At 42.2% G+C, this 57,671-nt stretch carries 59 protein-coding genes and 3 pseudogenes (1 of these 62 running past the window's edge); 24 read left to right on the forward strand and 38 right to left on the reverse strand.

Going from position 1 to position 57,671, the window contains the following annotated elements:
• Positions 1–222 precede the first annotated feature (222 nt).
• Entirely contained in the window at positions 223–1,647 is a 1,425-nt protein-coding gene (locus tag RMO55_RS12115; RefSeq protein WP_396134284.1) for a DNA phosphorothioation system restriction enzyme, read from the forward strand.
• Positions 1,648–1,815: 168 nt separating this feature from the next.
• Here RMO55_RS12115 and RMO55_RS12120 read toward each other — a convergent pair whose 3' ends face one another.
• Positions 1,816–2,691 (reverse strand): HEAT repeat domain-containing protein, encoded by an 876-nt coding sequence (locus RMO55_RS12120; RefSeq protein ID WP_310426842.1) that lies wholly within the window; start codon positions 2,689–2,691, stop codon positions 1,816–1,818.
• On the opposite strand from RMO55_RS12120, the gene RMO55_RS12125 reads away from it, so the two are divergent.
• The 3 genes from RMO55_RS12125 (at position 2,680) to RMO55_RS12135 (ending at position 5,190) form a co-directional block, all read left to right on the forward strand.
• Positions 2,680–2,868 (forward strand): hypothetical protein, encoded by a 189-nt coding sequence (locus RMO55_RS12125; protein ID WP_310426844.1) that lies wholly within the window; start codon positions 2,680–2,682, stop codon positions 2,866–2,868. The two genes, RMO55_RS12120 and RMO55_RS12125, sit on opposite strands and share 12 nt — an antisense overlap.
• Positions 2,869–3,528: 660 nt before the next feature.
• Positions 3,529–4,482, forward strand: a complete 954-nt coding sequence (locus RMO55_RS12130) for a hypothetical protein (RefSeq protein WP_310426846.1) — start codon at positions 3,529–3,531, stop codon at positions 4,480–4,482.
• A 24-nt stretch (positions 4,483–4,506) separates the two neighbouring features.
• Positions 4,507–5,190 (forward strand): hypothetical protein, encoded by a 684-nt coding sequence (locus RMO55_RS12135; RefSeq protein WP_310426848.1) that lies wholly within the window; start codon positions 4,507–4,509, stop codon positions 5,188–5,190.
• Positions 5,191–5,382: 192 nt separating this feature from the next.
• Here RMO55_RS12135 and RMO55_RS12140 read toward each other — a convergent pair whose 3' ends face one another.
• The 12 genes and pseudogenes from RMO55_RS12140 to RMO55_RS12195 form a co-directional block, all read right to left on the reverse strand.
• On the reverse strand, positions 5,383–5,508 hold the full coding sequence (locus tag RMO55_RS12140) for a hypothetical protein (protein WP_310426849.1): 126 nt from the start codon (positions 5,506–5,508) through the stop codon (positions 5,383–5,385).
• 39 nt (positions 5,509–5,547) lie between these two features.
• On the reverse strand, positions 5,548–5,760 hold the full coding sequence (locus tag RMO55_RS12145) for a hypothetical protein (protein WP_310426850.1): 213 nt from the start codon (positions 5,758–5,760) through the stop codon (positions 5,548–5,550).
• 127 nt (positions 5,761–5,887) lie between these two features.
• Entirely contained in the window at positions 5,888–6,190 is a 303-nt protein-coding gene (locus RMO55_RS12150) for a hypothetical protein (RefSeq protein ID WP_310426852.1), read from the reverse strand.
• A gap of 54 nt (positions 6,191–6,244) precedes the next feature.
• Positions 6,245–7,642: an SUMF1/EgtB/PvdO family nonheme iron enzyme gene (locus RMO55_RS12155; protein WP_310426854.1), complete on the reverse strand. Its 1,398-nt coding sequence runs from the start codon at positions 7,640–7,642 to the stop codon at positions 6,245–6,247.
• A 42-nt stretch (positions 7,643–7,684) separates the two neighbouring features.
• Entirely contained in the window at positions 7,685–10,531 is a 2,847-nt protein-coding gene (locus RMO55_RS12160; RefSeq protein WP_310426855.1) for a leucine-rich repeat domain-containing protein, read from the reverse strand.
• 174 nt (positions 10,532–10,705) lie between these two features.
• Positions 10,706–11,287, reverse strand: coding sequence for a leucine-rich repeat domain-containing protein (locus RMO55_RS12165; RefSeq protein WP_310426857.1), 582 nt, complete (start codon positions 11,285–11,287; stop codon positions 10,706–10,708).
• 169 nt (positions 11,288–11,456) lie between these two features.
• Positions 11,457–11,753: pseudogene (locus tag RMO55_RS12170) on the reverse strand (NUDIX hydrolase); the annotation flags it as partial.
• Positions 11,754–12,049: 296 nt separating this feature from the next.
• Complete coding sequence (locus tag RMO55_RS12175) at positions 12,050–12,985, reverse strand: tetratricopeptide repeat protein (RefSeq protein ID WP_310426858.1); 936 nt, start codon at positions 12,983–12,985, stop codon at positions 12,050–12,052.
• A gap of 898 nt (positions 12,986–13,883) precedes the next feature.
• Positions 13,884–14,858, reverse strand: a complete 975-nt coding sequence (locus tag RMO55_RS12180) for a tetratricopeptide repeat protein (RefSeq protein ID WP_310426860.1) — start codon at positions 14,856–14,858, stop codon at positions 13,884–13,886.
• Positions 14,859–14,991: 133 nt separating this feature from the next.
• Positions 14,992–15,276 (reverse strand): hypothetical protein, encoded by a 285-nt coding sequence (locus RMO55_RS12185; protein WP_310426861.1) that lies wholly within the window; start codon positions 15,274–15,276, stop codon positions 14,992–14,994.
• 4 nt (positions 15,277–15,280) lie between these two features.
• Positions 15,281–15,883, reverse strand: coding sequence for a hypothetical protein (locus RMO55_RS12190; protein WP_310426862.1), 603 nt, complete (start codon positions 15,881–15,883; stop codon positions 15,281–15,283).
• A gap of 535 nt (positions 15,884–16,418) precedes the next feature.
• On the reverse strand, positions 16,419–17,675 hold the full coding sequence (locus RMO55_RS12195) for an MFS transporter (protein ID WP_310426864.1): 1,257 nt from the start codon (positions 17,673–17,675) through the stop codon (positions 16,419–16,421).
• Between the two features lie 260 nt (positions 17,676–17,935).
• Between RMO55_RS12195 and argS the strand changes: the two genes are divergently transcribed.
• Positions 17,936–19,702, forward strand: coding sequence for an arginine--tRNA ligase (argS, locus tag RMO55_RS12200; RefSeq protein WP_310426866.1), 1,767 nt, complete (start codon positions 17,936–17,938; stop codon positions 19,700–19,702).
• Between the two features lie 136 nt (positions 19,703–19,838).
• Here the strand turns inward: argS and RMO55_RS12205 are convergent, their stop codons facing one another.
• A complete protein-coding gene (locus RMO55_RS12205; protein WP_310426867.1) occupies positions 19,839–20,624 on the reverse strand; it encodes an ion transporter in 786 nt (261 codons plus the stop codon).
• 133 nt (positions 20,625–20,757) lie between these two features.
• Between RMO55_RS12205 and RMO55_RS12210 the strand changes: the two genes are divergently transcribed.
• Both RMO55_RS12210 and RMO55_RS12215 read left to right on the forward strand, forming a co-directional pair.
• Positions 20,758–21,918 (forward strand): CIA30 family protein, encoded by a 1,161-nt coding sequence (locus RMO55_RS12210; protein ID WP_310426868.1) that lies wholly within the window; start codon positions 20,758–20,760, stop codon positions 21,916–21,918.
• Positions 21,919–22,228: 310 nt separating this feature from the next.
• Complete coding sequence (locus RMO55_RS12215; protein WP_310426870.1) at positions 22,229–23,344, forward strand: hypothetical protein; 1,116 nt, start codon at positions 22,229–22,231, stop codon at positions 23,342–23,344.
• 120 nt (positions 23,345–23,464) lie between these two features.
• On the opposite strand, the gene recJ is transcribed toward RMO55_RS12215, so the two are convergent.
• The 4 genes from recJ to RMO55_RS12235 form a co-directional block, all read right to left on the reverse strand.
• Positions 23,465–25,444 (reverse strand): single-stranded-DNA-specific exonuclease RecJ, encoded by a 1,980-nt coding sequence (gene recJ / locus RMO55_RS12220; protein WP_310426872.1) that lies wholly within the window; start codon positions 25,442–25,444, stop codon positions 23,465–23,467.
• A 95-nt stretch (positions 25,445–25,539) separates the two neighbouring features.
• Positions 25,540–26,277: an SDR family oxidoreductase gene (locus RMO55_RS12225; protein WP_310426874.1), complete on the reverse strand. Its 738-nt coding sequence runs from the start codon at positions 26,275–26,277 to the stop codon at positions 25,540–25,542.
• The gene (locus RMO55_RS12230; RefSeq protein ID WP_310426876.1) at positions 26,274–26,453 is read right to left on the reverse strand and encodes a hypothetical protein; all 180 of its coding nucleotides are present in this window, start codon (positions 26,451–26,453) and stop codon (positions 26,274–26,276) included. The genes RMO55_RS12225 and RMO55_RS12230 overlap by 4 nt, the downstream gene beginning before the upstream one ends.
• Positions 26,454–26,470: 17 nt before the next feature.
• Entirely contained in the window at positions 26,471–27,895 is a 1,425-nt protein-coding gene (locus tag RMO55_RS12235; protein WP_310426878.1) for an NAD(P)/FAD-dependent oxidoreductase, read from the reverse strand.
• A gap of 231 nt (positions 27,896–28,126) precedes the next feature.
• Here RMO55_RS12235 and RMO55_RS12240 point away from each other — a divergent pair, with 231 nt between their 5' ends.
• On the forward strand, positions 28,127–28,876 hold the full coding sequence (locus RMO55_RS12240; protein WP_310426880.1) for a creatininase family protein: 750 nt from the start codon (positions 28,127–28,129) through the stop codon (positions 28,874–28,876).
• Positions 28,877–29,014: 138 nt separating this feature from the next.
• Here RMO55_RS12240 and RMO55_RS12245 read toward each other — a convergent pair whose 3' ends face one another.
• Positions 29,015–29,347: a hypothetical protein gene (locus RMO55_RS12245; protein ID WP_310426882.1), complete on the reverse strand. Its 333-nt coding sequence runs from the start codon at positions 29,345–29,347 to the stop codon at positions 29,015–29,017.
• Between the two features lie 139 nt (positions 29,348–29,486).
• Here RMO55_RS12245 and RMO55_RS12250 point away from each other — a divergent pair, with 139 nt between their 5' ends.
• From RMO55_RS12250 to RMO55_RS12260, 3 genes are all read left to right on the forward strand, one after another.
• Complete coding sequence (locus RMO55_RS12250) at positions 29,487–29,984, forward strand: hypothetical protein (protein ID WP_310426883.1); 498 nt, start codon at positions 29,487–29,489, stop codon at positions 29,982–29,984.
• A 114-nt stretch (positions 29,985–30,098) separates the two neighbouring features.
• Entirely contained in the window at positions 30,099–30,725 is a 627-nt protein-coding gene (locus tag RMO55_RS12255) for a molybdenum cofactor guanylyltransferase (RefSeq protein ID WP_310426884.1), read from the forward strand.
• Between the two features lie 105 nt (positions 30,726–30,830).
• Positions 30,831–31,145: a DUF3143 domain-containing protein gene (locus RMO55_RS12260; protein WP_310426885.1), complete on the forward strand. Its 315-nt coding sequence runs from the start codon at positions 30,831–30,833 to the stop codon at positions 31,143–31,145.
• 125 nt (positions 31,146–31,270) lie between these two features.
• Here RMO55_RS12260 and RMO55_RS12265 read toward each other — a convergent pair whose 3' ends face one another.
• On the reverse strand, positions 31,271–31,432 hold the full coding sequence (locus tag RMO55_RS12265; RefSeq protein ID WP_310426887.1) for a hypothetical protein: 162 nt from the start codon (positions 31,430–31,432) through the stop codon (positions 31,271–31,273).
• Between the two features lie 5 nt (positions 31,433–31,437).
• Positions 31,438–31,845, reverse strand: a complete 408-nt coding sequence (locus RMO55_RS12270) for a hypothetical protein (protein ID WP_310426889.1) — start codon at positions 31,843–31,845, stop codon at positions 31,438–31,440.
• Between the two features lie 366 nt (positions 31,846–32,211).
• Between RMO55_RS12270 and RMO55_RS12275 the strand changes: the two genes are divergently transcribed.
• The 3 genes from RMO55_RS12275 to RMO55_RS12285 all read left to right on the forward strand — a co-directional run bounded on the left by RMO55_RS12275 (position 32,212) and on the right by RMO55_RS12285 (position 36,126).
• Positions 32,212–33,078 carry a hypothetical protein gene (locus tag RMO55_RS12275; protein ID WP_310426890.1) on the forward strand — a complete coding sequence of 289 codons (867 nt, stop codon included), beginning with the start codon at positions 32,212–32,214 and terminating at the stop codon, positions 33,076–33,078.
• A 143-nt stretch (positions 33,079–33,221) separates the two neighbouring features.
• The gene (locus RMO55_RS12280; RefSeq protein ID WP_310426891.1) at positions 33,222–35,444 is read left to right on the forward strand and encodes a cation:proton antiporter; all 2,223 of its coding nucleotides are present in this window, start codon (positions 33,222–33,224) and stop codon (positions 35,442–35,444) included.
• A 166-nt stretch (positions 35,445–35,610) separates the two neighbouring features.
• The gene (locus tag RMO55_RS12285) at positions 35,611–36,126 is read left to right on the forward strand and encodes a hypothetical protein (RefSeq protein WP_310426893.1); all 516 of its coding nucleotides are present in this window, start codon (positions 35,611–35,613) and stop codon (positions 36,124–36,126) included.
• Between the two features lie 23 nt (positions 36,127–36,149).
• Here the strand turns inward: RMO55_RS12285 and RMO55_RS12290 are convergent, their stop codons facing one another.
• A complete protein-coding gene (locus tag RMO55_RS12290) occupies positions 36,150–36,611 on the reverse strand; it encodes a hypothetical protein (RefSeq protein WP_310426895.1) in 462 nt (153 codons plus the stop codon).
• A gap of 250 nt (positions 36,612–36,861) precedes the next feature.
• The gene (gene psaM, locus RMO55_RS12295; protein WP_310426896.1) at positions 36,862–36,951 is read right to left on the reverse strand and encodes a photosystem I reaction center subunit XII; all 90 of its coding nucleotides are present in this window, start codon (positions 36,949–36,951) and stop codon (positions 36,862–36,864) included.
• 208 nt (positions 36,952–37,159) lie between these two features.
• Here psaM and RMO55_RS12300 point away from each other — a divergent pair, with 208 nt between their 5' ends.
• A complete protein-coding gene (locus RMO55_RS12300) occupies positions 37,160–38,770 on the forward strand; it encodes a S8 family serine peptidase (RefSeq protein ID WP_310426898.1) in 1,611 nt (536 codons plus the stop codon).
• A gap of 123 nt (positions 38,771–38,893) precedes the next feature.
• Here RMO55_RS12300 and RMO55_RS12305 read toward each other — a convergent pair whose 3' ends face one another.
• A complete protein-coding gene (locus tag RMO55_RS12305; protein ID WP_310426900.1) occupies positions 38,894–39,148 on the reverse strand; it encodes a SemiSWEET transporter in 255 nt (84 codons plus the stop codon).
• Between the two features lie 72 nt (positions 39,149–39,220).
• Between RMO55_RS12305 and RMO55_RS12310 the strand changes: the two genes are divergently transcribed.
• Entirely contained in the window at positions 39,221–39,400 is a 180-nt protein-coding gene (locus tag RMO55_RS12310; RefSeq protein WP_310426902.1) for a hypothetical protein, read from the forward strand.
• A 114-nt stretch (positions 39,401–39,514) separates the two neighbouring features.
• On the opposite strand, the gene RMO55_RS12315 is transcribed toward RMO55_RS12310, so the two are convergent.
• The 5 genes from RMO55_RS12315 to RMO55_RS12335 all read right to left on the reverse strand — a co-directional run bounded on the left by RMO55_RS12315 (position 39,515) and on the right by RMO55_RS12335 (position 44,777).
• Positions 39,515–39,913 (reverse strand): type II toxin-antitoxin system VapC family toxin, encoded by a 399-nt coding sequence (locus RMO55_RS12315; RefSeq protein ID WP_310426904.1) that lies wholly within the window; start codon positions 39,911–39,913, stop codon positions 39,515–39,517.
• On the reverse strand, positions 39,904–40,104 hold the full coding sequence (locus tag RMO55_RS12320) for a hypothetical protein (RefSeq protein ID WP_310426905.1): 201 nt from the start codon (positions 40,102–40,104) through the stop codon (positions 39,904–39,906). The genes RMO55_RS12315 and RMO55_RS12320 overlap by 10 nt, the downstream gene beginning before the upstream one ends.
• A 211-nt stretch (positions 40,105–40,315) precedes the next feature.
• A complete protein-coding gene (glyS, locus tag RMO55_RS12325) occupies positions 40,316–42,460 on the reverse strand; it encodes a glycine--tRNA ligase subunit beta (protein ID WP_310426906.1) in 2,145 nt (714 codons plus the stop codon).
• 294 nt (positions 42,461–42,754) lie between these two features.
• Complete coding sequence (locus RMO55_RS12330) at positions 42,755–43,696, reverse strand: histone deacetylase (RefSeq protein WP_310426909.1); 942 nt, start codon at positions 43,694–43,696, stop codon at positions 42,755–42,757.
• A gap of 25 nt (positions 43,697–43,721) precedes the next feature.
• Positions 43,722–44,777, reverse strand: a complete 1,056-nt coding sequence (locus RMO55_RS12335) for a J domain-containing protein (RefSeq protein ID WP_310426912.1) — start codon at positions 44,775–44,777, stop codon at positions 43,722–43,724.
• 291 nt (positions 44,778–45,068) lie between these two features.
• Here RMO55_RS12335 and RMO55_RS12340 point away from each other — a divergent pair, with 291 nt between their 5' ends.
• Together RMO55_RS12340 and RMO55_RS12345 are read left to right on the forward strand one after the other, a co-directional pair.
• A complete protein-coding gene (locus tag RMO55_RS12340; protein WP_310426913.1) occupies positions 45,069–45,956 on the forward strand; it encodes an alpha/beta hydrolase in 888 nt (295 codons plus the stop codon).
• Positions 45,957–46,061: 105 nt separating this feature from the next.
• The gene (locus RMO55_RS12345) at positions 46,062–47,255 is read left to right on the forward strand and encodes a Coenzyme F420 hydrogenase/dehydrogenase, beta subunit C-terminal domain (RefSeq protein WP_310426915.1); all 1,194 of its coding nucleotides are present in this window, start codon (positions 46,062–46,064) and stop codon (positions 47,253–47,255) included.
• 238 nt (positions 47,256–47,493) lie between these two features.
• Here RMO55_RS12345 and RMO55_RS12350 read toward each other — a convergent pair whose 3' ends face one another.
• Together RMO55_RS12350 and RMO55_RS12355 are read right to left on the reverse strand one after the other, a co-directional pair.
• Positions 47,494–48,117, reverse strand: coding sequence for a ribonuclease D (locus tag RMO55_RS12350; RefSeq protein ID WP_310426917.1), 624 nt, complete (start codon positions 48,115–48,117; stop codon positions 47,494–47,496).
• A gap of 57 nt (positions 48,118–48,174) precedes the next feature.
• The gene (locus tag RMO55_RS12355) at positions 48,175–48,729 is read right to left on the reverse strand and encodes a CAP domain-containing protein (RefSeq protein ID WP_310426919.1); all 555 of its coding nucleotides are present in this window, start codon (positions 48,727–48,729) and stop codon (positions 48,175–48,177) included.
• 191 nt (positions 48,730–48,920) lie between these two features.
• Between RMO55_RS12355 and RMO55_RS12360 the strand changes: the two genes are divergently transcribed.
• The gene (locus tag RMO55_RS12360; RefSeq protein ID WP_310426921.1) at positions 48,921–49,610 is read left to right on the forward strand and encodes a DUF3318 domain-containing protein; all 690 of its coding nucleotides are present in this window, start codon (positions 48,921–48,923) and stop codon (positions 49,608–49,610) included.
• Between the two features lie 191 nt (positions 49,611–49,801).
• Here the strand turns inward: RMO55_RS12360 and RMO55_RS12365 are convergent, their stop codons facing one another.
• Both RMO55_RS12365 and RMO55_RS12370 read right to left on the reverse strand, forming a co-directional pair.
• Positions 49,802–50,350, reverse strand: coding sequence for a cob(I)yrinic acid a,c-diamide adenosyltransferase (locus RMO55_RS12365; protein WP_310426923.1), 549 nt, complete (start codon positions 50,348–50,350; stop codon positions 49,802–49,804).
• Between the two features lie 161 nt (positions 50,351–50,511).
• Positions 50,512–50,805 (reverse strand): annotated as a pseudogene (locus tag RMO55_RS12370) (DUF4291 family protein); the annotation flags it as partial.
• Here RMO55_RS12370 and uvrB point away from each other — a divergent pair.
• Positions 50,804–52,804 carry an excinuclease ABC subunit UvrB gene (gene uvrB / locus RMO55_RS12375; RefSeq protein WP_310426925.1) on the forward strand — a complete coding sequence of 667 codons (2,001 nt, stop codon included), beginning with the start codon at positions 50,804–50,806 and terminating at the stop codon, positions 52,802–52,804. The pseudogene RMO55_RS12370 and the gene uvrB sit on opposite strands and share 2 nt — an antisense overlap.
• 135 nt (positions 52,805–52,939) lie before the next feature.
• On the opposite strand, the gene RMO55_RS12380 is transcribed toward uvrB, so the two are convergent.
• Both RMO55_RS12380 and RMO55_RS12385 read right to left on the reverse strand, forming a co-directional pair.
• Positions 52,940–53,680: a class I SAM-dependent methyltransferase gene (locus RMO55_RS12380; RefSeq protein ID WP_310426926.1), complete on the reverse strand. Its 741-nt coding sequence runs from the start codon at positions 53,678–53,680 to the stop codon at positions 52,940–52,942.
• A 91-nt stretch (positions 53,681–53,771) separates the two neighbouring features.
• Positions 53,772–53,930 carry a hypothetical protein gene (locus RMO55_RS12385; protein ID WP_310426927.1) on the reverse strand — a complete coding sequence of 53 codons (159 nt, stop codon included), beginning with the start codon at positions 53,928–53,930 and terminating at the stop codon, positions 53,772–53,774.
• A gap of 256 nt (positions 53,931–54,186) precedes the next feature.
• Between RMO55_RS12385 and RMO55_RS12390 the strand changes: the two genes are divergently transcribed.
• The gene (locus RMO55_RS12390) at positions 54,187–54,444 is read left to right on the forward strand and encodes a hypothetical protein (protein WP_310426928.1); all 258 of its coding nucleotides are present in this window, start codon (positions 54,187–54,189) and stop codon (positions 54,442–54,444) included.
• A 102-nt stretch (positions 54,445–54,546) separates the two neighbouring features.
• Here the strand turns inward: RMO55_RS12390 and RMO55_RS12395 are convergent, their stop codons facing one another.
• A complete protein-coding gene (locus RMO55_RS12395; protein ID WP_310426930.1) occupies positions 54,547–55,152 on the reverse strand; it encodes a hypothetical protein in 606 nt (201 codons plus the stop codon).
• A gap of 1 nt (position 55,153) precedes the next feature.
• Between RMO55_RS12395 and RMO55_RS12400 the strand changes: the two genes are divergently transcribed.
• Positions 55,154–55,312 (forward strand): hypothetical protein, encoded by a 159-nt coding sequence (locus RMO55_RS12400; protein WP_310426932.1) that lies wholly within the window; start codon positions 55,154–55,156, stop codon positions 55,310–55,312.
• A gap of 13 nt (positions 55,313–55,325) precedes the next feature.
• Here RMO55_RS12400 and RMO55_RS12405 read toward each other — a convergent pair.
• Both RMO55_RS12405 and RMO55_RS12410 read right to left on the reverse strand, forming a co-directional pair.
• Positions 55,326–55,523: pseudogene (locus tag RMO55_RS12405) on the reverse strand (type II toxin-antitoxin system HigB family toxin); the annotation flags it as partial.
• A 4-nt stretch (positions 55,524–55,527) separates the two neighbouring features.
• Positions 55,528–57,096, reverse strand: a complete 1,569-nt coding sequence (locus RMO55_RS12410) for an NAD(P)/FAD-dependent oxidoreductase (protein ID WP_310426933.1) — start codon at positions 57,094–57,096, stop codon at positions 55,528–55,530.
• A 141-nt stretch (positions 57,097–57,237) separates the two neighbouring features.
• Here RMO55_RS12410 and groES point away from each other — a divergent pair, with 141 nt between their 5' ends.
• Both groES and RMO55_RS12420 read left to right on the forward strand, forming a co-directional pair.
• Positions 57,238–57,549, forward strand: a complete 312-nt coding sequence (gene groES, locus RMO55_RS12415; protein WP_310426935.1) for a co-chaperone GroES — start codon at positions 57,238–57,240, stop codon at positions 57,547–57,549.
• A gap of 48 nt (positions 57,550–57,597) precedes the next feature.
• The coding region annotated (locus RMO55_RS12420; RefSeq protein ID WP_310426937.1) for a TCP-1/cpn60 chaperonin family protein crosses the window boundary (this coding region is incomplete at its 3' end): on the forward strand, positions 57,598–57,671 show 74 of its 578 nt. 504 nt of the annotated region lie beyond the right edge of the window.

A 57,671-nucleotide genomic window follows, 5' to 3' on the forward strand; every position in this document is an offset into this window, starting at 1 on the left:
AACATCTTCAATCTCATCTATAGCCGCGCTAGTGCAGGGCAAAAGTGGGTGGCATAGTATTTCGACCTTAATCTTGGCACTGGTGCGAAGAAAATCGAACGTGGTAGTATAAAAAAGAATATCGTTCGGTGACTGGTGGTGTCGATCGACTCTAAAAATACTTATCGAGTACAGAAAGTAGCTGCCGATCGCGAATTAACGATAGCGGCGGGATTGAATAGTATCAATCGATTGGTAGCCGTCGCCGAAGCGCAGATCCGCTATCAAATCGATCCAGTTCCGCTGGGATGTCCGCAGTTACCCGCAGGATTGCAACTGAGATCGTATCAACAACAAGCTATTTCCAACTGGTTCAAAAATCAAGGTCGCGGTACGCTTAAAATGGCGACAGGGAGTGGTAAAACGATTACCGCACTAGCGATCGCCCATCAATTATACCAGCAAATCGGACTCCAAGTCTTAATTATTATCTGCCCATTTCGACACCTGGTCAATCAATGGGGGCGAGAGTGCGAGAAATTCAATCTTCAGCCGATCCTCGCCTGTGAAAGCATTCATAAATGGCAAAGCAAATTTTCCCATCAACTCGCCAGAATTAATACCGGAAACCAAAAATTTCTTACCATCATCACCACCAACGAAACCCTAATTACCCCAGGATTTCAATCCCAACTTAAGTATCTACCCGATCGGACCTTAATTATCGGCGATGAAGTGCATAACCTCGGCGCGAAAAAGCGAGCAGCCAGCCTCCCCCGCAATGTCGGATTGCGAATCGCCCTCTCAGCCACTCCAGAACGCCACTATGACGAGATCGGCACTCAAAGTATCCTGGACTACTTTGGAGATATCTTACAGCCCGAATTCACCCTCAAAGACGCGATCGAGCAAGGTGCTCTCGTCCATTATTTATACTATCCGATTCTCGTCGAACTCACCGAAGATGAGACCGATCGATACCTCAAACTCACCCGCGCGATCGGTCGCAAACTCCTCTATAATAGCCAGGATCGAGCCGCAAAATCCGACGAATTCGACACTCCAGATCTCACGCCATTACTGATGCAACGCTCCAGGCTCGTCGGTGCCGCCGCTAATAAACTCGTCGCACTCAAAACCTTGATGCAAGATCGATCGAACACCAGTCACACTCTATTTTACTGTGGCGATGGTAGTAGCGATAGCATTCAACAACTTACCGCAGTCACCCACATCCTGGGGACAGAATTAGGCTACCGCGTCAACACTTACACCGCAGCAACATCGCTCCCAGATCGAGAACAACTCCGCCAGCAATTTGAAACTGGCGCACTGCAAGGGTTGGTAGCTATCCGCTGTTTAGATGAAGGAATCGACATCCCCGCCATCAAACATGCTGTGATCCTCGCTAGCAGTACCAATCCGCGTCAATTCATCCAACGCCGAGGTCGAATTCTCCGACCAGATCCAGGCAAGGAACGCGCTACTCTCTATGATATGGTCGTTTTACCACCCGAATTAGATAGAGAAACTCTGTCGATCGAACGCAACCTACTCAAAAAAGAACTACTCCGACTGATCGAATTTGCCGATCTTGCTGACAACGCCGCCGCCGCCAGATCCCAACTGCTTAAGCTTCAGAAACGCTATGGCTTACTAGATATTTGAAATTTAGAAGTTGGCACTTTCACATCTTGCATCAAAACATATTTACTAGTGTTTTAGTAAATAGTGAATAGCTTGCACTATGTTTGCGATATAATTGTTTGAGAGTAAATTGTTGCTTGTCATCTGATACCGATCGCTTTTGTAGTTTAAAATTTGCATCTCGATCGATTAGGGTTTGTATCCTAATCGATCGAGGGCTTGGGCTGTACTCGATCGCAGATATTCATCCTCATCCGTGAGTAATGAAATCAGATTAGGAATTGCTACCTTGGCTGGCTCTCCCATTTTTCCTAGTGTGTCTACTGTACTCGATCGCACAATGAAATTCTCATCCGTGAGTAATGGAATTAGATTGGGGATGGCTATCTTGGCGGATTCTCCCATCTTTCTTAGTACCAATACTATTTTCCAGCGCACTTTTTCATCCTCGTCAGCAAGTAATGGCATCAGATTGGGGATGGCTATCTTTGCGAATTCTCCCATCTGTCCTAGTGCCGATACCGTATGCGATCGCACTTTTTCATCTCGATCCTTGAGTAATAAAATTAGATTGGGTATTGCAACCTTGGCAGACTCTCCGATCTGTCCTAGGGCATAAGCTGCAAAGCATCGCACCTCTGCATTCGTATCTTCAAGCAGTGCCATCAGTTTTGGGATGGCTGCCTCTCCAATCTGTCCCAATGCCAATGCAGCAGACGATCTCACGCTGTAGTCCCGATCTGCAAGCAGTGAAATTAGATTGGGTATTGCGATCTTGGCTGACTTTCCCACGCTTCCTAGCGAGTAGGCAGCAGACGATCGCACGAGATCGTCCTTATCTTCAAGTAGTGGCATCAGTTTTGGGATAGCCGACTTGCCGATCTTTCCTAATGCGTCGGCAGCATAGAATTGTAGATTTACATCCCTATTCTTGAGTAGTAATATCAATTTTGGTATGGCTACTTTCCCAATCTTGCCTAGTGCTTCTACCACAAGCGATCGCACGCTATATTCTTCGCTCCCTAATGCTCGGATGAGTCGATTGATTTTTTTATGCTTATTCATTTGATTGTGGGCGATGCTGCTAGCCGCCGCTACGCGAAAGCAGGTAAGATTGGTAAGGCGATCTATTCGAGGGTAATCGTTGAAGTAACGAACAGAATCGGTAGCAGTTTGATGAGTTTAGAAAAAGCAATGCTGCCTAGCAGCCGCCGTGCGAATGCAGACATGAGTAGACGTTGATAAATAGATATTTTTACTATAAGGCAATTATTTTTGTAGCGATCGCTGCTGTAGTTGAATTGTTACGTTTTATCGATCCTAACTTTTGTATTACAAAAGATTGCTAGTAAGAGAGCAATCGATAGTTTCCGTAATATCATCAAAAAGTGATGTATTTTAACTTATCACTCGATCGACAATCGAAAAAATTGTGATTAGCAATGGAGCATCGATCGTGGAACAGTCTACCGAATCCGATCTAAACGAAAGCATCTGCGATAAATTAATACGCGCATACGACAACTCAATTATCCCAGCTTTTGATGACTACTTTTGGATTTTAGCTTTTGCTGTTGGTAACACAGTTGTAATTACAAGCTTTAATTATTTAGTTAGTGGATCGATATTAAATACTATAAAAGTTATCAATTCATAGATTTGCCAGACCCCGACTTCTGCGAGAAGTCGGGGGTCTTCCCTCACTGTTTTACCCAAAAAAAGTTATGAAAAATAAACTCTTTTCGATTGCGGAGCTTAGCGAAGCGGCTCTTTGGATCATCGCCTTGACACTAGCTAAGTAGACGAGCTTAATTAAATATAAGATACCTTTGTAGGGTGGGCACTGCCCACCAGCTAGGTTTCACGCATAATCATTTTATAAATAATTGCACCTACCTACTTATGTTCGGCGGATCGATCGCCATCCTAGTCCCAGCAATCGCTCAAACATCACTTACTCCTTCTAAAACTTATTTAGCTAATGGACTTGCTAAATATAAACCTGACGATCTTGGAGGTGCTTTTACCGATCTAGATCGAGCCATTAGGATCGATCCTCAACTTGCAAAAACCGATCGAGGTAAATCCGCTATGAGCGATAAAAAAGGTACGACCGCCGCTCCTAATTTTACCAAACAGCCACCAATGGGAGAATTAGGTCAAACCTTGGGCAAAGTCATCACTATTTCCGGTATCGTTAGTCAAGCAGCCTTGGGATCGAAAGCCGACAAATTCGATCTGGTCTTGAGTATTAAAACTGTGAACGATCGCGCTCTAGCAAAACCTATCATCATGGGATTTAAGATATTTGAAAGAGCCAAAGTTGTACCACCTATTTTAGGTCAAACCTTTCGCTATGTGGGTTACGAAACAGGTGGATTTGTCGGCATACCTGCGGAGGCATTTAAGTGGGTAGAACCAGTTGCCACAACAAATCATCACTTTGAGTCGTTTTATCAAATTCTGCATGAGGATTTACCACAAATAAAAGTGAAAGCTGATTTGTTAAAATCTAAAGATCGGCGCGTGCAAATTATCGGCAAATACGTTTCCACACCCCGGCAAAAATCCACGAAAACTAATGCTAATGCAGTACATCCAATCTCTGGCGAACCGCTCTCGTCAGAAAGTTATGCGACTGTAAATATCGAACTAGCAGATGGTACTTTGGTGCCGCTCTACTCGCCATTGAATAAACGCTCGAACATAACGTGGGGGGAAGTTAAAGCTTTTGATGGGAAATTGGTCAGTATTGTGGGTTTGCTGGCAATCGAGCCAATTAGCCCCAGTATTAAAGCTGAATCCAAGATGACGATCGTGCGAATGGATCGCATCGAACTTCATCAGGATCGTTAGGAACACGAGCGACTCAAAAAAATCATGAAAAATAAACTTATTTCGATCGCATTTACCCTAGCTATGTTTGGCGGATCGATCCCCTATATTCCTGCTACTTTCGCCCAACCGGAATCTAATCAACCGATAGTTAGAGATCGATCGCCATCTGTCGAGCTAAAATTTGTACGACGAATGCCCGGTAAGCCGCCGCTAACAAGATTTACATTCGATCTGACAATCCGCAGCCATAGCTCCAATTCACAGTGGTTTATCTTTCCTACTACTATTCACGAACATAACTTAAAACCCAAAATCCAACCGATTAGTAATCTAGCCGCGCGTGAGTATAGAGACAAGGAAAATACAGCCATTCTCATTCGTTTAGATACTCCGAAAAATGGTACGTTATTCGCTCTGCTATTAGCCGGAAATACCGAAATTAAGTTACGCAATCTGGAAATTGGCGTTTGGGGGAACTATCCATCAGAGTTGCCGATCGAATTTGTTACTACCAATAATCTCACCATCGACGGCAAATCGGTAGAAACTTACTCAGGAATTAAAAACCTGGCGATCGCTAAGTCAGTCGAGCTAGATGGACAGAAAGATAGTAAAACATTATTTGAATACGAGCGAGATCCTAATTTAAAGCGATCGCAATTAATTCAAGTCGAAGCTACCAACCCAAAAATGATTAATCTATCTATTTCTACTAGGTCGCGTTAGATAATATGTATTTATTGGGGATTGCTTGTAGAGTCGTTTCTTGTCCGATTTGCCATCCTAATGGTGTAGTATTAAGAGATCGGCTTATCTGCAAGGGATAAATCTTAAGTAGCAAGGCTCAATTAAATGTAAGATAGATCGACCTAAAACCCTTGCCTAGACTGAAGCTATCTTAAGTTTAATTAGGCACACCTACTTACCCGGTTTGAGCGCATGTTTGTTAGCTACCAAAGCTAAGGTTAAGCCAATAAAGAACTCATCATCCCTACCCACATTAGCAATAACCGATCGAGTGCGGGTAGATAATGTCAATTGCATTACAGGTGCGCTGACGTGCAAAATAATCCAATCTTCCCATCAGTATTCATGCCCGTAAATTAAATCGCGACTTTGCTCGCATTCGATATGGATTGCGTCATGCTCGCGAGCTAGTCGGTATACCTCATCATCTACATAACTAAATGGTGCATCTTCAAGCCGCTCAAATTCTAGCAAAAGATCGCCTGTATCGATTTCTCCAGTTGCTAACAGACGAATATTTTCTGGAAGCTGTATTATCTCTGTCTCCATTTATTGTTTACCAATTCATTACTAATCGCCGTTTGTCATCCTCTTTAATAATTTATCGGTACCGATCGATTAATGGGTAATGGTTTCTATAGATCGTTTACGTTCGATAGTTTCTAGCACTAATTTATCAATCATCGAACAACTCCTCGAATTCTCTTTGTAACGATCCCTTGAATTCGTATGTTCTGCTTCTTACATCTTGTTGCTGCTCGTTATAGCTTCTCATTTCTATATCAAGATTTTTCAATAACTGTAGCCACCGAGGTGCTTCTGTCATTTTGTTCATACCCAAACTAATGTAAATTAGTTTGGATAATTTGCCGATAGTTGTTGGTACTTCGGTGAGTTGATTGTTACATAGATCGAGATGAGTTAGCATTATTAATTCACCGATCTCTACTGGCAATTCAGTAATTTGATTATTAGCCAACCTCAGATCTTTTAGCTTTGTTAATTTGCCGATGGTTGTTGGTATTTCGGTGAGTTAATTATTGTATAAATCGAGATGAATCAACATTCTTAGTTCACCGATCTCTGCTGGTAAATCGACAATAAAATTAAGTCTTAAATTAAGTTCTTTCAAATTCCTTAATTTGCCGATCGAGTCAGGGATCTCAGTAATTACGTTTTTATACAAACTGATTCTAGTTAAATTTTCTAGTTTACCGATCGTGGCTGGTATTTCAGTGATTTGGTTGTCAGATAAATTAATCTCGGTTAGATTTTTTGATTCACAGATCGCCACTGGAATTTCAATAATTTGATTATTACTTAAATTCAGACTAGTCAGATTTTTCAATTCGCCGATCGCTATGGAAATTTCAACGATCTGATTATTACTTAACTTTAGATCATTCAGATGCTTTAACTTACCGATCTCTGCTGGTAACTGAGTGAGATTTTGACTGCTAAGATCGAGTGTTCTCCACTGTTCTTTAGCAGCTTTCGCGATTAAAAATAACGCTTGTGACTGTGGGATTGGTGTGGAAATTGGCTGAGTGTCAGTGACTTTACGGGGAATGAGAATTACTCGAAAACCGATATCGCTACTACGAACATTATATCTAGCATCATCGCTGGCTGCGCTCCGACAACGATCGGGCGTGCTTTGCCAAGAACCCCCCCGGATCGTACAAATTTCATCATCCTTGTCTCCAGAGCCAATTTGCTCCCAAGTACTACCATCTGTCGGTGCCCCCTGATAATCGCCATACCGAGTATCCTCGCACCACTCCCACACATTACCGTGCAGATCGTACAAACCAAAAGCATTGGGTGGAAACAGCCCCACATCGGAAGTTTCTTGACGAGATATCCCCGCTACCTCACTAACGTAAGCAGTTTCCGCATGATAGTTAGCTAACTCGGCACTAATCGTCGCCCCAAAATAAAAAGGCGTAGTCGTTCTCGCTCGGCAAGCATACTCCCATTTCGCCTCACTGGGTAACTCAAAAGCTAAACCTGTCTTCTTGGATAGTTCGGCGCAAAATCTTTTGGCATCGTGCCATTCTACCCAATCGATCGGGCGGTTTTCGCCTTTAAATTGAGCAGGATTATGGTGTGTTATTTCCTCATATTGTTTTTGGGTAATCGGGTATTTGCCCATATAAAAAGGCTTGATCGTGACCAGATGTTGAGGGTATTCGTTGCTAAGACTTCTTTCCTCCTCGATTGGGGCACCCATGATAAAGCTACCGCCAGGGATGTAAACCAGCTCTAGATTTACGCCATTACCTAGCTCGATCGATAAGCACTGCACCTGATGTTGCTCGCGTCGATTGATATTCCCCTGTTCATCGACAAATACTGTCTCAAAGTCGAATGGATACTCGATCTGTTTCAGCTCTCGATTTTGCGGGTGAGGATTATTTAATGCATCCATATAGTGTGTCCTAGCTTACGTTGGTATCTATTAAATTTATAACTAACAAGTTGGTTCAAGATAGTTCAATCGATAGCTAGATAGGAACTGAAGATGTTCGATCGAGCTAATAAATTGAGGAACCTCAGCAATTAGATTATCCTCCAAATTAAGTTCGATTAGATATTTTAATTCGCCGATCTCCGTGGGAATATCCGTGATGAAATTTTTATTTAGAATGAGCTTAGTCAGATTTTTTAATCTACCAATCTCTGGGGGGATTTTTTTAATTTTGTTCTCACTTAAATTAAGGTAAGTTAGCTGTTTTAATTCGCCAATCTCTGGTGGAATGTTGGAGATATAGGTATCACTCAGATTGAGATAAGTAAGATTTGTCAATTTACCGATCTCTGCTGGTAGATCGCAAACCCAGATATAACTCGTCAGATGAGTGAGACTCGGTAACTTATCGATCGCTGCTGCTAAAGTGACGATTTGACTATTACTGAGGGTAAGATTAGTCAGATTTTTTAATTTGCTGTTTTTGGTTGGAATGAAAACAGACGTAGTATTACTGATATCGAGGTGGGTAAGGCTTTCTAATTTGTCGATCGTCTCCGAACTATCTTCGAGCGGATTACCACTCACATAAAGTTCATTTAAGTGATGTAAGTTTACTATTGTTGCTGGTAATTGGACGATCTGATTACCAGATAAGTTCAATCTAACCAGTTTTTTTAGTTTGCCGATTTCTGCTGATATATTAACGATCTTATTGGATCGAACATCGAGAGTATTTAGATTCTCTAATTCACCAATTTCTGGTGGTATTTCAGAAATACAGTTGCTACTTAAGTCAAGAACGCTTAAATTCTTTAGGATGCCAATTTCTGGTGATATTTTTAAGATTGAATTACTTCTTAAAATCAGAGTAGCTAGTTTTTTTAATCTATCGATTCCCTTAGGTATTTCGTCAATTTTGTTGTGACATAGATCGAAATAAGTTAAGTTAGATAGATTACAAATTTCTATCGGTATCTTGGTAAGTTTTGCCCACGTTATTTTAAGAAAAATTAGTTTTGTTAACTCACTGATTTCTGTCGGTATCTCTGAGACTTTAGGGCATCTCATTTCCAGACTAATCAGATTTTTTAATTTGCCAATAGTTGCTGGTATCTTGGTAAATTGCCCAAGAATGATGAGCTTAGTTAAACTCGTTAGATTGCCAATATCTGCTGGTATATCACTGGTAACAAGCTTGAGACTAGTTAAGTTTGTTAATTTGCTAATTGCAAATAACCCCTCACTAGTTATATTGCTATTTAAATTGAGACTAGTAAGATTATTTAGGTTGCCGATCTCTGGTGATATACTAATGAGCCAGTTATCCTGCAAATTAAGATCGGTTAAGTTTGTTAATTTGCCGATCGCTGCGGGAATTTCAGTAATTTTATTATTACTTAAATTAAGACTAGTCAGGTTCTTAAATTCATAAATTATTACTGGGATCTCGGTCAGGTTTTGGCCACTAAGATCGATGGTATGCACGCGCTGTACGATTGCCTCGCGCGCATCTTCCGCACCATAATTATAATGAGCGAAATAACGGGGTGGGGCACCAGCAACACCATTATCATAATCATCGTAATATCTTTTATTGTCTGCGACCATTCCTTCTATAATGGGTAACGCTCTTTCGTCGCCACAAAGTTCTAATTCGTTGATATACAGATAGTAAGGAAAAGTATGAGATTCATGAGCATCTTTTGATAATACTAATTCATAGTCAGCTTGCCATTTTGCGTAGGTATAATCGTACAGCCGAGTCGATCGAATGCCGATAATTGGGTCTTCTCGTAAGACTGCAAATGCCTGTGCGAACTCATACCACATCAGCATAGTACGTGCTGTCGGCAGTTGATAATTATCAATCCGGTGCTCTACATAATTAAAGATTTCTTGTTTTAGATCGATGTCTGTTTCTTGCGCTAAATGCTCTACGGATGGCACACAATGATGCAAACATGGATCTTCTAAAAGTGCTCTAACAGCAATTTGTCTCAATTTCAAAGACTGTTTGAGTATTTCTCTATGAACTTGTGGAAATTGAAATGCATCACCAAACGCAGTAATAACCTTGCTAACAATGACTGGATCTTCTAAATCCAGATCGTTCAATTTCTGCAATTGATAACCATCGGTGTCATTACCTCGATATGCTAACAATCTTAAAAGTTCAGCCTCGATCGAATATATGTTATTTATCCGCTGTAAAATTGCCTTGCGAGCACTTTCCGCACCCTCATAATAACCATAAGCATAACGGCGTGGGCCACCAGCACCATTATCATCATAATCATCACCATGTATTTCATTATGTCTGACCATTATGTCCATAATGGATAATGCTCGCTCGTCGCCACAAAATTTTAATTCGCCAATATATCGATCGTAATCACAAGCGTGAGATCCGTGAGAAAATTTGGCTAATACTAATTCATAATCAGCTTGCCATTTTGCGTAGGTATAATCGTACAACCGAGTCGATCGAATGCCGATAATTGGGTCTTCTCGTAAGGTAGCAAATGCCTGTGAGAACTCGTACCACATCAGCACAGTAGGTTCTGTCAGCGGTTGATAATTGTCAATCCGGTGCTCTACATAATTAAAGATTTCTTGTTTTAGATCGATGTCTGTTTCCCGAACCAAATGCTCTACAAATTGCACGCAATCGCTCAAATATTGTTCCTCTAAAGTGAGTGCTTGAAAAGCAATTTTTCTCAATCTTAAAGACTCTTTAAGTATTTCTCTGTAAACTTGTCGAAATTTAATTGGAAATCGAAGTACATGCCTAAATGCGGTAATAACCTTGCCAAAAATGACTGGATCGTCAAAATTCAGATCGTTCAATTTTTGCAATCTTCGATAATCAAAGCTATTAGGCCGATACGCAAACGATTCTAAAAGTTTCTCGAAACGCATATCCATAAATTTAATTCCTCCGATCGGTTGCTAATTTATTTGAATTCTACCAATTCTATGCGAAATCATTCTTTTTGATGAGTCCTATCTCAACGCTAAACATTATCGCAACCACATGTTTTCCTCTTCTGGCGGGAGAATTATGACAAAGCTGCAACCAGATCTGTCCATCTTCAGATCTACCCCATTATGGCCACCTGTAACAGTTAGCGTTTTAAGATTTTTTGATGACTGTAGCCACTGAGGTATTACGGTAATTTTATTGTCAGCTAAAACAAGATAAGTTAGATTTTTTAGTTCGCCAATCTCTATGGGGATTTCAGTAATGTTATTGTCAGATAAACAAAGATAAGTCAAATTTTTCAGTTCGCCGATCGCGGCTGGAATTTCGACAATCTGATTACCACTTAGACTAAGGTGAGTTAAATTTTTTAATTTGCCGATCGATGCTGATATCTCGGTAATTTGATTGTGACTTAAATCGAGACTAGTCAGATTTGTTAATTCGCAGATCGCGTCTGATATCTCGGTAATTTTATTACCAAAAAGTTTGAGGCTGGTTAACTTTGTTAATTTGCCGATCTCGACTGGGATTTCAGAGATATTTTTTCTATCCAGATCGAGTACTTCCCATTGCTCTTCAGCAGCTCGATCGATTAACTCTAATAAAGCTGGTAATTCCATCAATTATCTTCTCGCATTGCTCATTGAGATATGGCAGCACTAAAAACTTGAGTTATGTCATCTTGCTCCTGAATACCCGATAATATCTCTACAGCTTCGAGCGGTGAAATTTCGGAAATGTGAGCTAATAAATCGATCGAGGCTTTGATTCGTTCATCAATTATACGATTTATTGCTTTACCATGACTACGCGATCGTTATTTGTGAAATAGTCCTTAACTCTTTCTACTTGTTTGTGGATGATATTTTGTGGCAAGTTACTAAAATTGAAATACTCAATTGCTTTTGATTCATCACTAAGTTTTAGATCTCCTGAAACTATTCGAGATTTACAGGAAAATACTAAATCATTTTCTGCTGGTTTCGAGTAAATTCCGATCGTTTTTTCGACGATAATATCCAATCCTGTTTCTTCTTTTACTTCTCTAACTACACAGTCCCAATGTGTTTCGCCATTTTCTACACTACCACCTGGTAAATTTCAGAGATTGAGATCTGTTCTCAAGCACCACAAAACTCTATTTTCTACATCTGTGATGATGGCAAATGCCCCGATCGTAAAAGTTTGTTTCATATTGCTAATCGATAATTACAGAAGAGATAGCGCAAACATCCGATCGCAATATTTTGCATTCGATCGATCTGATTTATTATTTATCTATTCTTTATAGCCTAGCTGATTCAATGCCGATTGACTTATCAAAAATAGAAATCACAGCAGTAATAGCAATCAATAATGAAACTAGTTTCATGTTAATTATCCTAAATGATTAGATTGCAATCCTTGACTATTTCGTCAAGAATATCGAGTGCATTTTGTAAGTTTTCTGCTTCGCCACTTTTTCGATATATGTTGGCAGCGGTACGAAGGTCGTCGATCGCGCCTTGGATATCGCTCAGGTGTGTGTACTTCAACTCTACACGAGCCATGTATCCTTCCGCCAAATTAGGATCGAGCGAGATGGCTTGGTTATAGTCAGCTAGAGCGCCTTGAAGATCGTTGAATTCATTTCTTTTCAAAAGCCCGCGACTGTAGTAAGCCATTGTTAACTGAGGATCGAGCGAGATTGCTCGATCGTAGTCAGCTAGGGCACCTCGAACATCTTTGAGTTCATTATTCTTCAAAACGCCACGACTGTAGTAGGGAATTGCTAATTGAGGATCGAGAGCGATAGTTTGGTTGTAATCAGCTAGAGCAGCTCGGACATCGCTCAGGTGCCAGTAGTTCAGTTCTGCACGCAGCAAGTATGCTACTGTGAAGTTAGGATTGAGAAATATGGCTCGATCGATGTCGCTAACAGCTCCTTGGGGGTCGTTTAGTTGCCTGTATTTCAGTTCTGCACGCAGGAAGTATGGTTCTACCAAGTCAGGTTCGAGTGCAGTGGCTCGATCGTAGTCGGCTAAGGCACCGTTAAAGTCATTTAAACTATATTTCTTTAGCATCCCACGACAAACATGGGCACTTGTATAGTCTGGGGCGATCGCAATGGCTCGATCGTAGTCAGCTAAGGCTCCTTGGGGGTTGTTCAGTCGATTTTGCTTCACTACTCCCCGCAGGTGGTATGCTCCTGCTAAGTTAGGATTAAGAGCGATCGCCCGATCGAAGTCAACTAGGGCACCTTCGGGGTCTTGATTCGCTAACCCGCGCTCGCAGTAAGCTTGGTAAGTTTGCAAGTCTTGAAAATCGTTATCTGCCATAGTTAAAGGTGAAAAATAAACTAAGTAATTGATGCCGAAACTATAAAAACTTAAAGTTATCGATCGTGGGTAAATAATTTAATAATATTCTTTGACTCGATCGATAAATATGGATGATAAATAGCTACTTTTAACTAGCGATCGAGTATCGAGTAGCCCGATCGCTGGTTAATTTATAAGTTAAAACACACCATTTTTTGATAAAATTACAGAAATAGTCGATCGTTTTTATAAAATTAATTAGAGTACACCGCATCTAGAGCTTTATACATAGAGTTGTAACTTGCATTACAAGAAGATCCTACGCGAGCATCGTTGTAGGTAATCTTAATAGAATCTTTAGGTGCCACAGCTCGATTGAGTTTATAAACTCCAGATTTACCGTCTATTTTCCAGTTAATATTAGTTCCAATAGGAATGGTATTATTGGTAGAGTTGACGACATTCATAAAGTTATAGTAATCCACATCTGGATTTGGGTAAGGTTTATACGTACAGGTCAAATTCATAATACGTGCTGATTGAATAATAGGTTTCTGTGCTTGTAGAGTTGTTTGTTTGTCTGACTTCTGTCGGACAATATTACTAGCAGTAAGATCGGTAGCCGATCAAAAACCAGATATAAATATGGAGCCTAATGCGGCTACTAATGACAGCGTTTTTTTAATTTTCATGATTGTTGTCTGTGAATAAAATGAAAAATATTTGAGTGAGATCGCCAGATTAGAGTAAAAATGGGAAAATACCGAGACAGAAAAGATGCGCGATCGAAACATACTTTCAACCAGCGATCCTGCTACGCCATCGCCAATTAATCGATAAATTAAGATACACCACCTTTTGATGGGATTCCTGAAACAAGCGATCGAACGCACAATTCAATAAATCTTATCCTAAATTATTTTGTTACACCCCAAGATTTCAACAGCTTTTGAGTATCGATGAGATATTTAGATTCTTGATTTTTTTCAGCTAGATCGGCTGCTTTGCGAACATCTTCGATCCCACCAAGGCGATTGTTGAGTTTGGTATATTTCAATTGACCGCGACTTTGATATGCATCTGTAAATTCATAATCCAGTGTGATGGCTTGGTTAAAATCACTCAGAGCACCTTGGAAATCTTTGAGTTTGTCCGCCTTCAACTTACCGCGATGGTGGTAAGTATTCGACAATGTATATTTGTTCCCAGTATCATTTCGTTCATGTTCGAGCAACGAGATGACACGATCGAAGTCAGCTAAAGCACCCTGGAAATCATTGAGTTTGTCCGCCTTCAACTTGCCGCGATCGATGTAGGAATATTCATATTTAGGACTGAGTTTAATGGCTTGATTATAGTCAGTAAGGGCACCTTGGAAATCATTGAGTTTGTCCGCCTTGAATTTGGCACGACTGAGGTAGACATCTGTGTTGTCAGGCGCGAATTTAACAGCTTGGTTATAGTCAGCGAGCGCACCTTGGATATCTTGGAGTTTTTCCACCTTGAATTTGGCGCGACTCCTGTAGATAAATTCATCTTTAGGTGCGAGTTTAATAGCTAGATCGTAATCAGCAAGACCACCTTGGGTATCGTTGAGTTTAGCAGCTTTCAAATCGCCCCGCGATCTATAAGCCCGTGTGTAATTAGGATTAAGTTTAATAGCTTGGTTATAATCATCGAGCGCCCCTCGAACATCTCCTCGGCTGACGCTGACTTTCCAATCGCCGCGACGAACATAAGCCTCTGGATGTCTAGGATTGAGCTTGACGGTTATCTCTGGATCGCCCGAACTGGACTCGATAAATTTTGGATCTGGCTGAGAGATCGCCTTATCGATCGCATAGGTTAGAGCAACAGTGGTAATAAGTAAGAACGCGGCAAGAAATTTCATGTGAATTACCTAAAAAAATAGATCTTCCCACTCAGGTCGCTCCATCCGCGAACCAGTTAACTTAGAAGACGAGCGGTTATCGTGAGATAGTTGCTTAGGTTAACAACTCCCCGTTCGCCCGAAATTGGAGAATTTATCCTCTCGGAAAGCTCTTGATATATTCATGAATTTCATTATTTGGAAAATCTGCTGTTTCAGTTTTATCTTTTGTATGTGTAATAGGGTTAGAATACCTTTCGGCGTGGTATTTTTTGCCCTCAAAAGTTTTTTGGGCAACAGTTGCCAACGCTTTGTAATCAATCACATTTACGAGGCAAACATCTGAAAAAATTGAAACACCGTTAACTTTTGCGATCGGCGTTCCGCGTTTGCAGCTTACTTGAATTAGCGTTTCAATTTCTGATGATTTTAAGGCCATCTGATTATCTGCAATGCCTTCTTTCAGTTAATCCATAAACGTCCATATCCAGGTTGCTAATTTTTTTGTAATCAGCTTCAAAAAAATTCATTGTTGCACTACCGAAGCTTTTCTCAACCCATGCGACTTTTCCTTTTACTTTAGCGGTGGGATTGATTTTTAAGGGTGGAGAAAGTTTAGCTAACTCCTCGGCTTTATTTTTCATTACAGTAAAGTCAGTTGGAACAGATGAAGCCGTTTTATTTGTTACAGCTATATCTTTTGACGATTTATCGCTCGATTTAGAACATCCAACTAAACCAATAACACTCAACAAAATCAAACTGCCATAACCAAGTAATCTAAACATCATTCCTTGTGAATTTCCAGATTTTCGTGGAGTCGGTGTAAACCGTCGATTTACTTGCATACTGGCTTGGTTTGTCAGCAAAATCCTGGCAGCTTGATTTGATTGCGGAAACATTTCGCCTAATTTTTGCCAACTTTCCTGACCATCTTTGGCACCTAAATCGTTCGGTAGAAGTTGTCCATCATGAAGTATTTCAATGACTTTTGATGAGCCAGAAGATTCGTGTTGTTGCCCATTTTTGTTAATGTGAATTCGCATGACTTTATTATTCGATCGTATAATTAGAGAGTATCTTTATTTTTGTTTCAACATCATCTTCCTTGCTTTAAATGTAATGTATCGTAAAAGTCCAGTTGGCTTGGCACTTTACATTCTGTTATAACGCTCAAATGCTTGTCAATTCGTAAATTTAGAATTGCTGGAGCCTCTCCGACAGGAGATAGAGCTAGTGCAAGATATGATACCAATTTAAAGTGAGTAAATGACAGATTGGCTCCTCCCCTTTATAACTATCCATTACCCACAGATTTGGCGATTATCTCCGATAGGCTACGCCAACGCCAAATACTTGAATTTCATCAGTGAACGATCGTTTTACAAGGGTTTTGGCGATTTGGGTTTCACCTAGTAGGGGCAATTCATGAATTGCCCCTACTAGGTGAAACCCTCAGCCCAGCTAGCATGTATGGATCTGTGGGTAATGGATAGCCTTTATAAGGGGAGGCTGGGAGGGGTAGAGATCTGTCGCTTGGATTCAAGAAATTGGTATGAGATTATCAATTATCAATTAATTCTAAAGAGCATCTTCCAAGACATGACGAGTACTATTCCACGTCCAGATCCCAGCGATCGTCACAATGATGCTCATGCCCCATAATATTGGTTGCAATCCGAATCGATCGGTCAGCGGACCAGTAATAACTAGTGGAACGCTCAGGGCAATATTCACGGCATTATTCTGAAAGCCAAATACTTTACCACGCATCGACTCTGGTGTTTTTTCTTGAATCAGTGTTTGCATTGGTACGGCAATTAATGAAGCTCCAAGTCCTAAAATTCCAGCACAGAATAAACCAACCCACAAATTATTCACGAATGTAAATATGGCGAGGACGATACTCATCCCAATAAACCCAATTAATGGTAGAGATTTTTGCTGAATACGACTACCCCAATGACCTAAAATTCCAGAGCCAAAGACTAATCCAATCCCCATTGCTGCCACCAGAAATCCAAATTGCTCGGGTTTTAGACCTACTTCCGCTGTAAGTTTAATTGATAGGATTGGCAATGCAGCGATCGTTGAAAATAGTACTGCTAATTGCAGCATCGCGTTTAGTAATATCTTGTTGCTACGAAGATATTCAAACCCAACCTTTAACTCATTCCAAGGATTAATTTTTCGAGTATGTTTGCTCCTATCGATCGTTTCCTCAACTCGAACTAATTGACCCAGTCCGGCTGCAACAAAATATAGTGATGCCACTAAAATCTCTTGCGAACCACTTTTACTAATACTAGTTACTGCTGTCAAAATCGGCTCGGCAATTGCGAATCCTACGACGATCGAAGCAACTTGAGTAGTAGTAAATAGCGCATTTGCTGTCAATAAATTCTCTGGCTTAACTACTAGTGGAATCGCAGACTGTTCTGCTGGTGCAAAAGCTTGAGTGATCGTCGAAATTGCGAATGTTATTATTAATAAAACTATAAATTCTTTGGGCAAAATTGGCAGCAGTAAAATCAGACCCCCACGGATAATATCTGACACTACCATGACTTTTTTTTTGGGATAGCGATCGACAAATATTCCCGCCGCCGCACCAAATAAAATCGCCGGAATCGTGGTAGCAACCATTAAATATGAGCTAGAAGATGCTGCATACTTCACCGGAATATTGTAACTAGTCAATAATGCAATCGACATCACTATCAGTACTTTATCCGCCACCTGCGACAGAACTTGTCCAGTCCACAAGAATAGGAATGGTCGATTTTTGAGTAGAGCCTTAAATCCACTCGCCTCTGTAGGGGTTTTCGCAGGTATCATAGGCTGAATAAGGAAAAGGGGAAGGGGGTAAAGGGGACGGGGGTAAAGGGGAAGGGGTAAAGGGGAAGGGAAGAAGCTTACATTTAAACTCACTATTCACTATTCACTATCCACTATTCATTACTCTCAACTCACGTCTGTTGCGATTGTACCCACTTATGGGTCGAAAAATTTGACAGTGTGTGACGATTAATCTAGTGGACAGTGGATCGTCGATCGTGGATAGTAAATAGTAAGTATTAATTCGTCTCACGCTGCTAATGAACTCTACCATCGAATATCTAACTACTCAACTCGATCGAGCGATTATTGCCGCATTAGGGGATGATTATGCTGGTACAGATCCTCTGTTGGGATTATCGAGCAATCCTAAATTTGGGGATTATCAGGCGAATATGGCGATGGGACTCGCCAAAAAATTGGGACAACAACCTCGATCGATCGCCCAATTGATCGTCGATAATCTAGATGTAGCGGAAGTCTGCGAAGCTCCGCAAATTGCTGGTCCAGGATTTATTAATTTTACTGTCAAAACCAGTTATCTCACCACTCAACTCCAAGCAATGCACCTCGATAGTCGCTTGGGTGTGGCTGTTGCTGACAAACCGCAACGAGTGGTAGTAGACTTTTCTAGTCCGAATATTGCTAAGGAAATGCATGTCGGACACTTGAGATCGACTATCTTAGGCGATTGTATCGCACGGGTGTTAGAATTTCGCGGTCACGATGTGCTTAGACTCAATCACGTTGGCGATTGGGGTACCCAATTTGGGATGTTAATTCTGTATTTGCGGGAAGCTTATCCAGAAGCTTTAACGACTGCTGACGCACTGGATTTAGGCGATATAGTTGTTTTATATCAGAAAGCTAAAAAACGTTTTGATGAAGATGCCCAATTTCAGGAAGCAGCGAGAAAAGAAGTAGTTAAATTACAAGCAAAAGATCCTGACACTATCAAAGCTTGGAATTTGTTGTGCGCTCAGTCGCGACGGGAATTTCAGGTGATTTATGACAGATTGAATATTAACATCGCCGAACGCGGCGAATCTTTTTACAACCCTTATTTAGCTGCGATAGTTGACGATCTACGGAAGACGGGATTATTAGTCGAAAGCGACGGCGCACAATGTGTTTTTCTCGATGGATTTACGAATAGAGAGGGCAATCCCCTGCCCCTCATTGTGCAAAAAACCGACGGTGGTTATAACTATGCTACGACCGATTTAGCCGCCGTCAGATATCGGATTGAGATCGATCGAGCCGATCGAATTATTTATATCACCGATGCGGGACAAGCAGATCATTTCGCCCAAGTTTTCCAAGTAGCAAGATTGGCTAAATGGATTCCCCCACATGTCGAGATTACTCACGTTCCCTTTGGATTAGTATTAGGTGAAGGTGGGAAAAAAATTAAAACTAGAGATGGCGAATCAATTAAATTAAAGGAATTACTCGACGAATCGATTGGGCGGTTTCGCAACAATTTAGAATCGCGTCTCACCGCAGACTCAAAAACAGAAACACCAGAATTTATTGCCAATAGTGCTGAAATTGTCGGATTAAGTGCCGTTAAATATGCTGACTTGAGTCAAAATCGACTGAGTAATTATATCTTTAGCTTCGATAAGATGCTGGCAGAAATAGGCAATACAGCACCTTATATGATGTATGCCTATGCCAGACCCCAAGGGATTAGTCGTAAAGGCAATATTGATTTCGATAACCTTGGAGACAACGCTCAAATTATCCTTAAGGGAGAACTAGAACTTACTCTCGCAAAACACCTCCTACAGTTAGGCTCGATTATTACTGAAGTCGAGCAAGATTTACTCCCAAACCGATTGTGTCAATACCTATTTGAACTCAGTCAGAAATTCAATCAATTATATGCAGATGACCTAAATTATCCTATTCTGAAAGCTGAAGAACCTCTCCGTACATCTCGTTTGATTTTATGCAATCTCACTGCTAAAACATTAAAGTTAGGATTGAGTTTACTTGGTATTTCAGTATTAGAACGAATGTAATTACCTGGATGAGGGTCTTAATTTAATATGATACGCACATCTTGAATCAGCGACTCGCTCAATGTAAGTAAAGGTTACCCCTACAGGTTAATTTTGTAGGGGATTTCCAATAACTTCACTTATTTTACTAGGATAATTAGGTCAACTTTGCACCACAACTTTTACAGAAACTAGCATCGAGATCGTGGCTGGACAGTTGACACTTTGGACAGACGGTATTCACCTTATTAGTACTCTTGGCGACTTGCTTAATCAAGTCCCCTAGTTGCCAAGGGATGAGTGCGATTCCGGTGAGAATCATCAATACTGTCATCAATTTGCCCGCCTGAGAAGTTGGCGTAATATCGCCAAATCCCACCGTTGTCATGGTAGCGACAGCAAAGTAAACTGCATCAAAAAAAGTACCAAATTGATTGGGGTTGACAGGATGTTCGACTTGGTAAATCAAGCCTGAATAAATAAAAATAATTGAGAAGATTGTAAATAGAATGCGAGTGACGATCGAACTATCTTCTCGATCGAGATTTCCCAACAAAGGCTTATCCTCAACAAATCGGATTAGTCTTAGAATCCGAAACCAGCGCAAAATTCGCACAAAACTTACATCTGTTACCCCAGTTAATACTGGGAGAATCGCAATCAGATCGATGAGCGAGTAGAAGCTGAATATGTACTTTGATTTTTCTGGTGCAGCGATCAGCCGCAGCAGATACTCAATGGCAAAGATCGATAAAATAACTGTATCGATTCTGCCGATGAGCGATCGCAAATCTGAAGAAATTGGATATGTTTCCGCTACAAAAATACCTGTAGAAACTAAGACTAATCCCGTAATGAATAAATTAACTATTCTGCCGATCGGATTTTCTATGTCTTCTAAATAAAGGGAAATTTTATCGGTGGGGATCGTGGAAAATTTCAAGATACCAGGAATATTAATCGATTATAATGATTGAAGTAGTCAGTAGGTGCTAATCGGCACTAAGACAACTCATCGCTAACAACCAATAACAACATCGAAATAAACAAAAAATAAGAAATCACAAGTAATATTTATGGCTAAATGGGATGTAAGCAGGTTTTTAAATACCGTTAGCTACTTTGGGGCAATTCCCGTCTTCAGCGATATCCAACGCTGGCTAACAGGTGTATCAGAAGATCGATCTACTACTGATGGAGGGAGAACTTTGGAAATAATTTTGGTTTTTGGATCGATGGGCGAAATTGGGGCATTGGTTGTCCAGCAACTACTCAAGAGCGGCTATCGAGTCAGAGCTGCGGTTTCGGATTTAAGCTTGACACCATTTAGTGTACCTGCAAACGTTGAATATGTGCAGAGATCGCTAGAAAATTGTGATGAAAGTCACACAGAACGTGTGATGGAAGGGGTGAGATCGATGATTGTTTGCCCCGATCCTCAAAGTTCTTTGTCAGCAGCGGCTTTGGCTAATTTGATTACGGCTGCAAGTACTTATTTACATACAACTACTAAGTTACAGCTTTTTGATTTTGCCCGACCAGATGTCAATCTCCAAGCGACATGGGGTGCCGTAGATGATGTAGTGATGGGTGGGGTGAGTGAGAGTGCAATTCGATTGGGAACGGGTTATGCTGTCTTTAGCGGCAATGTCTCGATCGATAATTCCGGTGGATTTGCCTCTGTACGTACCCGCAATTTCGATCCTAGTTTGAATTTAAGTAATTATCGAGGAATCGAATTACGAGTTAAAGGTGACGGACAAAGATACAAGTTCTTCATTCGCACTGAGGCAAGATGGGATGGAGTGGGTTATGCTTATTCTTTCGATACGAATGCTGGTGAATGGATGACAATTTCTATTCCATTTGGCGATTTAGTTCCAATATTTCGAGCAAAAACTGTTAGTGATGCTGCACCGATCGATCTGACACAGATTTGTTCGTTTCAGTTAATGCTGAGTAAATTTGAATACGACCAAGCTTTAAATCCTCGCTTTAGCCCAGGTTTATTTTCGCTCCAGATCGAATCAATTTCTGCTGATGGTGGACAGATTACGCCACAATTAGTCATCATCGATTCGATTTCACTCCCAGCCGATTTGGTTGCTAAACTTCAGACTGCTAATCTAGCATATTCGATCGTTCGAGCTGAAAATTTAGACCCCCAGATGGCCGCAATGATTGCGGTTAAATCGATCGCGCAACCAGAAACAGTCGGACAAATATTAGGGCATTAAATCTAGTGGGCAATTGACAGTAACGTTAGGTATTTTACCTGCCACTCCAGCGTAACATTTTCCTTCATGGTAAGTACGGATCGTTATTGCTAATAATTAAATTATCATTATTTATTGAAACAATGTTGAGAGAATTTGCGTCCAAGGTAATGAATCTATCATAAATTGCATTTATCGTCTCGATCTAAGACTATGGCAACAAAAATATACTATGGCGAGAATCTCTAAGCAATAAGATAATCGTGAGAGAGTATAATCGATCGAAGAACTAGAAATAGCGACTAAATTTATCAAACGGGATGCAGATATCATGAAACCAAGCAGCATTAGTCCTAGGGTTTTCGCCATATTGTGTGCAACTAGCCTCACAATCGGGATGGCGACACCTGCAATTACCGTTACACCACCCTCTAAATCTACTTCTACTCAGAAAACGCCCCCACCAGCAAAAGTTATCCCATCGATAAAAGCTACCCCACCGACAACAGCAACTCCTGCCAACACCCCAACCCCACAACCAGCAACAACAAATCATCATCTACCACTAGTTGCTGTACCGACGCTAACACCAACAACCCTCAGAAACTTTACTAACCTCTACGGACAAGTCTTAGCGGTCAAATTTACCCCTAATCAGCAGCAAAAAATCTCTCAACGGTTGAGTAGAGAATGGATGGCTAATTTAGGATTGCGGAATACCGTTTTCCAAACCATTGCGATGGAACCACAAATCATCAATGCTACCCCTGATGAACGCAGTCAACTTCAAGCTAAATTAGTAGGGAATCTCCGCCAGCAGGTACTAGATGGCGATGCTGACGCGCTCTGGTTAGTGTCTTTCTATGATGCTGCTCCCAAAAACTGGTTAGCACCAGGACAACCGCCATTAACCCGTATGACTAGCGATATCAGTGCGGATGCTCTCTGTTTTATGGTGAATGAAGTCATGGGTAAATCGGTGGCTACTCCCGATAGTAAGCTCAAAAATTCGATCGCAGCTAAACTCACGGCTGAATATGCCAAGATTCCAGCTAATACTAAACAAGAACTCTCCAGATTACCCTCTGCTTGGCTGAGATTTAAAGATACTGAGTGGTTCCAGCGGGGAGATGATTTTCGCGAACAAATGCGGATTCACTGGGGAAAAAATCTCGAAGCTTATGTTCCCGAACTTAGAGAAATGAGCAAACTCAGACGCGATCGGTTCGCAAAGCTTAAAGCAGATCCTAACATTCAGTGGGATCGCATGAACTATGTTCAACGCCAAGCTGCCTTACAGAAATCGGAACCAGAGTTCCAAACTAGTGTCCGCACTCTAGCTCAAGTTAAAACAGTTCAGTTAAATAACTATATTTCTACCATGCAGGTAGCTAGTTCGATTGGTAATTCGCCTACTCGTTATTCTGTTAGATTAAAAATTAAGTAAATTCCATAAAAAAGATTCTTGCCAATAGAGATTAATCGATCGATTAAGCGACAATTATTCCAAGTAATGATGATTAATCGATCGATTAACAAAGGTATGAGGATGATGACGATCATTTTTCTAAGATCGACTAACTTGCAATACATTCATTGCTGTTTTAATCAACTGAAAATAATAAGGCTTCGTAATATCGATAGTTTCGATCGAATCTTTCAAACCAATTAATTCTGCTACTTTTTTACCCTTATCGATTGCTAAAGTTATTCCTTGAGCATTGACGATCGTCAGTCGTTCTCGATCGGCCGATAGACTGCAGTCATAATCTCTTTCTTGATAATTAAATTTACCAGTCTGTGCCGAAACTGGTAAGCGAACACTGATTACTTCCAGCTCGATCGATTTAGAATCCTTCCAGTTATTTTCCTTGAGTTTATAAGCAATATCTAAATATTTTGGCAGTGGAAAATAGTCGCCAAATCGCCACGCGATCGCTTTTATCCCTCTAGGAAATTCCGGCGTATCAACAGTAAATTTGAGATGTCCTTTGCCGACTATTTTTTGTTCTAACACCCGCACGTTTGCCGTCCAAAATACTGGATCGGGATTCTCCATTCCACAAGGATGAATTGCATTAATTTGCTCGTATAGTGATGTGTTAATTGCCGCTAGATCCGCCTCCGCATCGATTTTGACTAAATACTTGAGATGCTCAATTTCTAGACATTTGTGAGCGAATTCACTGAGCTGCTGTTGAAATTTCTCTAGATTCTCTGTAGGCAATGAAAAGCCACCCGCCGCTCGATGTCCGCCATACTTACCCAATAGATCGTGACAATATTGCAAAGCACGAAACACATCAAATTCAGGAATACTCCGAGCTGAACCTCTGATATGATGTTCGTCTTCATTGGTACCGATAAATACCGGAACGCCATATCGTTCTACTAACCGCGAAGCGACAATCCCAATTACGCCATGATGCCAGCCAGGATAAACGATAACTAACACCCGATTTTGCTGGATATTATATTTACCATTCTCGATTAGATCGATCGCCTCTTGTTCGATCGCGGCACACATATCTTGACGTTGTTTATTCACCTGTTCGCATTGAATCGCTCTAGCTAATGCCACACTCATATCGTCAGTTGTCAGCAAATTAATGATAATCTGAGGATCGTCAATTCTACCGATCGCATTAATCCTTGGGCCTAATCTAAACCCAATATCTTCGGGTTTCATTGCTGTATTCTTCGCCGCCGTTCCACCTTGAGTACCAGACATTTCAATTAGGGCTTGAATCCCAGTAACTTGCGAGTTTGGTAATAGCTTCAATCCTTGCTTGACTAAGCGACGGTTAATCCCCGTTAATGGTGCTAAATCGGCGATTGTCCCCAACGTAAATAATTCCAATAACTCATCGCTCAAAGATGGTTTATTCAACCTGGCGGATAACTCCAAAGCCAAAATATAAGCGACTCCCACTCCCGCAATTGCCCGATAAACCGAAGACTCAGCAATCAATTTCGGATTAAGAATCGCATTTGCTGGCGGCAATACTTGCGGTAAGTCATGGTGATCTGTTATGATGGTAAGTAGACCCAATTCTACAGCTCTAGCGATCGCATCCACAGCAGAGATGCCGTTATCCACCGTGATAATTAGCTTGACACCCTCAGCGTGAAACTCTTCAACAATTCGCCGATTGATGCCATAACCATCCGACATCCGACTAGGAATGGCATAATCGACATCCGCACCCAGTGCTGAGAGAGCGCGCAATAGCAACGCAGTACTAGTCATCCCATCCGCGTCATAGTCCCCACAAATCGCAATCTTGGACTTCTGCTCGATCGCGTCTACTAATAAATCTAAACTAATCTCCAGATCGGGAAACTCCGTCAACGGCGAAGGTAATTCTGCCGTCTCTGGATGAATAAACAACTCGGCTTGCTCGATCGTCTCGATCCCGCGATTCATCAATACCTGAGCGAGTAGTGGTGATGTTGCCTCTTCAGGTGTGAGCGTAATTCCCGCCGCTAGCGTTGCAGCCTGGGATGGATTACTCGGTGATATTTGCCAGCGGTGTTGGGGAAGCATAACAGTCTGTAAATGCAGGTTTATACCATCAGATCCGATTGTACCAGAGATATAATTTGAAACCTGTCCTCATCTATAAATTAATCATTTGTCTATTATCGATCGCCCTGAGATTCTTTTAATAGAATGTAATCAACATTGGTATAACCGCCATCGACGACTATATTTGCTCCAGTTATAAAACTCGCAGCATCAGATATTAAAAAACTGACAACCTTGGCAATTTCTTCCGATCGTCCATTTCGAGCTAAAGGTGTAAGTGAAACCGCTGTCATGGAAGCCTTTGTAGACATATCTGTATCAATCCAGCCAGGTGCAATTGAATTGACTCTGATATTTTGAGAGCCGAAATTGTTACTCAAACTTTTAGTAAGATTAATCAGAGCTGCTTTGCTGACAGCATAAGATATACTCGCAAAAGTTCCAGTTAAACCATCAGTACTGCCAATGCTAACGATCGATCCACCATCGCAAATAGAAGATTGTAAACCCTGTGCCAGTAGCAGTGTCGTAGTCAAATTTACTTCGATCGTTCGATCCCAAATATCTAAATCAAAATTCTGAAAATCCTCAAATTCCAATGTAGCTGCATTGTGAACGATCGCGTTAAAAGTAATTGCTTTGATGGTACTAATAAAAGTGAGAGTTTGTTGTCGATCGGCAAAATTTACTTGATAAAGTTCGACTCGATCTCCCAACTCTACTTTAAGCAACTTAGCTTCAGCAGATCCAGTATTATATGTACCATAAACCGTGAATCCTTCACTGACAAGCTGTCGGCAAATCTCTTTGCCAATTCCTCTCGACACACCTGTAACAATTGCTTTTTTCACAGATATCTTAATTTATCTAAGTTTAGAACAATATAGAACTCAGTAGGATCTGGCGCATTCAGTGGTGCGTTTTTAGCAAACCGAGCTGGGAGATCGGGATTAGCCAGAAACGGAACGCCAAAAGCCACAGCATCGATTTTACCACTAGAGATCGTCGCTTCTGCTTCCTCTGCCAACCGTTCTTAAATTTTATCTATTTCCACCAACATAGACAATTGAGCCAACCATTTTGGCGTTGCTGCTTTTGGTTGCGATTGTAAGTGTGCCATTCTTGCGCAGCTTGGTAGATAAATTCAGTATAACTAGGCGATAAACAGGGGAAGGTGGTTAAGTCAGTAATTTTAAGTTTTTGTTGAATTGCCAGTGCGAGGATTTGAATTAATTCTGGTGCATTTTGACCGACGATTTCCGCACCAAGAATTTGTCCTGTACGAGTGACGACAATTTGACAAAATCCACTAGTTATATTATTTAAAATTGCCTGAGGGCAGGTTTTTAAATACTTTTGGAGGATAATTAGATCCCGTCGAGGACTATTTGTGGCAGCACCTATTGTCATCCCTACTCGTGCTAAAGGAGGATCTGTGTAGACAGCCCACGGCAGTCGATCGTAACTGCTATAATCAACTTTTATTTTCCGCCAATTCAGAGCATTATGTACGACAATTTTAGCTTCATACTGAGTTAAGCTTTGACTGTGATAGCCACCTAAAACATTCCCACAAACATTTCCACAAGCATAAATTTGAGGATGAGATGTTCGCAATTTATTATCGATCGAAATACCTTTATCGGTATGATCTATACCTACCCCAGCCAGATTAAATGGTTCGATAAATGGTCGATCGGGTAATGCGATAAAAATTTCATCGACATCGATCGACTCATCCCCCATTACGACCAATTTAGATCGATTTTCTTGGCTGACTTTGGTAACGATCGTTGCCAGATAAACTCGCACTCCATCTGCTTCTAGTTGCGCCTGAATTAGATTGGCAAAATCTAGATCTTCGTAAGGTAAAATCTGTTCTGTTTCAACGATAAGTTTTACCTGACAGCCCAATTTTGCTAGGGTTTGTGCTAATTCTACCCCGATCGATTCTGCCCCAATAATCGCCCACCGCAGCGGAATTTCTCGTTCGACTAAACTTGGCAATCGATCGAGTGTCAGGTATCCAGCCGATTGAATCCCAGGAATTATCGGATAATCAGAAACCGAGCCAGTCGCAATTAAATAAGCGCGAGCGCGGAGATATCTTTGGTTGATATTAAACGCCAAATGGGGGCGACGACAAAATTCACCCGTACCGAAGATCGTATCTACACCCATCGCCGCCAATAGAGCGGGACTAGATTCTTGTTCCAGTCGATCGATCGCTGTATAAGCATACTTCCAGGGATAGCTAGATGGCGACTGAATCTGTCCGCGATTCGTTTGAATGGTTTTGGCGATCTGAGCCAAAGCATAGGGGTAGAAATCGCTCTGGGGATGGACTTGACCGTTAGCTGGATGGGGCAAGATCAGCGCAACCCGCGCCTGTAAATTCACAGCCTCGATCGCCGCTACACGTGCCGCCGCTGTCGCACCAATAATTACTAAATCGTATTCTAAAGCCAAAATTCGGGGTGTGGGGGTGTTTGGGTGTGGGGGTGTTTGGGTGTTGGGGTGTGGGGGTGTTTGGGTGTATATTTCCTTTACCCTTTACCCTTTACCCTTTCCCCTAAAGCATAAAGCTTAAAGTCTAGCCAAACCGATAACCAAAGCCCCCAACAGTAGTGATATACTGCGGTTGAATGGGATCGATTTCGACGACATGTTGGGTGCGAGCATCATCACAGGTAACTTTTTATGCGTTTAGATCTGAGTACTTGGACAGAAGTTGAAACTTATCTTCAGACATCTACTGGGATAATTATACCGATCGGTTCGACCGAACAACACGGCCCGACGGGATTAATTGGCACGGATGCCATTTGTGCAGCAGCTATCGCCGAAGCTGTAGGTACCGCTACTCAAGCACTAGTTGCACCGACAATTAATGTGGGTATGGCATTACATCATACTGGCTTCCCAGGTACGATTAGTTTGCGCCCGAGTACGATGATCCTGGTCATCCGAGACTATCTTACCTGTTTAGCTCGATCGGGATTTACAAAGTTCTTTTTTATTAACGGTCATGGCGGCAATATTGCTACTCTAAAAGCAGCTTACTCCGAGACATACGCGCATTTAGCCGACTTGAATATACCTAATATAGATCGAGTAGAATGTCAAACTGCCAACTGGTTTATGTCTGGCAGCGTGTATCGTCTAGCTAAAGAATTATACGGCGATCGAGAGGGTTCTCACGCCACGCCTTCTGAAGTTGCACTGACTCAATATCTCTATCCCGAGTCAATTAAATCTGCACCATTGGACTCAAATAATCTCTCTTCAGAACGCAAAATTCTCGGTGCAACAGATTTTCGCCATCGTTATCCAGACGGTAGAATGGGTTCAGATCCCAGTCTCGCCACCCCCGAACATGGCAAGCAATTCTTCGATTTATCTGTCAAGGATCTCACCGCTAGTTATCTAGAATTCCTAATGAGTGAATAACGGCACTCTCGCATTGATGGCGGTATTAGCACGGATAAGGGGTAAAGGGAACAACACGATCGAATTTTGGCAGATTACAATACTTTTCTGACCCTAACCGTAGGAAAGCCCTACTTATTACTTATTACTTATTACTTATTACTTGACCGGAACACCTACGGACTTTAAAAAGTTACGCAAGCGAATCAATAATAATATTTCTTTGATCTTGGGATTACTAGTCGCGGAAATGGCATTGTCACGATCGAGTTTTTGTTGGGCATTGACAACTAATTCAGCAAAATCGGCCGCCGACAGAGCTTTGCCATCCAGGGGAGATCGCCCTTCAGTAATAATCTCTGCTCTGAGGACTTCCTCTGGAATATCTTTATCTGGCGGTAGATCTACCGCCTTAACTGGGGAGAAGATTTGCCAGCCAAAGATCGTCAAAAATGTGACTTGGGCTAAGAAAGTGTCAATTTTTAAGCGCATCGATTCAGGGATGATATTTCCCAGCTAAAAGTTAAGTATCGATTCTGTCGATCGGCAGCTACATCAACAAAAAAGTGATAGTATGTATCAACATCCGCATTTTAACTACACAAAATCTAGTATTTGATGACCTTGCTCTATGCATCAACCAAATATACCTCCCCGTAGTAAAAATAGATCGTCATCGTCAAAACGTCCATCGACAAGCTCGAAGGTACTGGGAGTCAACCAGATCCAGCAACAGCGGAAAGTGACACAATTGCCGCAGCACAATTCAGATCCAGTCTGGCTGAAATCGCTGTTAACACTGCAACAGGGATCGCTAGTATTATTTTGCAGCATTTTTGGGTTGAGTTCGATCGTTTATGGCTACACCGTCTACACTCAAGACATGTGGAAGAGTCAACACTCACAGTTAAGAAGGTTACAAAAACAGGAACGTCAACAAGGCGTGATGGATGAAAATCTCAAGCAACAGATGGCTAAAACAGCAGAGCAGCCAGGAAGTGGTTTCGTTGCACCCAGCCCCGATAAAATTGTCTTTATCCCCACCGCGCCTCCACGTCCCACGAAATCGATACCCGCACCCCCATCACCCCAACCAACTCCAGCATCTCAATTTCCAGTAGGCTATTAAATTAATTGATAATTGAGGTTTTAAGATGGGGTATTAAACCCATACGCCCTGTTAGGGAGAGGTTTGAGGTTGAAAATCGACTCTTCCCAATACCCCATAGGTGGTACAGCTAACTTGCCAAATCAATTATCTGTCATAATTCTTGCTGGTGGTCGTAGTTCTCGGATGGGTCGAGATAAAGCGATGATCGAGATTGATGGTATCCCGCTGATTCGGCGGATCTATGATGTTGTCGCTGCGTGTCGAGATTTCGATGGGGTCACGATCGAGCGAATTTATTCGCTCGCACCTTGGGTGACTAAATATCAGGATATTTTACCAGCAGACTGTCAATTTATCGCAGAACAGCAACCACATCAAGGCCCTCTCATCGCTTTTAGCCAAGGATTGGCAGCGATTAACTCAACATGGGTACTCTTGCTTGCTTGCGATTTGCCCAACTTATCGACCCCCATCGTCCAATCTTGGATCGACCGATTGCCCTCTATCCCGCCCCAGAGCATAGCTTATCTTCCTCAACATCTCCACAAAGGTTGGGAACCATTGTGTGGCTTCTATCACCAAAATTGCCGCCACTCATTACTCGAATACATCCAAGCGGGAGGGCAATCTTTTCAAGGTTGGCTGAGGATGAATGTGGTGACAGAATTAGCCATTGCCGATCCGATCTGTCTGGCAAACTGTAATACGCCAGAGGACTTGGCTACTGTCGTCGAAAATCGCTCGTTCGATCTAAAATAGTAGGAGATTGATTATTTAATCCAGAATTATTCTTGGTGCAACGCCTGCTGAGGTTCGATCTGCCCGTGACAAAGGCATCCGCAAAATTCAAAATCCAAAACTGACGTGACCTTAATACCAACGGATACTCCACTATACAATCATCCCCTGCCAGAAATCGAACAATGGCTGATTTCGATGGGCTGCGAGCAAGATGATAATGAGCTACATTGCTGGCATATTCACAAGTCTGATTGGCGGGCAGAATTGTGTTTGGATATTGAAGAACTCACCGTCCGATATCACTCTATCGATAGTAACAGTTCGAGTGCAGGCTCTCAAAAAACATCACAACTTACTCCCAGTCAAAGTATCTATCGCACCTTCAAATATTCTCTGAGTCGTCAGGATATTGAAAATGCGGTCTTTGCAGGGCCATAATAATACCGCGTCGGAATGTCATTTTTAGCATTCTCGATTATTGGCGATCGATTACAGTTCGTTGGCTCGGATCGGCTTAGATCCCCGACTTCTGCGAGAAGTCGGGGATCTTTCCAGCCGGCAATCTATTTGGTTGTCAAGAATGCTAACGTATAAAATGAATTGCTATTGAATTCAAATTCGTCGATGATTTCTAGATTGAGTTTACGGGTATGTGCTGCAAAAGATCGCTGATTTAACTGATTGATAAAGGTCACGCCGATCGGGAATTTTGGGGCAAAATTCAATCGCATCAAATCGAATAATTGTGGAAAAACTTCACTGCCACGGATCGATCGATACAAACTGGTCCGTATTGAAAGCTATTATTTATAGTTATTTTCCGATCCTGAAATCTCAATTCAGGCAAGCGAGAAATCATCACCCTGAAAATCTCCCATTGTGAGAAAAACTCCCAATCTGCCGCCAGTACATAACCGACAATCGTCCCTTCACGTTCGGCTACAAATACACCAGACTGGCAGAGTAACTGACTTAACAAATCGGTAGTAAAAGGTGTCATCACAAATCCACCAGCTAATTCTGCTGGATCTAGATTTATCAAAAGATTGCGAGACTGAAGATCGAGAATACCTTCTAGATCGGATTTGTTAGCGGAGTTTCCCCTTTGAGGAATCGCATTTCTAATAATTGATGACATGCTAATTTCTCCCTTGACTCAGATGTTATTTTATTATGCCATCTTCCTGAAGATAATATCGATAGTGAATTAGTACTTTCGTCGATTTTGTAATGTCATCTCTGGCACATTATGGCAATCTTGCAATGCTATTAGAGGAAATACGGAGATTCCCCTAAATCCTTCTTCAAAAGCTATGTATTACTCACAGATTGGATCGAAAGGGAAGTAAGCTAGTAGGGGCGTTGGGGGATCTTTTGGGGTTTGCGAGTGCCATCTTATCCGCATCTATTCATCCTCTTAGAAGCAGAACCGGAGTAGCGATCGGTCTAAAGTCAGCAGTTTCCAATTAAAATGGGGATCGGTTAAATTTGTGTTTGATATATCGTGACGCGAAAATCTTTAGCAATCGCTACAACTGTAGGCAGTTTTAAAGGAGCTTTTGCTCATGGAGTCTTAACCGCACTAGAAGAGGCTGGCATCGTCGCTGATGGCTATGCTGCGGCATCTTCATCAGTAATTCCTACTAGTTGGGCGGCGATCGGTCGAGCTACAGATTTAGGAGTAGACTATTGGTTAGCAGGGTTGTCAGCATTAGAGCAGCCTCAGCAGAATATGAGTAAAATAGTGCAGCGGGGAATTCGCATCTTTAGCAAGCAGTTGCGACAACATTTATATCAACCCCAGACTCCCACTCTATATATTGCCACTAATGCGGTAATCGATCCCGCCGCCGCAGCACAAACCCAAACTGCTCTCGCTCAAGATTTAGGCAAACGCTTACTCCGCGCCTCAGTCCAAAAAGATCGCAGTTGGGTGGATGCGAATTTGCGATTCACCTTATTTAGCACGCACCACCATGAGTCTCAGTACCGAATTACGCCCAATAACTTTCCGGCTGTTGCCTATGCTTCTTCGCGAATTATGCACGCATGGGAGATTCCGGCTTGGATTGATGGTAAACCTTACGTAGATGCGGCTTATACTTGTCTGTGTCCAGCATTGGCAATGGTATCAGCAGGATATCAGGAAACGATCGCGATCTCCAATGAACCAGGCACGATGTATCAGGATATGTTTCATATAGAGCCAATTCCCACCCACAGTTGCGGTGTACCCATCCATATCATCCGTCCTGATGTCCATCTCAAGGAATTGGGTGTAGACTTTACCAAAGCGACACCAGATGGCTTGGTGAGGGTATATCGTCACGGACAAGACAAGGGATCGGAATTTATTAGACAATGGAAGTAGGGATTAGGCTTTAGGGGGTCGAGGTATTTTTGGAATGTACAAGTGGACTGATTATAATCAAGTAGGGTGGTATCAATATTGATAATATCTTCTTGTTTCCTAAGACCTAAGACCCAACACCTAAAGCCTCAATCCTAAGCTCTATGAACATTGTTGTCTTGACATTAATTGAAGTGCTGGTTGTGATTGGTGGATCGCGATTAGTTGGTTGGGCATTTAGATCGATCGGTCAGCCTTTGGTAATTGGTGAAATTGTTGCAGGGATTGCATTAGGGCCTTCACTATTGGGCTGGCTAGCACCAGATTTAGCGGGAGCATTATTCCCCGTCACTGCGATTCCATTTTTAAATGTTTTATCTCAAATTGGGTTAATCTTTTTCATGTTTTTGATTGGATTAGAATTAGATCCTAAATACTTGCAGGGGAATCTCAAAACTGCCGTGGTGACATCTGGTGTCAGTATTTTAGTTCCGTTCTCCTTAGCTGGAATTTTATCATTATTAATTTATCCAGTTCTTTCTAATAATAGTGTTTCTTTTACGGCATTCACATTGTTTTTAGGTGCGGCGATGTCGATTACGGCATTTCCCGTGTTGGCAAGAATTATCACTGAAAATAATCTTCAAAATACCCGATTGGGGACTCTAGCATTGACTTGTGCTGCTGTAGATGATGTGACAGCTTGGTGTCTATTAGCTTTGGCAATTGCTGTAACTAGAACTAATAGTATGGTTGGTGCTGTGCCAATAATTATCTATTCCGTTGTCTACATTGGGGCAATGTTGACTGTAGGTAGATGGTTACTGAATATTTTATCTACTTATTACGATCGCACGGGTAAGCTGTCACAGTTGATGCTCGCGGGGATTTATATGGCGGTGGTATCCTCGGCTCTAATTACGGAAGCGATCGGGATTCACTTGATTTTTGGAGCATTTCTATTGGGTGCTGCCATGCCAAAAAATCCGAGATTGGTGCGGGAAGTTGCGCAAAAAACCGAAGATTTTGTATTAATATTTTTATTGCCAGTTTTCTTTGCTTATAGTGGTCTTAAAACCCAAATTGGTTTGTTAAATAGTCCCGAACTATGGCTATTGTGTTTGGCAATTTTAGGAGTGGCGATCGTCGGCAAGTATGTCGGAACTTATTATGCCGCCAGGAGTTGTCAGATCGATCGACAGGAAGCTTCTGCTCTCGGGTGGTTGATGAATACGCGGGGATTGACAGAATTAATTGTCTTGAATATTGGCTTGGAATTAGGCGTAATCTCGCCAATTCTATTTACCATGTTAGTAATTATGGCACTGGTGACTACTTTTATGACTTCACCACTATTAGAATGGACGTATCCCAAAAAATCGATCCGACTTCACAGTCAATCAGAAACTTTACAGGTATTTGACGACTCCCGATCTGATGGCATACAATCGGGATTTCAATCACCAACGATAACAGTCCCAACACCAACACCGATTGCTTATCGAATCTTAGTTCCTGTCGCTAATCCTAACACCCAAAAAGGACTCCTCCAATTAGCAGCATCGATCGCCCACAACGATCGCCAATCAGCTATTATCAACCCATTGAGTCTGATCGAACTGGAAGAAGATTATCTATTTCAAAGTACTCCCTTCGAGGCAAATCGCCTGATCGAGAGACGACTAAAACAGTTAACTACTCTAATTGATACCCTCGAACCGATCGCCGCTAGATCGCTATTTCAGCCGATCGTGCAAATCGGTTATGATGTATCTCAGAAAACTGCTGTCATTGCGGCACTCGATCGCGCAGATTTGGTACTATTAGGTTGGCATCGTCCGACTTTTACAAACAATCGATTGGGTGGTAGAGTCGCCCAAATGCTTGGAAATACACCTGCTGATATGGCAGTATTTATCGATGCCAACAATGATAGTTCGATTGTTGAACCATATCAAAAATTGCTAGTTCCATATACTGCTAGTAATCATGACGATCTCGCTGTTGAAATCGCCCTGAGGATGCTCTGGAACGATCGCGGTAGACATTTAGAACTAATTCAAATTATCTCACCTGACACCAAGAATGGCGAACTCAGTGCCGAACTCGATAGTTTACTCGAAAATTTGCCAACAGAAATGAGTGAAAGAATTAAAATTTCGACTCTTAACGCTGTCGATCCAATCGTCGAAATCGAGCAGATTTCTCGTCGAGTAGATCTGACAATTACCGGAATTGGACGTACTTGGGGACGTAGAAAACCGCTCCTCGATAACTACACAGATAGGCTAGCTATTCATTGTGTCTCCCCTCTCCTAATCGCTCGTCGTTACAGTCAATTTAGTTCTCACCTAAGCTTTGTTAATCAGTTGAAAATTGAAGGTTGAAAGCTTGTACTGTTGGCGTAGCCTCGCCTTTGGCGATACATAGCCAAAGTGTTAAAAGTGATGGATCGCACATATTCGATCGGGATAAAAACAAGAAACAATTGTTAGTAATTTAAAATAGCCATTAATGAAAGTTTTTTCAGTTAAATCGATTGTCTCATACAGTATGGCAATTGGCAGTGCAATCCTGTTTTTTAACTTTGTGACTAGCTATGGCGAAGCAAATATTAAAGCACCGACAGCTATTGCTGGTAATTATCTAATTACTGCCCAAAACTTACCTGCTTGTCTTCAACAGAAGCAACTTTTACTCAAACTTCAACAGTCTGGTATTTATCTTAATGCTAGTCTAATTAACAATCCAAAAGAAACGATATCCGATCGAGATATTCGCCCTACATTGTCTGGTAAATTGCGAGATCGACAACTAGAATTAATCGGACTATTACCAACGGCTATTTGTCCTCAATCTTTACAATTGCAAATTGTAGGTTCATTAGTGGAGCCTGCAAAGCAATTAGAAGGAAAACTCTGGTTTGGAAATCAAGATATCGATGCTTTAGGTGAGAGGCTGTCGCAGCAGCAGATACAGCCCTCTCCTGTGGAGAAAAAACTACGAACAGCACCCGTTGAATTTACGAGTATTTTACAACCATCAACTAGGTCTGCTCAGTCTCATTAACGACATCCCGATCGATAATTTAACTACTTACCTTGAGCATTTTGCGATTCAGATAGATCGGCAGGATTGACAAGAAAGATTTGACGGCGATCTGGTGCAACTTTATAGCTGTTTTCTTGGATCGCATTCTGTTGCGACTGAGGATCGAAAGAGCGACTGAAGCTACTATTGATTTTATTAACTCGGATTTTAAGATCCTGCACTTCAGTTTTAAGATGCTGTAATTTATGCTGTTGCGACCAATTGTAGCTAATTAAGTTGACTAAATTTGCCATGCCAAACAGCGATAAAGTTGAGTAAGTAACTAACTTCGTAATTACCTCCAATCCTTGACGGCGATGAGCATAAGCTGGATTAGATCTCACTCGAGATCGCTTACGAGGGGAAACCGTTGGAGCTGTTTTCGTCGTCCCTAAGCTCTGTAGCTGCGATTTCCGTCGTTGTGGTAGCTGTTGTGGTGGATCGAAAGAAGGTTGTGCATTCATAAAACCTAGTACACCCAATATGGAAATTTTATCCATTATACGGGTTGTCACATCAAAACTGTTATTTCGATCTTTAATTCTGAATGTTGCGGACGATCTTCAAGCTAGATGTATTGCGCCAGAGAAGCCGCTTACAGGCAAAAAACTAAAGAGTAGGACAATTCATAAATTGCCCTACTCCATAAATGGCTGAAAGTTGGATAAGTTGACTATCTACCAGTAGTAGTTTTGACCTATCCTGCTAACTATACTATTTATACAATTCAGTTGACAGGCGTAATGCCAATAAACCAGGAATGAGCGCGACGGCTAAAGCCACAAAAACTTGAGTATCAGACATTGAGAGATTCCTCCAAACACAGGGATTTTACCTGTTCATAGTTTGCGATAATTTTAGCTAAGACTGGCAATACTGTAACAAAATGTAGAAAGATCGGTCTAGCATTCAGCTAAGTTGAGTGGGGGAAAAGGGGAAAGGTAAAGGATTTAATTTTCAAACCGACCTATGATTAACTAGTAAATATCGAAGTTCAGTGGAGATTGGCTGATTGAGTAAATATTGGCAGCGAATCGCGATTTGGGTATCGTTGACGAGTACGATCGCACCTAGTTGGGCATTACCAACAGCTAATTCCATTGGTAGTGCGGGGATTGATGCTTTGAGATTACATCAGTCACCATATAATCTTACAGGTAAAAAAATTGCGATCGGGCAAGTCGAAATCGGTCGTCCGGCTCAGTTTGGCTGGGATAAGGCGGCTAAAGACCCCACATTCAAGCTCGAACAGATTTTTTACCAGGACGGTGAGGCTAAAGCCAATACTAATGTCGAAGATCACTCGATGATGGTCGCAGCAGTGATGATTAGTCAAGATAAACGATTTCCTGGAGTCGCTCCCGCTGCCAGATTGTATGCCACTGCGATGGGTACTGTCGATCGCACTGGACAGCCGGAAGAATGCCGCTCAATCCAACATATTGCCCAACAGAATGGGGGAGACATTCGTGCCATTAACTTGAGCTTTGGCGAGCCATTAGGCCGCGATCCTCGGCCCAATCCTAAATTAGATGGCAACGCGTTATTGACTCAGTGTCTGGACTGGTCGGCGCGGGTGCATAATGTGACATATTTGGTAGCAGGCAATCAGGGTAAAGGTGGAGTGCCAATTCCCACGGATAACTATAACGGGATTAATGTTGCTTATTCGCTGCTCAGACAAGAAATGTATACTAAGTTAGGTTTCTCTAATCTGAGTGAAATGCCGACTGGGACTGCAAAAAAGATTAAAGATTTGGAAGTAAATGTTGACAATCGTCGATCGATCTCATTAGTAGCACCAGGCAATCTTCAGCTCTATAATTTAGCAGGTAAACCGACTTCCGTGAATGGTACCAGTTTTGCCGTGCCTCATGTCACGGGTACGGTGGCTCTATTACAAGAGTTTGGCGATCGGCAGTTACGGACTAGAAGCCAGATGTCGCCTGACGTTCGCTCTCATTGGACTCTCGACAGTCGTCGTCATGAGGTGATGAAAGCGGTACTCTTAAATTCCGCTGATAAAATCCAAGATTTGGGCGATGGGTTGCGGCTGGGGATGACGCGAACGATGCTGGCAAAAAACAATCGCGATTGGCTCGAATCAGAAGCCTATGGAGATCGCCACGTTCCTTTAGATTATCAGTTAGGGGCGGGTCAATTAAATGCCTTCCGCGCTTATCAGCAATTTAGTCCCGGACAGTATCATCCCATCAGTCCCGTCCCCGCGATCGGCTGGGATTATCGGACTGTCGATGCTGGAGTATACCGAGATTACCATCTCGATCGATCCCTCGCCGAAAATAGTTGGGTCTCGATCTCGTTGACTTGGGATCGACTGGTAGAATTGGCAGATCCCAATCTTAACAATGAATATGATGTCGGTGAAACCTTTCGAGATCGCGGTCTCAATCAGCTCGATCTTTATTTGATGCCTGCTGACGAAGACAGACTCGATCGAAGTTTATGGTCTTCAACTAGCTCTGTCGATAGCGTCCAACATATCTTCCATCAAATTCGCGATCCAGGTAAATATAAAATTCGCGTCCATTTTCGTCAAGCTCTCAACGTTCCCCATCAAGCCTACGCTCTCGCCTGGTGGACAGTCCCCACCCTACATTAGAGAGACGATTAATTAACAGGAATATTGAGTAGCTTGGATTTACAATTAATTGCAAGTCTCGATCGAATCTTAATCGATATACTGCTGCTTAACTCACGATCGAATCCCATGAGTAGATCGATTCTACCCATATTTAAGCTTAAAACGTAAGATCGCTAAATTCAGTACCAATGTCACTGCATTTGCCATGATTATCGGTGTACTTTTAACTAATAAGCCATAAACAAGCCACATTGAAACCCCAGCAATAAACGATAGCAGGGTGGGCAAAGCTAAATCTTTAGTTGACTTGGATTGCCAAACTTTCAGAACTTGAGGCAAAAAAGCTGCTGTTGTCAACGTTGCCGCTATATATCCTACAAGATCGATTAATTGCATTCTAAATTCTTGATTGTAAGTAGATGTTAAAATGGGCTATGGCTTCGTCCAAGTAGTGCCCACCCTACATTTATGACTGCTACTATACAATATTTTGTTAGTTCGATTATAAAAATATGCGATCGAGATGATGCTTATTCTTACTACAATGCTTTGTTAAATAGTCTCAATAGCTTTTATGCTGCACTCGAACTGAAGTCAAAATATCAACCGATCGATCCCAATCGATCACCAGGATTTAGCTTAAAATAAAGGTATTCAATTTCTGTTGAATCTATACGGCAACACTACTTACACAACCGGACAAGGTTTTATGTTAAATGTAACAGTTGATGAAATTCAACGCGATCCTTCCAAGTATCTACGTCAAATTCGAGGAATTACTTGAATCAGTCCAGTTTGAAAAGCTTCATCATAGGTAATAACAGGCAAATTTTCGAGTTCAGCTTGTGCCATAATCATTCTGTCGAAAGGATCTCGATGGGCAATAGGCAGACTTCCCGCTCGGAGTGCATGAGCTGAAGTGACAGCAAGTTCGACAAATTTGGCGTGATGCAATATCTGCGAATATTCTTCAACAATCTGTTTGGCTTCGGGAAGTTTGCCAATTCGATATTTGGTAGCAATTTCCCAGGCAGAAACACTACTAACCAGGATACGATGATCGGGGTTACGAATGATGTCGTGGCATTCGGGCGTGAGTTTAGGATCGTTAAACAGCCACCACAGTAAAATATGGGTGTCGATGAGATAAGTTACTCCCATTGTTGAAGTTCCTCTTCTGGCAATGGCTCAAAAAAAGCATCTCCGAGTGTTCCGGTAAGTAACCCTGGAGTCCGAGGCTGTCTCTGTTCCTGCCCTAAGCCCAGACGAAAGTAGTGAATCAGATCGTAAATTTCGGCGAGTTTTTCTTCGGGAATATCTTGCAGTTCTTGGTAGATTTTTTGGATGAACATAGATTAAATTCTCCAGCGTTTGATGCTCGGTTCGATGATTTTATGATTAGGTTGTTATGTGGGTTGGGTTGAGCGGAAAGTCAACCTACGAGTTATCTAAGTAGATGGGCGTAATTAAATATAAAATGTCGCGTAGGGTGGGCATCGCCCACCAGATAGGTTTCAGGCATAATCTATTTTATAAATAATTGCCCCTACCTACTTATACTTACTATTTGACGATCGATCCAAAATCAGCCAACACTCGTGCATGATTGCGAACCAACCCTAATAGATTCAATCGGTTGGTTTTAATCTCTGGATTTGAGTCCATTACTAACACACTATCCTCCCCATCAAAAAAGCTGCTAATTGCGGGTGTAAGTTGCCCTAGAGCGTCGATAAGCTGTTGATAGTTGCGAGAAGCCTGAGCGGCTTTTGTTTGGGGTTCTAGGGCAATTAAACCATCGTAGACAGATTGCTCTGAAGACTTTTGAAATAGGTTAGTTTGGACTACTTGGGTGGGTGCTAATTGTTGGGTATCGAGGTTTCCTTGGGCGGCTAATTTACTCGATCGATTCACGGTTGCATAGATATTTTCTAAGGTACCGTTATCGCGAATTTGTTGGAGAAATACGGCTCGATCGCGTGTATCGAGTAAGTCTGTCAGTGCACGTTGGGTATATTCTGGGTCGTTTTCACCTAAGACGGCGTTGACGAGATCGTAGTCGATATGTTTGTCTTCTTGGAGGAGATTTCGTAATCTTTGGACGAAGAAGTCTTGTAATTGTTGAGTGAGTTCGGCGGGATTTACTTGGGTGCGGATGTGCTGAAATTCGGTGACGATTTTAGTGATTAGTTGTTCGAGATTGATGCCTAAGTTAGCATTCCAGGCAATATTAACGATCGCATTTGCCGCCCGTCTGAGGGCGAAGGGATCGGACGATCCGGTGGGTAACATGCCCAATCCAAAGATACAGACTAATGTATCGAGTCTGTCGGCAATTCCGACGATTTGTCCGGTTAAGGTTTGGGGGAGGCTATCTTCGGCATTGCGGGGTAAATAGTGCTCGACAATTGCGGTAGCTACTTCGGTTGATTCACCATTGGCGATCGCATATTTAGATCCCATTATCCCTTGCAGTTCGGGAAATTCGCCGACCATTTGGGTGACGAGATCGGCTTTAGATAATAAGGCTGCACGGGAGATATTTTGACACTGTGCGGGATTGAGATTTAATTGAGTCGCGATCGAGTTAGCATTAGTTACGATGCGATCGACTTTCAATTTTACCGATCCTAAATCGGCTTGGAAAGTGACGGTTTCTAGTTTGGGTAAATAGTCGGCTAATGGTTGGGCTAAGTCGGCACTATAGAAATATTGTCCGTCGGCTAATCTGGCTCTTACAACTCGTCCATTTCCGGCGGCGATAATCTTGGATTTAGCCGGATCGCCATTGGAGATCGTAATAAAGTGCGGTAATAATTTCTGTTTGCTGACATCTGTAAAGATTGGGAAATATCGTTGATGTGTCACCATTACCGTGGTAATTACTTCTGGTGGTAAAGCCAGAAATTCATCGTCGAATTTTCCAACTACAGCGGTAGGATATTCCACCAAATTGACTACTTCAGCGAGTAAGTCGGGATAAATTTCAGCAACTCCGCCCATTTTTGTCGCCGCAGCTTGAATCTGCTGCTGGATATCGGCTTTACGTTGATTTTGGTCTACATTTACAAAGCCATCTGCCAAGGTTTTTAAATACTGGGCGGCTGAAACGACGGAAACTGGTTCGGGATGGAGGACGCGATGAGTTTGCGAAATCCGATCGCTTTTAACTATATCCTCACCGTTGACAATCTCGATCGGTAAAATAGTTTCATTCCATAATGTCACCAACCAGCGAATCGGACGCGGAAATTTCAACTCCCCATTTGCCCAACGCATCAGGCGTTTACCTTCTAATTTGAAAATCCACTGAGGGATTAACTCCGTCAAAATTTCCTGCGTATCTCGTCCCGCGATCGTTTTAGTGATAAAAATAAACTCACCCTTATCTGTCGGGCGCAATTCTAAACTCGCAACATCTACACCCTGCTTTTTAGCAAACCCTACCGCTGCGGGAGTCGGTACGCCATCTTTATAAGCGGCTGCGGCTGGCGGGCCTTTGATTTCCTCTACGCGATCGACCTGCCGATCTGGTAAATTAGTAATAATTGCGGACAGACGGCGTGGCGTAGCATATATTTGTACATCATTAGTCAAAGCTTCAGCCGCCAAACTCGCCGGAATCATCTGCTCCCACTGACGAATTGCATCGCTGACAAACCCTGCGGGTAAATCTTCAGTACCAACTTCCAACAAAAAATCAGACATATTGAAAAATTAATAATTACAGCTAAAAATATAAATTTATAGGGATCGAATTAGCAGATCCACGAGTCTCTATTATCTAACCTCTGTGTCCACTGCGCCTGAAGCGGTTCAAAAAAACTCCTACAGGCGTTCTAGCCTAATCCCAAACCCTCAAGTCCCGATCGTTTATAACCCAGCAGCGGAACGATCGACCACATTACGGAATACACTCGATCTAATCGCAAATTTATGATTCGATCGAGGCTTGTATGAGCTGGTTCCTGCGCACCTTTGCTAAAGATCGAGCAACTATCATCAACCTAATCGATTTATACATCGATCGATTGTAGCTACTACCGATTGTCCCAAAGAATCAAAATCATAGCCACCTTCCAATCCAAACACAATTTTCTGAGTCACCTGCAAACAATAATCGGTAAAAACACCAAAATCTTTGGGCTTGAGCGAAATATTTGCCAACGGATCGTCATCATTTGCATCATATCCAGCACTAATAATTAATAAATCTGGGCGAAATTCAGTTAAAAAGGGCATCACTTTGGTTTCAAACAGTGGCTGGTAGTCCGCCAGCGTACTTCCCGCCTTCATCGGTAGATTCAATAGATTTTGATAAACGCCCTGCTCCGTTGCCGCTCCAGTGCCAGGATAGTGAGGAAACTCATGCAGCGAACAGTAGGCAATCTGGGGATTATTTGCCGCTACTGCTTGGGTGCCATTGCCATGATGAACATCCCAATCGAGAATCGCCACCCGCTCGGCACCATTTGCCAAAGCGTATGTCGCCGCAATTGCTGCATTGCTAAAAATACAAAACCCCATTCCTCCAGATGGCTCTGCATGATGCCCAGGCGGGCGTGCCAAGACGAATGTGGGCGTGCCCGTTATGGCAAGATCGACCCCATCTAGCCAAGCATTGACAGCAAGCAGAGCAACTTCATAGGTGTTAGGGGAAACAGGTGTATCGGGATCGAGTTTCGCTCCGAAAGGCTCCGCCAACGATCCAGTATGCTCAGAGAGTCGTTGAATCGATCGAATATATTCCATCGGGTGAATTTGCTCGATCCAGGGCAGTGGCGATCTAGACTCGATCGATGTCGGCAATCTCCAATCGATTTGATTCGCCCATTCTGCCCGTTCCAGTGCTGACTTAATCGCTGTCAGTCGGGCTGGTTTTTCGGGATGGAATACGCCTGTTTCGTGCTGCAAAAAGTCGTCTGAATATATAATCGGGAACATGAGAATTAGATCCAATTTACTGAGGCTAAAATTGTCCAAATAGATCCATTAATAAGTCTTCTGCTGATACTTGTTGCATTTGTTGAAAAATAGCGGGGCCTTTCATAAAATCTTTAACTGTTATCTTTTTATCGCGAAAATCTATGGCGAATTGATGAATTTCCGCGATTACCTCGATCTGTGATTCTGTCTCTGCAACCATTTCACCAATTGGATCGACACCAGCTTTAGTCAATTTCTTATATTCAGCAACGATCGATCCTTGTGGCGTATTTTTAGTTTGCCAAATTTCTTGTTTGAGATTGGTAAATTGACTATTGAGAAATTCATTTTCTTGCTCGATTCGCGCACATCGACGAATCAGATCGTCTCCACTATCTCGATCGATAATTTCGCCCATCTGATGCTGTTTCTCGATCGCGAGTAACTTCGCTAAATCTCCAGCTTGGTAAGCCTGATTGATTTCCTTCATCACTTCAGTACGATACTCGCAATCCTGCTCGTCGATCGTTTTATCAGGATGAAAAACATCTGCCAATCTCAAAAAAATTTGACGAATCTTTTTTAATTCATCACGATCGATCTGTGGAGATTCGACCTCATTATTAAAGTGAGATTGCCGTTGGCGACCAAAAAAATCTTCCGCACCCCAATCATCCTTATCATCTAGATCTTCTTGCTGAACTACACTGCCACTGTGCATATGACGCTGGCTAATCAATCCCGAAATCTGAAGTGTATAGTAAATTTTTTCGATATTTTTTCGAGTTTGTTTAGCTAATTTTCTGCCATTGAAAATTTCTGTAAAAATGGCATGGATTTTACCATCGATTTCCAAAAGTTGCTGGAGAATCGGCGCACTTCGTTGCGCCACTTCTACACCAATTTCCCGAATTCGATCGAGCAAATTATTTAGCTCCGTGCGTTTTTTTTCGATTTGCTTGAGTAATTTTTCGTTGTCTCGCTCTAAAAACTCCAAACGGATGCGGAGATCTGAGACAGCTAGTCCATCAACACTAGCTGCTACATTAACGTTGTCAGCACGATTGCGAGTGGATACAGATTTAGACTTTCGAGCCATAGAAAAAGTAAATTGGGTCGGGATGGCAATTGAACCATTCTAGTGCAGTTAATCGATCGAGTGTTGATTCGTTGGCGAAGCCTCTCGAAACGAGAATCGATTAACTGCACCAATTATCGATGCGGAGATACCCACAAGCTCTTGGCTGCGCTGAAAAGAAAAATAAATCTGACTCCGCCGCGATCTGTTACAAACCATTACCGTAGGATCTTTTAAGGATCGTCACGATTGATGATAGTCTTGACGATTACCTCCGGTAGGCTTCGCCAACTATAAAACTTTTAGTCACTGATGTTTCCCAGCTTCTTACCCGCCAACGTTCGACAACTTACAGAGCCAAATTCGATCGAGTCAGCAAGTCAAATTCAGCGGACAGATATCGCCACACCCCTACTTCCTCAAGCAATTCCGACTAGTTATATCTGTCAGGGTACAGGTGGCATCCCGATTGTCTTTTTACATGGATTCGACAGTTCGCTCTTAGAATTTCGCCGAATTATACCGATTATTTCACAACATACAGAAGTGTGGGCGATCGATCTGCTCGGATTTGGATTTACCGAAAGATTGCCAGATTGTCCATTTAGTGCCGATAGTATTCGTACTCATCTCCAGGCGTTTTGGCAGACAAAAATTCAACAACCGATAATATTAGTCGGTGTCTCAATGGGTGGTGCAGCCGCGATCGAATTCACACTAAATTATCCCGAAGCCGTCCATAAACTAGTCCTCATCGATAGTGCTGGTTTCACGCAACCACCCGCAATGGGTAAATTTTTAATCCAACCATTAGGCAATTTAGCCACCAAGTTTCTCTCAAGTCAGAAAGTCCGTAGAAGTGTCAGCGAGAAAGCTTATTTCGATCGATCCTTCGTCACCGCAGATGCTCAATTATGCGCCGCTCTACATTTAGAAATGCCGAATTGGAGTGAAGCTTTAATTGCCTTTACTCGCAGTGGTGGTTATGGCTATTTGCTCGATCGATTATCAGAAATACAGCAACAAACTTTAATTATTTGGGGTAAACACGATCGAATATTGGGAATCGAAGCCGCTCAGAAATTCAAACAGAATTTACCAAACTCTCAACTCCAATGGATCGATAATTGCGGACACGTTCCCCATCTTGAAATGGCACAAATTACCGCACAGTCTATTTTAGATTTTATTTGTCAATAATTATCGATCGACAATCGTTCGCGATTTTACAATATATAAACCGAACTCCCATCGCCCAACTCCCAACCGATCTATAATATCGAGATATATCGATCGAGTGTCCCCATGACTGCTGCGCCCAAACACCAGAAAGCCAAAGCTCTAAAACCCAACAGTGTCAAACCTGCAAAGGAACTGTGCAGCGAATGCGGGTTGTGCGATACCCATTATATCCACTATGTCAAAACAGCTTGTGCTTTTCTCAATCAGCAGATTCCCACCCTGGAAACTCAGACTCACGGGCGCAGTCGGGATTTAGACAAAGAAGATGACTTATACTTTGGCGTACATCAGCAGATGATGGCGGCGCGAAAAATCGAGCCGATTCCTGGGGCACAGTGGACGGGAATCGTCAGTACGATCGCGATCGAAATGTTAGAGCGGGGGCTAGTAGAAGGCGTTGTGTGCGTTCAAAACACGCCTGAAGATCGGTTTACCCCAATGCCAATAATTGCGCGGACTAGGGCGGAAATTCTCGCGGCGAAGGTGAATAAACCCACCCTGTCGCCAAACCTCTCGATCCTCGAACAAATTGCCGAATCGGGATTGAAAAAGCTGTTAGTCATCGGTGTAGGCTGTCAAATTCAAGCCTTACGCGCCGTCGAAAAGGAATTAGGCTTAGAGCAACTATACGTACTCGGTACTCCCTGTACCGATAATGTCACCCGTGCGGGCTTGCAAAAGTTTTTAGAAACCACCAGTCGATCGCCAGAGACGGTAGTTTATTATGAGTTCATGCAAGATTTTAACGTCCACTTCAAACATGAAGATGGTTCGACAGAATTAGTCCCATTTTTCGGGTTGAATACGAAGGAATTAAAAGACGTATTTGCCCCATCCTGTTTGAGTTGTTTCGACTATGTAAACTCCCTCGCCGATTTAGTCGTCGGTTATATGGGCGCACCATTTGGCTGGCAGTGGATTGTCGTGAGAAACAATCGCGGTCAACAGATGTTAGATTTAGTAAATAACGCGATCGAGACTCAAGCTGTGATGTCTAAAGGCGATCGTAAAGCCGCAGTTCAACAAAGTATTCCCGCCTACGATAAAGCCGTCACATTACCAATGTGGGTGGCGAAAATCATGGGTGTAGTCATCGATAAAATCGGCCCAAAAGGATTGGAATATGCGCGGTTCTCGATCGATTCTCACTTTACGCGCAATTATCTATTTACCAAGCGCAATTATCCAGAAAAGTTAGAGCAACACGTACCAGAGTTTGCGAAGAAAATCGTGTCTCAGTATAAGTTACCTGAGTAAATAAATAGTAGATTGAAAGTATTAACTTTATTGAAAATACTGAGATCTAAATGGTGGGCATTGCCCACCCTACTTTCTTACTGAAAACCATTGTATTGTTAACTTTCAACTGAATTCAGCCACTTTTCCATCTGAGCCACCGTTTGCGGTGCCAAATATTCCGACAATCAGATTGTTGAGTTGCTGCAAATTTCAGAATGCACTATCGCTCGATTGTGGCTTTGGACTAGACTAAAATTTAATGATGAGAAAAAACATCATCATACTGCAACAGATCTAGGGAAACCAGCGTAGGTAAAACCTTGAAACAATCCTGCGCCAATTCCCACCGATCTTCGCGCTGCAACTTAGTAATTAATTTCTGACGCATACTAATGAGATAGCGGACATCATTAGCAGCATAGCGGAGTTGTTCGTCCGAGAGATTTTCGGCATCGCCCCAATCCGAGCATTGAGCGGATTTATCAAGTTCTACCCCTTCGAGTTGCTGAACTAATGTCTTCAAACCGTGACTGGATGAATAGGTACGAATTAGTTTACTGGCAATTTTAGTACAGAAAATTGGGTTGGTTTCGATCCCCAAACGATGACGCAATTGCGCTACGTCAAATCTGGCAAAGTGAAAAACTTTAGTAACTGCGGTAGCTTCCATCACCCGTTGTAAATTTGGTGCGGTAGTTTGTCCTTTAGCAATCCTAATTACCGTCAGCAAACCAGGTGAAAATAATTGTACCAAACATAGCCTGTCGCGATGATAGTTTAATCCCATTGTCTCTGTATCTACCGCGATCGATTCCGCTTGTAGATACTTTACAGTTAGAGCATCATCTAAATCTCGATCGCAAATTTGAAAATCTTCCATGTTCGAGGATAGGGGGATGATAAGGTATTGACGATTCCCTCTCCTACTATCCCAGATTTAACGCGGCTTACGGACAAAAATTTGAGTAAAGTAATATTCACCTTGAGCACTTTGAGCCACCCCAATTCCAGTTAAATTATAACGACCGATTATATTATGTTGGTGCCCTGGACTCTCGATCCAACCTTGAACGGCAGTTACCTCAGGTTGCTTGTAGCCCCGATTGGAAGCAATATTTTCGGCTGCGCTCTTATAGACAATCTTGTCTGAAATCGAATCGATCCGCTCGTTAAAACCATCATGGCTGAGACCGCCAGCCCTAGCCATTGTTTCGCTATGTGCTTTAGCTTGAGCAGAGACTTCTGGATCGAATACCAATGGTGCTAACTTTTGAGATTGGCGATATTGATTGACTTGTTTGAAAATTTCTAACTCCAAGCTATTCATCACCGGAGCGATTGGAGCTTGACGATTTCCATCAACCTGTCTTGTAGTTGACACATTAACAGATTTATTCGTGGTCATACTAGAATTAAAATCAGCGCGAGCTGTCTCAGTTAATCCCATGACGGCAAGGAATATGCAGAAAGTGCCTAAAAAATCATATTTCATCCGATCTACTCAACTCAAAATTCAGCGAAGATCGAACTTTTGCCGATCCCTCCATCTAAGATGACATCGCAGATCGAAACCCACTGCGATCGATCTCACGATCGAGAGGTAATCTGTAAGAATGATAAATTTTGGCAACCTTGGGCGAGAATTAGCTAAAATAGTAACTAAGATCGATCTAAACTATCGCTATGACATCCTACTCCGCTGCCTCTGCTCGCGCTGAAATGAGTGAACTGCGTCGGCTCAAAAGTTTGCTCCCACCCGAACTCCAAAGCTGGGTAACAGTGGAAACTACTGTCGAAGTAAATCCTCCCCTGGTTCGGAGTGAAGAATTAGGCAAAGATCAAGTTGAAATTCAGATCGATTTAGTCAAGTGGGAACGTCTCGCGCTCGATCAACGCAATTTGTTATTTTGGCATGAAGTCGCACGAGTCCAAAATGACACTATTTCTCGCGATGGCTGGGAAATGGCAGCTTTAGCGATCGGATTGGGTGGTGCTGTCGGCGAGTTGTGGGTACAAGATGGTCTATTATTGATCCTCGCACTCGGATTGTGCGGTGTTTCTGGTTATCGCCTGTATGCTCGCAATAATAGCGATCGACATCTCAAAGAAGCGATCGATGCTGACGAAAAAGCGATTGCCCTAGCTACCCGCTTCGGATATACACTCCCTAATGCCTACAAGAGCCTGGGCAGTGCCTTAAAAACTCTGACCGATGATACTCCTAAAAAGAGCAAACGCAAACACTACGAGTCTCGTCTCGACGCACTCAAACGTAGTGCTGCCAAGGCTAAAGATAAAGTCGATCGGACGCGCAGTTCTTCTCGCGACCGTTCCTTAGCTGACGATCGCGAAAATCGTCAGAGTTACAGATAAATCTTAAAAAGTTGAAAGTTGAAAGTGAAGTTTTTAGAGAGTATTTTCCAAGTCGGATCTTTGGTCGCTAGCGGTTGACTGAAACCCATAGACTAGTGTAGCTATAATTGAAAACCCGACTTTCTTTTGAGACAGTCGGGTTTTGATATTTAACAAGCGTTTAGAAATTTCACTTTCAACTTTCAACTAATTTAAGCGGCCAATTCTAAAATCGCTGGATGTGGATTAGTCCCAGCAAGGATAACGTCTAGATTTTCTGGTAACGTAGTGAGAAAATTGGTCGCAGATTCAATACTAATTAAACCTAACTCGATCGACAGACTCAAGTCGTCTAAGATCAATAACGAATATTCACTCATTCTCGCTACACTGCAAACATGTTTCCATAGTTGCTGAAAATTGTGTAACTCTAAATCATTCAAATCCGCGATCGAAATATTCCGAATCAAATTACACCGAATCCAGTCCAGGTTTTGAGCGAGATTGACAACTCGATCGTGTCCTTGACGAATACCGCCCTTGAGTAGTTGGACAATCAGCACTCGTTGTCCGGTACTAGCAATCTTGAGTGCGTCAGCGACTATTTCAGTACAAAATCGATTCTCCACGGGAGAGGCTTTGTCAACAGCAAATGTTTCAACGATTCTAATCTGGTTGTGAGGTGTTGCTGAATAATTGTGAAGTAATGCGCCACGAGTAACTGAAGTGTTGTCTGGATGACTATTTAGTTGTGCAATCATATTTCAACGTAAAAATGAGCCGCATTTCATTCAAAAAGTGTTCTACATGGGCTGTTCCCAATTCCTCAGTAATCTATACTAGACAATATATAGCGTTTTATTCTGAGCGTTCATTCAGTGAAACACTAAATATAGAATCAGTCAAGTAGAAAGTCGGGGGCTAGAGGTTGGAAGGCTGCTCGTTTAATCTTAACAGCCAATACGACCTCCTGACCCTCTTTCTGTCCCCAGCCGGAGCGATACATCATCCAGAGGAAATTGGGCTTAATCCAGCTCATTCTGGTTAGGCTGAAGTCGCCACCGAAGTAGCCGTGAGTGGCTGCAAAATTGCCGATGGCGGGACGATACGCCTGGTACACAATTACCCCTTCTTCATCAAACTGCGCTACAATGTGACGACCGATTTTCGGCAGTTTGGTCTGTTTTTCGATGTAGCTGGTGGTAATAAGACGCATGGATACTGAATTTGAACTGATAGCACCATTTAAACCGACTGGCGATCAACCTGCGGCGATCGAGCAACTCGTAGCTGGATTAAAATCTCAACAGCGGTTTCAGACTCTACTCGGTGCGACGGGTACGGGGAAGACTTTTACGATTGCGGCGACGATCGCCCAATATCAGAAACCGACTTTAGTATTAGCTCATAATAAAACATTGGCGGCGCAATTGTGTAATGAGTTGCGGCAATTTTTCCCGCATAATGCCGTTGAATATTTTGTTTCTTATTACGATTATTATCAACCAGAGGCATATATTGCCGTTAGCGATACTTTTATTGAAAAGGCATCGGCAATTAATGATGAAATCGATATGCTGCGACATTCGGCGACTCGATCGCTATTCGAGCATCGGCATGTAATTGTGGTGGCTTCGATTAGTTGTATTTACGGTTTGGGTACGCCTGCTGAATATTTGAAGGCGGCAATTCCGCTCAAGGTGGGGATGGAAATTGACCAACGGGAGATGTTAAAGCAGTTGGTTTCGGTGCAATATAGTCGCAATGATATTGAATTGAAACGCGGTAATTTTCGGGTGCGCGGGGATGTGGTGGAAATTGGTCCCGCTTACGAAGATCGGATCGTGCGGGTAGAATTTTTTGGTGATGAAATTGAAGCGATTCGCTATGTCGATCCGGTGACGGGTGAGATTTTGAATACGGTGGGTGGTTTGAATATTTATCCGGCGCGGCATTTTGTGACACCGGAAGATACGTTACAGGATGCTTGTAATGATATTGACGAGGAGTTGAAAATTCGGGTAGCAGAGTTAGAAACTAATGGTAAATTAATCGAAGCTCAACGGATCGACCAACGGACGCGCTACGATTTAGAAATGCTGCGCGAGGTGGGTTTTTGTAATGGGGTGGAAAATTATTCTCGCCATTTAGCCAGACGAAATCCTGGCGATCCGCCGGAATGTTTGATCGATTATTTTGCTGATGATTGGTTATTGGTAGTTGATGAATCTCACGTTACTGTTCCCCAAATTCGGGGGATGTATAATGGCGACAGATCTAGAAAACAAGTTCTCGTCGATCATGGTTTCCGGTTGCCCAGTGCGGCGGATAATCGCCCGTTAAAGGCTGATGAGTTTTGGGAGAAGGTGAATCAATGTATTTTTGTTTCAGCAACCCCTGGAGTCTGGGAAATCGAGCTGTCAGAAGATCGAATTGCTCAACAAATTATCCGTCCGACGGGAGTAATTGACCCTGAAATTTTTGTGCGTCCAACTGAGGGACAAGTAGACGATTTATTAGGTGAAATTCGCGATCGAGTCAAACTCCAAGAACGAGTTTTGATTACAACTCTCACTAAACGCATGGCTGAAGATCTGACTGAATACTTTCATGAACGTAGTGTCAGAGTCAAATATCTCCATTCGGAAGTTCAATCGATCGAACGGATCGAAATTATTCAAGGTTTGCGAAATGGTGAGTTTGATGTGTTAATTGGGGTGAACTTATTACGTGAGGGTTTAGATTTACCAGAAGTGTCTTTAGTCGCGATTCTCGATGCAGATAAAGAAGGCTTCTTGCGTTCGACTCGATCGCTAATTCAAACGATGGGTAGAGCCGCCCGACATGTGCGCGGACAAGCGATTTTATATGCAGATAAAATGACTGATAGCATGATCGCGGCGATCGATGAAACTGACAGAAGACGGGGAATTCAATCTGCACATAATAAACTAAATAATATCACTCCTCAATCGATCGTCAAAACAGGTAATAACTCAATCCTCCAATTCCTAGATCTTTCGCGCCGGATGAATGCTCAACAATTGGAGACAGTTATCGCCCATGTCGATGAATTATCGCTCGAACAAATCCCCGATGCGATCGTTCAATTAGAAGCAGAAATGAAAATAGCCGCCAAAGAATTAGAATTCGAGAAAGCAGCAACATTGCGCGATCGGATCAAACAATTACGCAGCAAATTAGTTCGTACATAGCACTAAAATTTTGTGAGTATCGCGGTAGGTGGGGTTTCATTCTTCAACCCAACACACTAGCGATGACATATCCCCGACTTCTTTAAGAAGTCAGGGATATAGCACCATCTAACCACCCAATTATTCATCGATTCATTACATCTTGCGATAACAACGGGTGGTAATGAAGTAGGGATGAAAAACTTCGAGGAAGTTTGATTGGAGGTTTTTAAAAAAGATATCGATAATTTTGGAATCGTCCAAGTGGAAGGGAAACTCTTGATTTAATCCTTTGGAGAAATACCAATTGGTAATCATTTTACCATCAGCATTGAGGATACGATGAAACTTTAATAGCTGCTGACTTGGATCTGGTAAATGTTCGATCACATCAAAACAAGTAATCGTATCAAAGGTGTCAGTTGGGGCTAATTCAGTGCAACAAGTAATTTTTGATTCTAGCCCTAATTGCTTAATTCGATGTTTGACAAAGTTATAATTAACTGGGTTGATATCGCAGTAAACAACATGACTAACATCGGGACATAAAGCTGAGGCGATCGCATGTGTACCAATCCCACCACCAAAATCTAATACTCTTCCTTTCGATCGATCCCCAATCAATCGCAACGTATCGCCGATATAATTGGTACTAGTTAGATGCCAAGTTGCTAATTCAAATAAATAAGCTTCACCGACTCGATCGCGATAAAATTCACTAGCTTCTTCCCAATTAAAATCCCGTCGCCCTAGTTCGGCTAAATCCTCTAAAGCAGTCTTGAATTTTAGTTCCAATTCTTCGGCATCGATCTCTAAAAATTGCTGGAGATGTTGCTTTAAATTAAATGCATCTTGCCAGTAACCACTCAACTGCGACGGGATTGGAAATGTAGACATGAGTCAGAAGTGAGGGGATAGAGATCTAGAATGAGCATCGCGACAGGTGTAAAGGGATGCCCTGAATTTGCTGTTCGTAGGCTGAATTGGGTTAATGATGATGTCGAGCGACTTCTGCTAGTCTATCAGCTACTGTTGCGGCAAGATCGAATGCCTGAAGTTGCTGGAGTAATTCGAGAGGTGTTGTTAATTTAGCGATGGCTAAATCTGGCTGGTTTAGTTTTGCCGCATTAGAACCAATATTTGCCATCGCCAGAGCCGAGCCGAGCGGGTAATCGATCCAATTTTATCGGGATTTACGCCCACAGCTTGGCAAATTCCATCAAAATTATCTCTCATCAGACTGGCTCTTTACCAAAACTTTTTGAGAGTTGGTACTGACACTTGTGCTTTAGTTGCCCAGATCGGAGCACTTTTAATCCATCATTGTCTCTTTCTTGCTCGATCAACAATTCTTAATCAAGCAGCTTTTCGTTTTTTTGCACCCCAAGCGGCTTTTTCGGTTATTGCCCATTCAACCAACACAAGGGGGCGATCCTCAAGTTGGTGGTAAATTAGAAAATTACTTGTCTGCGGAGGGTTTCGGTGAGATTGAGACGCAGGTAGAGGTGGTAACGAGCAAGCAATTGGGTGGGATTGGTAGATTTTTGGAGTTATTATTCTCTGGGAATCCTTATCACTCGAGCGATCCTGACTTAGAGCGATTTATCTGCGGGTGGTTGACGACGAAGCACCAAGGTTTGAACTTTACAAGGGGAATTTAGGGGGATCTCCACCAATTTCGATTGTTTCTAGACAAATTTTTATTGTTTAGCTGTAAATTGCATTTTGGCAAATTCTCCAGCTTGCTGATGCATATTTAACTGCTAGAATTTCTCGATCGCTAGTTGCCGCCATTTCATCCATTCATCATAATTTTCTTGTTTCTGACTTAACATTGCTAGATAAGCATAACAAATAGCAATCGGACGAGCATCTTTATTTTCTATCAATCGATCGAGCGATTGTAAGAGTAAAATTTTGGCTCGATCAAATTCACCTTTCGCCATCAGTATTTTAGCAAGTCCACCTTGATTCAAAATGGTAAGTCGTTGATGATGCTCGGATTGGGCTAATGCCAATGATGTTTGATATAAAGATGCAGCTAAATCTAAATTATTTAGACCAAATTCGACTTGGGCTTGATGGTACTTTATCTGAGCTAAGTTTAGATCTGATAAATCTGTGGATAAATTAAGCGCATCTCCCAACCATTTTTTAGCTAAATTAAAACTTCCTGGCGTTTGCTGGCGAATCTCCAAAGCGGCAATATGATTTAAGAGATTGAATCTGTCATTAAAATTAACTCCTAACTCCCAAGCAGCTAAAGCTAAATCTCTTGCCTTGCCATGTCGATCGGTTTCATCAATACAAGTAATCGTCAAACTTTGATGATATAGTGCTAGAGCTAAAGTTTCTCGATCGTCTTGCATAATGGTAGAGATTTTGGCTGAGATGGTATCTAGACTCGATTCTCCAGGAGAAGCTACACCAACGATCGACAATCAACAAACAATTTTCAAATTTTCAAGTATAGCTTTGGGTTTGAATGCGATCGAATCAAACAAACAAGATCGGATCGACATGAAATAATCGACCCAATGATTCAGACATCGATCGATCGATCCCGATCGTATTCTGTATGAGTGAGAATATATTTAATATAAATGAGCTGCTGCTCATAATCGATACTGACAATCAACCGATAATTATTTCCTTTGATATTAAATACCGTAAAATTGCCGACAGCCTCTGCTGTGGGGAAGACTGCTTGAACTTCGATTAGATTTTCCCATGTCGCTTTACAGTTATTTAGAGTGTTTCAAATCTTTTAAAATTGATTCTGCTGCCATTATCCCTGTGGTGCATCCACCTTCCATATAACCTTGAAAATCGATCGAACAATGCTCGCCAATAAAAAAGAGATTCCCGACTCTTTCGCCTTCAGTACCAGCAAATTTAGTCCATTGTCCGACTAAATAACAACCATAAGAACCCCGCACATATGGGGAATCAATCCAGTCGGTGATAATCGCTTTATTTGAGGCGAGATTTTTCACGCCTGGAAAAATTAGATCCAATTGCTGGGTTAATTTACTGACAACTTCTGCGGGTTTCAATCGAGCTGTTTTTACGCCTAAGTTGCCACCGATAAAATTAGTAATAACACCTGTTTTGGTGGCATTATATCGGCTTGGTTCCCAAGTTTCGCAGAGTTCTAAATCGCTAAAAGATTCACCATTAGACTGATATTTGGTGCGCCACAATCGATCGCTATAACTAGTAATTACTTTAGTATTCGTGCCATAGCCTAATTCTTTAATCGCAGCCTGTTTGACTGGTGGCAATTTCACCCCTAGATCGAGCTGTCTGAGGATACTAAAAGGCAAAGCTAGAATTACTCGATCGAACGTATATTCTTTACTGATACCACTTGTTTGGAGACTAACTCGATAGCGATTGGTATCGGTAGATCGGATCGATTCTAACTGAGTACCTACTTCGATATACTTACTAAGTTTCTGAGCTAATTTATCGATGATTTGGTGATTGCCACCGCGAATTTGATAGCGTTGGTCGCTACTGCCAAATATTTCTATTTTACTTGGATCTTTACCGATTAATAGTAATAAATTAATCGCAGATTGCTGTTTGACTTCTAATCCATACTCATTAGTGTAGGCAACTTCAATTAACCGCCGCAATAATGGATCGGGACAATATCGATCGAGATAAGCTGAGATTGAGAGTCGATCGAGTTTGATGGCACGAGGATTCTTTGATTTATAATTTACATCGCCGATCGCTTTGACATCTCGATCGATTTGTTTAGCTAAAGGCTTAAAAGGCGCAATTAATTCTCGTTCCTTGATTAGTCGATTATCAAAGAAATATACATCTTTCGTTAATCCACGATCGGAAGCAAATAAATCGACCTCAACTAAACCTACTTCCTGGGCTAGTTTCCGAATATTTTTATGCCCAGAATCGATAAATTCACCACCTAATTCTACCGTAGTGTCCGTACCTAAAGCCTTGTCCCGACTGAGAATTCGCCCACCGACACGCTGACTAGCTTCGACAATTCGCACTGGTACACCCGATCGATTAAGATAATAAGCCGCCGTCAATCCTGCAATTCCCGCCCCCACAATTAACACGGGTGCTGTTGCGGCATCCACCTGTGGCTGATGGCGATCGAATGCGAGCGCAGAGAGGGCACCAGCCGCCGCGAGAGAGCCTCGAACTAAATGGCGACGACTAATCCGCAGTTCCCACAGTTCGAGAGCTGTTGTCGCAGAAATCTGTCGAGCGTCGGCAAATCTAGCAATCTGATAAGCACGCCGCAAACTCTGTATCAAGTGACTTTTAGCCATCCTCTACCTCTAACCTTAACTAACTACAGCTATATCTAACTATAGTGTGGGAACCCGTACTCAACCCTTGCTTGCAATGCCCTACCTCAGTCGGATAAATTAGCACTCAGCAGTTGAGAGTGCTAAATACTCATAATAATTATGGCATCAGTATCGTTAACAGTATCCACAGTCAAGCCTTTAGCCGATCGCGTCTTCGTTAAGGTCAGCGCATCTGAAGAAAAAACCGCTGGTGGGATTCTTCTCCCTGATACAGCAAAAGAGAAGCCCCAAATTGGCGAAATCGTTCAAATTGGTCCTGGCAAACGCAACGAAGACGGTACTCGTCAAGAGCCAGAAGTCAAAGTCGGCGACAAAGTTCTTTATTCCAAATACGCTGGTACCGACGTGAAGCTCGGCGGCGACGAATATGTTCTGTTATCTGAAAAAGATATTTTAGCTGTAGTCGGCTAGATCGTTTCTTCAACGAACATTTCACCTTACTCCTAAAATTAAAAGATTATGGCAAAGCGAATTATATACAATGAAAATGCTCGTCGCGCTCTGGAACGCGGGATGGACATCTTGGCTGAAGC

This window comes from Chamaesiphon sp. VAR_48_metabat_135_sub (assembly GCF_031418915.1).
Taxonomy (GTDB): domain Bacteria; phylum Cyanobacteriota; class Cyanobacteriia; order Cyanobacteriales; family Chamaesiphonaceae; genus Chamaesiphon.

What these genes read in the sequence shown, in the direction of transcription:
- RMO55_RS12125 (WP_310426844.1), top strand. Translation starts at nt 2,680, where the DNA reads ATGCTTATTCATTTGATTGTGGGCGATGCTGCTAGCCGCCGCTACGCG.
- RMO55_RS12120 (WP_310426842.1), bottom strand. Translation starts at nt 2,691, where the DNA reads ATGAATAAGCATAAAAAAATCAATCGACTCATCCGAGCATTAGGGAGC.
- RMO55_RS12130 (WP_310426846.1), top strand. Translation starts at nt 3,529, where the DNA reads ATGTTCGGCGGATCGATCGCCATCCTAGTCCCAGCAATCGCTCAAACA.
- RMO55_RS12135 (WP_310426848.1), top strand. Translation starts at nt 4,507, where the DNA reads ATGAAAAATAAACTTATTTCGATCGCATTTACCCTAGCTATGTTTGGC.
- RMO55_RS12140 (WP_310426849.1), bottom strand. Translation starts at nt 5,508, where the DNA reads ATGCAATTGACATTATCTACCCGCACTCGATCGGTTATTGCTAATGTG.
- RMO55_RS12145 (WP_310426850.1), bottom strand. Translation starts at nt 5,760, where the DNA reads ATGGAGACAGAGATAATACAGCTTCCAGAAAATATTCGTCTGTTAGCA.
- RMO55_RS12155 (WP_310426854.1), bottom strand. Translation starts at nt 7,642, where the DNA reads ATGGATGCATTAAATAATCCTCACCCGCAAAATCGAGAGCTGAAACAG.
- RMO55_RS12165 (WP_310426857.1), bottom strand. Translation starts at nt 11,287, where the DNA reads ATGGAATTACCAGCTTTATTAGAGTTAATCGATCGAGCTGCTGAAGAG.
- RMO55_RS12175 (WP_310426858.1), bottom strand. Translation starts at nt 12,985, where the DNA reads ATGGCAGATAACGATTTTCAAGACTTGCAAACTTACCAAGCTTACTGC.
- RMO55_RS12180 (WP_310426860.1), bottom strand. Translation starts at nt 14,858, where the DNA reads ATGAAATTTCTTGCCGCGTTCTTACTTATTACCACTGTTGCTCTAACC.
- RMO55_RS12185 (WP_310426861.1), bottom strand. Translation starts at nt 15,276, where the DNA reads ATGGCCTTAAAATCATCAGAAATTGAAACGCTAATTCAAGTAAGCTGC.
- RMO55_RS12190 (WP_310426862.1), bottom strand. Translation starts at nt 15,883, where the DNA reads ATGCGAATTCACATTAACAAAAATGGGCAACAACACGAATCTTCTGGC.
- RMO55_RS12195 (WP_310426864.1), bottom strand. Translation starts at nt 17,675, where the DNA reads ATGATACCTGCGAAAACCCCTACAGAGGCGAGTGGATTTAAGGCTCTA.
- argS (WP_310426866.1), top strand. Translation starts at nt 17,936, where the DNA reads ATGAACTCTACCATCGAATATCTAACTACTCAACTCGATCGAGCGATT.
- RMO55_RS12210 (WP_310426868.1), top strand. Translation starts at nt 20,758, where the DNA reads ATGGCTAAATGGGATGTAAGCAGGTTTTTAAATACCGTTAGCTACTTT.
- RMO55_RS12215 (WP_310426870.1), top strand. Translation starts at nt 22,229, where the DNA reads ATGAAACCAAGCAGCATTAGTCCTAGGGTTTTCGCCATATTGTGTGCA.
- recJ (WP_310426872.1), bottom strand. Translation starts at nt 25,444, where the DNA reads ATGCTTCCCCAACACCGCTGGCAAATATCACCGAGTAATCCATCCCAG.
- RMO55_RS12240 (WP_310426880.1), top strand. Translation starts at nt 28,127, where the DNA reads ATGCGTTTAGATCTGAGTACTTGGACAGAAGTTGAAACTTATCTTCAG.
- RMO55_RS12245 (WP_310426882.1), bottom strand. Translation starts at nt 29,347, where the DNA reads ATGCGCTTAAAAATTGACACTTTCTTAGCCCAAGTCACATTTTTGACG.
- RMO55_RS12250 (WP_310426883.1), top strand. Translation starts at nt 29,487, where the DNA reads ATGCATCAACCAAATATACCTCCCCGTAGTAAAAATAGATCGTCATCG.
- RMO55_RS12270 (WP_310426889.1), bottom strand. Translation starts at nt 31,845, where the DNA reads ATGTCATCAATTATTAGAAATGCGATTCCTCAAAGGGGAAACTCCGCT.
- RMO55_RS12280 (WP_310426891.1), top strand. Translation starts at nt 33,222, where the DNA reads ATGAACATTGTTGTCTTGACATTAATTGAAGTGCTGGTTGTGATTGGT.
- RMO55_RS12285 (WP_310426893.1), top strand. Translation starts at nt 35,611, where the DNA reads ATGGCAATTGGCAGTGCAATCCTGTTTTTTAACTTTGTGACTAGCTAT.
- RMO55_RS12290 (WP_310426895.1), bottom strand. Translation starts at nt 36,611, where the DNA reads ATGAATGCACAACCTTCTTTCGATCCACCACAACAGCTACCACAACGA.
- psaM (WP_310426896.1), bottom strand. Translation starts at nt 36,951, where the DNA reads ATGTCTGATACTCAAGTTTTTGTGGCTTTAGCCGTCGCGCTCATTCCT.
- RMO55_RS12305 (WP_310426900.1), bottom strand. Translation starts at nt 39,148, where the DNA reads ATGCAATTAATCGATCTTGTAGGATATATAGCGGCAACGTTGACAACA.
- RMO55_RS12310 (WP_310426902.1), top strand. Translation starts at nt 39,221, where the DNA reads ATGACTGCTACTATACAATATTTTGTTAGTTCGATTATAAAAATATGC.
- RMO55_RS12315 (WP_310426904.1), bottom strand. Translation starts at nt 39,913, where the DNA reads ATGGGAGTAACTTATCTCATCGACACCCATATTTTACTGTGGTGGCTG.
- RMO55_RS12320 (WP_310426905.1), bottom strand. Translation starts at nt 40,104, where the DNA reads ATGTTCATCCAAAAAATCTACCAAGAACTGCAAGATATTCCCGAAGAA.
- glyS (WP_310426906.1), bottom strand. Translation starts at nt 42,460, where the DNA reads ATGTCTGATTTTTTGTTGGAAGTTGGTACTGAAGATTTACCCGCAGGG.
- RMO55_RS12330 (WP_310426909.1), bottom strand. Translation starts at nt 43,696, where the DNA reads ATGTTCCCGATTATATATTCAGACGACTTTTTGCAGCACGAAACAGGC.
- RMO55_RS12335 (WP_310426912.1), bottom strand. Translation starts at nt 44,777, where the DNA reads ATGGCTCGAAAGTCTAAATCTGTATCCACTCGCAATCGTGCTGACAAC.
- RMO55_RS12340 (WP_310426913.1), top strand. Translation starts at nt 45,069, where the DNA reads ATGTTTCCCAGCTTCTTACCCGCCAACGTTCGACAACTTACAGAGCCA.
- RMO55_RS12345 (WP_310426915.1), top strand. Translation starts at nt 46,062, where the DNA reads ATGACTGCTGCGCCCAAACACCAGAAAGCCAAAGCTCTAAAACCCAAC.
- RMO55_RS12350 (WP_310426917.1), bottom strand. Translation starts at nt 48,117, where the DNA reads ATGGAAGATTTTCAAATTTGCGATCGAGATTTAGATGATGCTCTAACT.
- RMO55_RS12355 (WP_310426919.1), bottom strand. Translation starts at nt 48,729, where the DNA reads ATGAAATATGATTTTTTAGGCACTTTCTGCATATTCCTTGCCGTCATG.
- RMO55_RS12360 (WP_310426921.1), top strand. Translation starts at nt 48,921, where the DNA reads ATGACATCCTACTCCGCTGCCTCTGCTCGCGCTGAAATGAGTGAACTG.
- RMO55_RS12365 (WP_310426923.1), bottom strand. Translation starts at nt 50,350, where the DNA reads ATGATTGCACAACTAAATAGTCATCCAGACAACACTTCAGTTACTCGT.
- uvrB (WP_310426925.1), top strand. Translation starts at nt 50,804, where the DNA reads ATGGATACTGAATTTGAACTGATAGCACCATTTAAACCGACTGGCGAT.
- RMO55_RS12380 (WP_310426926.1), bottom strand. Translation starts at nt 53,680, where the DNA reads ATGTCTACATTTCCAATCCCGTCGCAGTTGAGTGGTTACTGGCAAGAT.
- RMO55_RS12385 (WP_310426927.1), bottom strand. Translation starts at nt 53,930, where the DNA reads ATGGCAAATATTGGTTCTAATGCGGCAAAACTAAACCAGCCAGATTTA.
- RMO55_RS12395 (WP_310426930.1), bottom strand. Translation starts at nt 55,152, where the DNA reads ATGCAAGACGATCGAGAAACTTTAGCTCTAGCACTATATCATCAAAGT.
- RMO55_RS12400 (WP_310426932.1), top strand. Translation starts at nt 55,154, where the DNA reads ATGGTAGAGATTTTGGCTGAGATGGTATCTAGACTCGATTCTCCAGGA.
- RMO55_RS12410 (WP_310426933.1), bottom strand. Translation starts at nt 57,096, where the DNA reads ATGGCTAAAAGTCACTTGATACAGAGTTTGCGGCGTGCTTATCAGATT.
- groES (WP_310426935.1), top strand. Translation starts at nt 57,238, where the DNA reads ATGGCATCAGTATCGTTAACAGTATCCACAGTCAAGCCTTTAGCCGAT.